General features: G+C 64.6%; 42 protein-coding genes, 1 tRNA gene and 2 pseudogenes (1 of these 45 running past the window's edge). 22 read left to right on the forward strand and 23 right to left on the reverse strand.

The window, feature by feature from the left end; all coding sequences use genetic code 11:
* On the reverse strand, nucleotides 1-202 hold a 202-nt coding region (locus LJY18_RS18810), incomplete at its 3' end, for a sulfatase-like hydrolase/transferase (protein WP_238043426.1).
* A gap of 115 nt (nucleotides 203-317) precedes the next feature.
* A complete protein-coding gene (locus tag LJY18_RS18815; RefSeq protein ID WP_238043428.1) occupies nucleotides 318-1,661 on the reverse strand; it encodes an OprD family porin in 1,344 nt (447 codons plus the stop codon).
* Nucleotides 1,662-1,966: 305 nt separating this feature from the next.
* On the opposite strand from LJY18_RS18815, the gene LJY18_RS18820 reads away from it, so the two are divergent.
* Nucleotides 1,967-4,183, forward strand: a complete 2,217-nt coding sequence (locus tag LJY18_RS18820; RefSeq protein ID WP_238043430.1) for a tetratricopeptide repeat protein — start codon at nucleotides 1,967-1,969, stop codon at nucleotides 4,181-4,183.
* 263 nt (nucleotides 4,184-4,446) lie between these two features.
* On the opposite strand, the gene LJY18_RS18825 is transcribed toward LJY18_RS18820, so the two are convergent.
* Nucleotides 4,447-4,523, reverse strand: a tRNA-Arg gene (locus LJY18_RS18825).
* 369 nt (nucleotides 4,524-4,892) lie between these two features.
* Here LJY18_RS18825 and gabD point away from each other — a divergent pair.
* Entirely contained in the window at nucleotides 4,893-6,341 is a 1,449-nt protein-coding gene (gabD, locus tag LJY18_RS18830; RefSeq protein WP_238043432.1) for an NADP-dependent succinate-semialdehyde dehydrogenase, read from the forward strand.
* A gap of 171 nt (nucleotides 6,342-6,512) precedes the next feature.
* The gene (gabT, locus tag LJY18_RS18835) at nucleotides 6,513-7,793 is read left to right on the forward strand and encodes a 4-aminobutyrate--2-oxoglutarate transaminase (RefSeq protein ID WP_238043433.1); all 1,281 of its coding nucleotides are present in this window, start codon (nucleotides 6,513-6,515) and stop codon (nucleotides 7,791-7,793) included.
* Between the two features lie 406 nt (nucleotides 7,794-8,199).
* Here the strand turns inward: gabT and LJY18_RS18840 are convergent, their stop codons facing one another.
* A complete protein-coding gene (locus LJY18_RS18840; RefSeq protein WP_238043434.1) occupies nucleotides 8,200-8,634 on the reverse strand; it encodes a BLUF domain-containing protein in 435 nt (144 codons plus the stop codon).
* A 221-nt stretch (nucleotides 8,635-8,855) separates the two neighbouring features.
* Between LJY18_RS18840 and arsS the strand changes: the two genes are divergently transcribed.
* Genes arsS through LJY18_RS18865 form a run of 5 tightly spaced genes read left to right on the forward strand, consistent with a single transcriptional unit; the run spans nucleotide 8,856 to nucleotide 15,040 of the window.
* Nucleotides 8,856-9,821, forward strand: coding sequence for an arsenosugar biosynthesis radical SAM (seleno)protein ArsS (arsS, locus tag LJY18_RS18845; protein WP_238043775.1), 966 nt, complete (start codon nucleotides 8,856-8,858; stop codon nucleotides 9,819-9,821).
* Between the two features lie 20 nt (nucleotides 9,822-9,841).
* Nucleotides 9,842-11,221: a sodium:solute symporter family transporter gene (locus LJY18_RS18850; protein ID WP_238043435.1), complete on the forward strand. Its 1,380-nt coding sequence runs from the start codon at nucleotides 9,842-9,844 to the stop codon at nucleotides 11,219-11,221.
* Nucleotides 11,221-12,186: a hypothetical protein gene (locus LJY18_RS18855; RefSeq protein ID WP_238043436.1), complete on the forward strand. Its 966-nt coding sequence runs from the start codon at nucleotides 11,221-11,223 to the stop codon at nucleotides 12,184-12,186. The genes LJY18_RS18850 and LJY18_RS18855 overlap by 1 nt, the downstream gene beginning before the upstream one ends.
* Entirely contained in the window at nucleotides 12,183-14,324 is a 2,142-nt protein-coding gene (locus tag LJY18_RS18860) for an FAD-dependent oxidoreductase (protein WP_238043437.1), read from the forward strand. Before LJY18_RS18855 ends, LJY18_RS18860 begins: the two co-directional genes overlap by 4 nt.
* The gene (locus tag LJY18_RS18865; RefSeq protein WP_238043438.1) at nucleotides 14,324-15,040 is read left to right on the forward strand and encodes a DUF3047 domain-containing protein; all 717 of its coding nucleotides are present in this window, start codon (nucleotides 14,324-14,326) and stop codon (nucleotides 15,038-15,040) included. The genes LJY18_RS18860 and LJY18_RS18865 overlap by 1 nt, the downstream gene beginning before the upstream one ends.
* Before the next feature lie 20 nt (nucleotides 15,041-15,060).
* Here LJY18_RS18865 and LJY18_RS18870 read toward each other — a convergent pair.
* Together LJY18_RS18870 and LJY18_RS18875 are read right to left on the reverse strand one after the other, a co-directional pair.
* Nucleotides 15,061-15,153: pseudogene (locus tag LJY18_RS18870) on the reverse strand (rubredoxin); the annotation flags it as partial.
* Nucleotides 15,154-15,258: 105 nt separating this feature from the next.
* The gene (locus tag LJY18_RS18875) at nucleotides 15,259-16,329 is read right to left on the reverse strand and encodes a fatty acid desaturase (protein ID WP_238043439.1); all 1,071 of its coding nucleotides are present in this window, start codon (nucleotides 16,327-16,329) and stop codon (nucleotides 15,259-15,261) included.
* A gap of 99 nt (nucleotides 16,330-16,428) precedes the next feature.
* On the opposite strand from LJY18_RS18875, the gene LJY18_RS18880 reads away from it, so the two are divergent.
* The 3 genes from LJY18_RS18880 (at nucleotide 16,429) to LJY18_RS18890 (ending at nucleotide 20,324) form a co-directional block, all read left to right on the forward strand.
* Nucleotides 16,429-17,442: an AraC family transcriptional regulator gene (locus LJY18_RS18880; protein ID WP_238043440.1), complete on the forward strand. Its 1,014-nt coding sequence runs from the start codon at nucleotides 16,429-16,431 to the stop codon at nucleotides 17,440-17,442.
* Nucleotides 17,439-18,515: an FAD-dependent oxidoreductase gene (locus LJY18_RS18885; RefSeq protein ID WP_238043441.1), complete on the forward strand. Its 1,077-nt coding sequence runs from the start codon at nucleotides 17,439-17,441 to the stop codon at nucleotides 18,513-18,515. The genes LJY18_RS18880 and LJY18_RS18885 overlap by 4 nt, the downstream gene beginning before the upstream one ends.
* A gap of 309 nt (nucleotides 18,516-18,824) precedes the next feature.
* Entirely contained in the window at nucleotides 18,825-20,324 is a 1,500-nt protein-coding gene (locus LJY18_RS18890; protein WP_442964509.1) for a methyl-accepting chemotaxis protein, read from the forward strand.
* Here LJY18_RS18890 and LJY18_RS18895 read toward each other — a convergent pair.
* Entirely contained in the window at nucleotides 20,321-21,559 is a 1,239-nt protein-coding gene (locus tag LJY18_RS18895) for an NADH:flavin oxidoreductase/NADH oxidase family protein (protein WP_238043443.1), read from the reverse strand. The genes LJY18_RS18890 and LJY18_RS18895 overlap by 4 nt on opposite strands.
* 77 nt (nucleotides 21,560-21,636) lie before the next feature.
* Here LJY18_RS18895 and LJY18_RS18900 point away from each other — a divergent pair, with 77 nt between their 5' ends.
* From LJY18_RS18900 to LJY18_RS18915, 4 genes and pseudogenes are all read left to right on the forward strand, one after another.
* The gene (locus LJY18_RS18900) at nucleotides 21,637-22,041 is read left to right on the forward strand and encodes a MerR family transcriptional regulator (RefSeq protein ID WP_238043778.1); all 405 of its coding nucleotides are present in this window, start codon (nucleotides 21,637-21,639) and stop codon (nucleotides 22,039-22,041) included.
* Nucleotides 22,042-22,403: 362 nt separating this feature from the next.
* A pseudogene (locus LJY18_RS18905) lies at nucleotides 22,404-22,700 on the forward strand (glutamine synthetase family protein); the annotation flags it as partial.
* Nucleotides 22,701-22,735: 35 nt separating this feature from the next.
* Nucleotides 22,736-22,825 (forward strand): hypothetical protein, encoded by a 90-nt coding sequence (locus LJY18_RS22805; RefSeq protein WP_442964508.1) that lies wholly within the window; start codon nucleotides 22,736-22,738, stop codon nucleotides 22,823-22,825.
* Nucleotides 22,826-23,022: 197 nt separating this feature from the next.
* Entirely contained in the window at nucleotides 23,023-24,336 is a 1,314-nt protein-coding gene (locus LJY18_RS18915; RefSeq protein ID WP_238043444.1) for an NAD(P)/FAD-dependent oxidoreductase, read from the forward strand.
* A gap of 262 nt (nucleotides 24,337-24,598) precedes the next feature.
* Here the strand turns inward: LJY18_RS18915 and LJY18_RS18920 are convergent, their stop codons facing one another.
* The 5 genes from LJY18_RS18920 to LJY18_RS18940 all read right to left on the reverse strand — a co-directional run bounded on the left by LJY18_RS18920 (nucleotide 24,599) and on the right by LJY18_RS18940 (nucleotide 28,995).
* Nucleotides 24,599-25,333 (reverse strand): hypothetical protein, encoded by a 735-nt coding sequence (locus tag LJY18_RS18920; RefSeq protein WP_238043445.1) that lies wholly within the window; start codon nucleotides 25,331-25,333, stop codon nucleotides 24,599-24,601.
* Nucleotides 25,334-25,568: 235 nt separating this feature from the next.
* Nucleotides 25,569-26,711: a molybdenum ABC transporter ATP-binding protein gene (modC, locus tag LJY18_RS18925; protein ID WP_238043446.1), complete on the reverse strand. Its 1,143-nt coding sequence runs from the start codon at nucleotides 26,709-26,711 to the stop codon at nucleotides 25,569-25,571.
* Nucleotides 26,708-27,391, reverse strand: a complete 684-nt coding sequence (gene modB, locus LJY18_RS18930; RefSeq protein WP_238043447.1) for a molybdate ABC transporter permease subunit — start codon at nucleotides 27,389-27,391, stop codon at nucleotides 26,708-26,710. Before modB ends, modC begins: the two co-directional genes overlap by 4 nt.
* Nucleotides 27,392-27,403: 12 nt before the next feature.
* Nucleotides 27,404-28,162, reverse strand: coding sequence for a molybdate ABC transporter substrate-binding protein (gene modA, locus LJY18_RS18935; RefSeq protein WP_238043448.1), 759 nt, complete (start codon nucleotides 28,160-28,162; stop codon nucleotides 27,404-27,406).
* Between the two features lie 206 nt (nucleotides 28,163-28,368).
* On the reverse strand, nucleotides 28,369-28,995 hold the full coding sequence (locus LJY18_RS18940) for a class I SAM-dependent methyltransferase (RefSeq protein WP_238043450.1): 627 nt from the start codon (nucleotides 28,993-28,995) through the stop codon (nucleotides 28,369-28,371).
* A gap of 243 nt (nucleotides 28,996-29,238) precedes the next feature.
* On the opposite strand from LJY18_RS18940, the gene chrA reads away from it, so the two are divergent.
* Nucleotides 29,239-30,588, forward strand: coding sequence for a chromate efflux transporter (gene chrA, locus LJY18_RS18945; RefSeq protein ID WP_238043451.1), 1,350 nt, complete (start codon nucleotides 29,239-29,241; stop codon nucleotides 30,586-30,588).
* Between the two features lie 13 nt (nucleotides 30,589-30,601).
* Complete coding sequence (locus tag LJY18_RS18950) at nucleotides 30,602-30,928, forward strand: rhodanese-like domain-containing protein (RefSeq protein WP_238043452.1); 327 nt, start codon at nucleotides 30,602-30,604, stop codon at nucleotides 30,926-30,928.
* Nucleotides 30,929-30,947: 19 nt separating this feature from the next.
* Here the strand turns inward: LJY18_RS18950 and LJY18_RS18955 are convergent, their stop codons facing one another.
* The 11 genes from LJY18_RS18955 to LJY18_RS19005 all read right to left on the reverse strand — a co-directional run bounded on the left by LJY18_RS18955 (nucleotide 30,948) and on the right by LJY18_RS19005 (nucleotide 52,619).
* Nucleotides 30,948-32,300 carry a glutamine synthetase family protein gene (locus LJY18_RS18955; protein WP_238043453.1) on the reverse strand — a complete coding sequence of 451 codons (1,353 nt, stop codon included), beginning with the start codon at nucleotides 32,298-32,300 and terminating at the stop codon, nucleotides 30,948-30,950.
* A 23-nt stretch (nucleotides 32,301-32,323) separates the two neighbouring features.
* A complete protein-coding gene (locus LJY18_RS18960; protein ID WP_238043454.1) occupies nucleotides 32,324-32,881 on the reverse strand; it encodes a helix-turn-helix domain-containing protein in 558 nt (185 codons plus the stop codon).
* A 78-nt stretch (nucleotides 32,882-32,959) separates the two neighbouring features.
* The gene (locus LJY18_RS18965) at nucleotides 32,960-34,249 is read right to left on the reverse strand and encodes an NAD(P)/FAD-dependent oxidoreductase (RefSeq protein ID WP_238043455.1); all 1,290 of its coding nucleotides are present in this window, start codon (nucleotides 34,247-34,249) and stop codon (nucleotides 32,960-32,962) included.
* Between the two features lie 176 nt (nucleotides 34,250-34,425).
* Nucleotides 34,426-36,081, reverse strand: coding sequence for a diguanylate cyclase (locus LJY18_RS18970; protein ID WP_238043456.1), 1,656 nt, complete (start codon nucleotides 36,079-36,081; stop codon nucleotides 34,426-34,428).
* Nucleotides 36,074-36,460: a response regulator gene (locus tag LJY18_RS18975; RefSeq protein WP_238043457.1), complete on the reverse strand. Its 387-nt coding sequence runs from the start codon at nucleotides 36,458-36,460 to the stop codon at nucleotides 36,074-36,076. Before LJY18_RS18975 ends, LJY18_RS18970 begins: the two co-directional genes overlap by 8 nt.
* On the reverse strand, nucleotides 36,453-39,605 hold the full coding sequence (locus LJY18_RS18980; protein ID WP_238043459.1) for a response regulator: 3,153 nt from the start codon (nucleotides 39,603-39,605) through the stop codon (nucleotides 36,453-36,455). Before LJY18_RS18980 ends, LJY18_RS18975 begins: the two co-directional genes overlap by 8 nt.
* 66 nt (nucleotides 39,606-39,671) lie before the next feature.
* A complete protein-coding gene (locus tag LJY18_RS18985) occupies nucleotides 39,672-42,272 on the reverse strand; it encodes a hybrid sensor histidine kinase/response regulator (protein WP_238043461.1) in 2,601 nt (866 codons plus the stop codon).
* Nucleotides 42,273-42,369: 97 nt separating this feature from the next.
* On the reverse strand, nucleotides 42,370-44,319 hold the full coding sequence (locus tag LJY18_RS18990) for an ATP-binding protein (protein ID WP_238043464.1): 1,950 nt from the start codon (nucleotides 44,317-44,319) through the stop codon (nucleotides 42,370-42,372).
* Complete coding sequence (locus LJY18_RS22595) at nucleotides 44,316-49,136, reverse strand: PAS domain S-box protein (protein WP_238043466.1); 4,821 nt, start codon at nucleotides 49,134-49,136, stop codon at nucleotides 44,316-44,318. The genes LJY18_RS18990 and LJY18_RS22595 overlap by 4 nt, the downstream gene beginning before the upstream one ends.
* 29 nt (nucleotides 49,137-49,165) lie before the next feature.
* Entirely contained in the window at nucleotides 49,166-50,299 is a 1,134-nt protein-coding gene (locus LJY18_RS19000; protein WP_238043468.1) for an HDOD domain-containing protein, read from the reverse strand.
* Nucleotides 50,300-50,345: 46 nt separating this feature from the next.
* Entirely contained in the window at nucleotides 50,346-52,619 is a 2,274-nt protein-coding gene (locus tag LJY18_RS19005; protein WP_238043470.1) for a putative bifunctional diguanylate cyclase/phosphodiesterase, read from the reverse strand.
* A 164-nt stretch (nucleotides 52,620-52,783) separates the two neighbouring features.
* Here LJY18_RS19005 and desA point away from each other — a divergent pair, with 164 nt between their 5' ends.
* From desA to LJY18_RS19030, 5 genes are all read left to right on the forward strand, one after another.
* The gene (gene desA / locus LJY18_RS19010; RefSeq protein ID WP_238043472.1) at nucleotides 52,784-53,971 is read left to right on the forward strand and encodes a delta-9 fatty acid desaturase DesA; all 1,188 of its coding nucleotides are present in this window, start codon (nucleotides 52,784-52,786) and stop codon (nucleotides 53,969-53,971) included.
* A 112-nt stretch (nucleotides 53,972-54,083) separates the two neighbouring features.
* Nucleotides 54,084-55,055, forward strand: a complete 972-nt coding sequence (locus tag LJY18_RS19015) for a GGDEF domain-containing protein (protein ID WP_238043474.1) — start codon at nucleotides 54,084-54,086, stop codon at nucleotides 55,053-55,055.
* 474 nt (nucleotides 55,056-55,529) lie between these two features.
* Nucleotides 55,530-56,783, forward strand: a complete 1,254-nt coding sequence (locus tag LJY18_RS19020) for an OprD family porin (RefSeq protein WP_238043476.1) — start codon at nucleotides 55,530-55,532, stop codon at nucleotides 56,781-56,783.
* Between the two features lie 264 nt (nucleotides 56,784-57,047).
* Nucleotides 57,048-57,374, forward strand: coding sequence for an ArsR/SmtB family transcription factor (locus LJY18_RS19025; RefSeq protein WP_238043478.1), 327 nt, complete (start codon nucleotides 57,048-57,050; stop codon nucleotides 57,372-57,374).
* A protein-coding gene (locus tag LJY18_RS19030; protein ID WP_238043481.1) for a YeeE/YedE family protein crosses the window boundary here: on the forward strand, nucleotides 57,371-57,671 show its 5' portion. The gene runs 161 nt beyond the window's last position; the window shows 301 of its 462 coding nt (coding positions 1-301); it begins with the start codon at nucleotides 57,371-57,373; its stop codon lies off the right edge, out of view. Before LJY18_RS19025 ends, LJY18_RS19030 begins: the two co-directional genes overlap by 4 nt.

Below are 57,671 nucleotides of genomic sequence, written 5' to 3' on the forward strand. Positions count from 1 at the left end.
CCTGGAAGTTGGTCAGGCGCCCCCCCTTGTGCGCGAGTGCGTCCAGGTTGGGCGTTTCGATCTCGCCGCCGAAGCTGCCCAGATCGCTATAGCCCAGGTCGTCGGCGATGATGATCAGGAAGTTTGGTTGCTCGGCGGCCTGGCAGGAAAGGCTGGCAAGGCCGGTGATGTAAAACGCTAGGCTCAGTTGCCTCAGGTTCATGCTGTAGTCCCTCTTTTTGTTATTGATGGCCATTGCGGCCTGGTTACAGTCCAGGTTCCTGGGGAACTCGGGGGGGTGTCTGTCGGGTGTGTTCGTTTGCACACCGTGCGCGGGCCTACCAGAGCTTCCAGGTGTAGGTGGTGATCAGCCGGTTCTCGTTGAAGTCGCTGCCGTGCTGGAGCTTGGCGTCGATATTCAGCCAGCCGACGCTGAGCCCCTGCAGCGGGCCGCTCTGCACGACATAGCTCAGGTAAAGGTCGCGTTCGCTCTCGCTCGAGTCGCTTAGATTCCCGGCACGTTTGATACCGGTGCCGCGTATGTAGCGGGTCATGAGCCTCAACCCCGGCAAACCCTGCGCCGCAAAGTCGTAGTTGTAGCGCGTCTGCCAGGAGCTCTCGTTCGGCTTAATAAAGGCCAAGGCCGACCAGTTGACCAGGTGGGGTTGCGGGGTGAAGCCATTGAGGGTCGGGAAGCCGCTGTCGCCGAGCATGCGTTGATAGCCCAGGCTGAAGGTGTGCGCGCCCTTCTTTAGCGAGCTGAGGAGTCCATAGGTGTGATTGTCGATCTCACCGTACAGCGCATCGCCATCGGTGCTGTTGTCGTAGTAACGCAGGTCGGTCTTCAGGCTGTAGCCATTACCCAGCGCGACGTTGTGGGTCAGGCCCAGGTAATGCTGCTGATAGATATCCTCCAGTTGGCCGTAGAAATAGCTGGCCGACAGGTTCGGACTGAAGGTGTAGATACCCCCGGCGAAATTCAGCCCATCGCTGGGATGACGCGGCCCGTAGGGCCGCGTGAACAGATAGGGTTTCTCGTGATCGGAAGATTCGCGCGTGCCGATCTGGTTGAAACGACCGGCGGTCAGGCTTAGGTTGTCGACCTCCTTCGAGGCGATCTGGAAGCCATGGAAGGTACTGGCCAGCTGACGGCTGTCGTCGAAGAAGGCGACCGGCAGCATCGGCCGATGCTCTCCGACTGTGAGTTCGGTTTTCGAATAGCGCACCTTGGCGGTCAGCGCGGCGCGCCCGTAATCGCGGACCTGTTCACCTGCGCTGCGATCATAGGGCAGGGCGGTGTCCGGGCCGCGCCCGCCGCCACCGTCGAGCCTATAGGCATACTGCGCCGAGGCATCCAGGCCGAACCGCAACGGCCCCTCGGTATAGCCGGAGGTAAAGCGTAGGTCGAAGCCCTGGCTCCAGCTGCCCACACGGGAGGTCGGCGCGGCGTCGCCGCGAAAGTCGCGATCCAGATAGAAGTTGCGCAGGCCCAGGTTGAGCTGGCTGTCGCCCACAAAATCGGCCTGTGCGGCCAGAGGGCCGAGCAGGCCAAGCAGGCTGGCGGCCTGGATGCAGGCCGCCAAGGCCCTCGGGCGCAGCGCCTGGCGATGTCCGGCCGGGGTGGTGGCACGCGAGGCGGCTAAAGGTGCAGTGGCGAGTGACGTCGTGACAATTTCTGCCATGGAAATCTCCTTGGGGGTGTTTGTTGTTTTTTCCCCAGGGCCAGTATTTCCAAACCGTTGCGCCCACCGTTATCCGCTGCGCGCAATGCTTATCGTCACAGCGCAGCTATTGATCGTGAGGCCTGTTCGTTGCTCCGTCACGGCGGCAGCATAGCGGCGTCACCTGCCTCGACAGGCCTGCCTGGATGATTGTCATGCCGAATGCGTCACGCCCGTCTCTCGCCGTTCAACAGTTGTTGGGTCTGCTCCTACTGGCCGCCGCCCTGTCGCTGAGTGCCGGGATGGCCGCTTGGCCCTGTTCAGCCATGGCCAGCGATCAGCCGGCCGGCGTCCCCAGTTTCGTCGGCAGTCAGGCTTGCGCGGGCTGCCATCGGGAACAGTTCCAGGCCTGGCAGGGCTCGCAGCATGCGCGCTCCATGCAGCACGCCACGTCCGACACCGTGCTCGGGGATTTCACCGGCGCGATCTTCAGCTATGCCGGGGTCGAGTCTCGCATCTACCGTCGCGACGGGAAATTCTTCATGCACACAGACGGTCCTGACGGTCGACTGGACGAGTTCGAAATCCAGTACACCTTCGGTGTCGAACCGTTGCAGCAGTACCTGGTGGCCTTTCCCGACGGCCGCCTGCAGGCCTTGTCCATCGCCTGGGATAGCCGACCGGCCAGTGCGGGCGGCCAGCGCTGGTTTCATCTGTATCCCGATGATGCGGTCGCCAACCGCGACGAACTGCACTGGACCCGGCCATCTCAGAATTGGAATTTCATGTGCGCCGACTGTCATTCGACCAATATGCACAAGGGCTATGACGCCGATTCCGATAGTTTTTCCAGTCAGTGGTCGGAGATCAGCGTCGGCTGCGAGGCCTGCCATGGTCCGGCCTCAAACCATCTGAGCTGGGCGCGCTCCCGCGACGGTGCGCAGGACAAGGGTTTGACCTTACTGCTAGATGAGCGCCAGGGGGCTGGTTGGCGACGAGCCATTGAACAGGTCACCGCCAACCGTAGCACTCCTCTTGCTGGGCGCAAGGAGCAGGATGTGTGTGCTCAATGTCATTCGCGGCGCAGTCAGATTGCCGAGGGCTACCAGGCAGGCAAACCTTTTCTCGATCATTACAGTCCCAGCCTGCTTGAGCCCGGTCTCTACCATGTCGACGGCCAACAGCGGGAAGAGGTGTTTGTGTCAGCCTCCTTTGAGCAGAGTCGGATGCATGCAGCGGGAGTGACGTGCAGCGACTGCCACGAGCCCCATGGGCAGACACTGCGTGCCGAAGGAAATGCTCTCTGTAGCCAATGCCATTTGCCCAGAAAATTTGACAGTTCCGCACATCACTTGCACCCGGAGCAGTCACCCGGGGCGCAGTGCGTGAACTGTCACATGCCCGAGACCACTTACATGGTTATCGATTCGCGGCGCGACCATAGCCTGAGGATTCCGCGTCCCGACCTGAGTGCCAGTCTGGGCACGCCGAACCCCTGTAACAGCTGCCATAAAGATCGCTCCGCGGAGTGGGCTGCGAATGCGATCCGCCAACATACCCCGGATCCGGCCGAGGGCTACCAGCGCTTCGCTACGATGTGGTCGGCCGCCGAACATAATTTACCTGGCGCTTCTGCTGGTCTGGCTAGGTTGCTGAGTGATCCGACGCAACCTGACTTGGTGCGTGCCAGTTCCGCTGACCGTTTGCGTATTTCTGCGCAACGCGAAGATTGGCGCGCTTTGGCAAAGGCGCTTAGCGATCCGAGCCCCTTAGTGCGTCATGCTGCCCTTGGCGCCTTTGAGCAGCTTCCGCCCGCTCAACGCGGCCAGTGGCTATCTCCGTTATTGAGCGACCCTGCGCGAGGGGTGCGTAGTGAGGCGGCGCGCCTGCTTGCTGATGTACCTCTCCCCGAGTCGCAGAAACAGGTCTTCGACCGCGCATTAGGCGAATATGAAGCACGGCTGCGACTGGATGCTGATCGTGCCGAGGCTCGCAGTGCTTTGGCACGTTTACGTAGGCGCCAGGGGCGAGAGAAGGAGGCTATAGAACAGTTGCAGGCGGCCTTGCGGCTCGACCGGCTATATCTGCCGGCCTATCTCGAACTCGCGGAAGTGCATCGCAATGCTGGGCGTGAGCCTCAGGCTGAAGCGGTGCTCCGCCAGGGACTACTGGAGCAACCGCAGGCGGCTTTGCTGCATTATTCGCTGGGCCTTGGTTTGGTGCGGCAACGGCGCAGCGAAGAAGCGCTCGAGCACTTACATCAAGCACTGGAACTGATGCCCGATGATCCACGTTTCGCCTTTACCCTGGGCCTGGCTCTGCAATCGCGCTCGCCAGGGAGAGCGCTCTCGACTGTAAAGAAGGCTTTAGAAAAACATCCGCATGACCCTGACCTTCTTTGGCTGTGCGGCGTCTACAGTTTGGCTCAGGGAAGCCCCATCGCTGCTGTTGATTACGCCGAGCGACTCTTAGCAGTGAGTCCAGGTTCGCAAAAGGCTATGGATTTGCTGCAGCGCGCCAAGAGTCAGATAGCTGGCGACTAAACTTGGTGAGTGAGCCGGCTTGTCGCCCTGACAGTTGAGGGAGGAGGCTTTTTCAAAACGTGGGCGTAGAGCCGTTCACCTCGAGTGGTGAACTTCCGAATCAGTTACGCCGCGGCTCAATGACCATGAGGGCTGCATTCAGCTAGTGCTCAAAAATGATGGCTACTATCTGCAGCGTGAAATCGTGCGGCACGGTTTAGGCACAGAATTGGCACAGGCCAAAACAAAAGGGCCTAGGTTTTCACCTAAGCCCTTGTTTTATATGGTGCACCAGGCGGGATTCGAACCCACGACCACTGCCTTCGGAGGGCAGTACTCTATCCAGCTGAGCTACTGGTGCAGCGCGGCGCAATCATACGCATCTCGCGCGCGGGCGTCCATGCTGGCGGTTCGTGATTGCGCGCCAATACAGGGGGGGGCGGCGTGAATGATCGCCAGATCAGCCTTTGACGGGACGGCGCGTTAATTTTTTCGAACAGACTATTGCCCTTTACCCCTCATGACCCTAGGATTCGTTTGAGATTTCAAACGTTCTTGCTGAAACCGTTCGGAACTCTGTGCAGTCCGGATCAATCCTATCAAGACCGATTGTCTAAAATTGATTAAGCGGGGCATCGGGCCTGGCAAAACATCTTTATATGGTCCGCCTGCCCGTCGTGCCAACAACAACCGTCCGACGCCTGGGTGTCGCGATGAGAAGGAGAAAGTCATGCAATTGAAAGACACCCAGCTGTTCCGCCAACAGGCTTATATCGACGGAACCTGGCTGGACGCCGACAGCGGCCAGACCATCAAGGTCACCAATCCGGCCACCAACGAAGTCATCGGTAGTGTGCCGAAGATGGGCGCCGCGGAAACCCGCCGCGCCATCGAAGCCGCCAACCGTGCCCTGCCGGCCTGGAGCGCGCTGACCGCCAAGGAGCGCTCGAACAAGCTGCGCCGTTGGTTCGAGCTGCTGATCGAGAACCAGGACGACCTCGGTCGCCTGATGACCCTGGAACAGGGTAAGCCGCTGGCCGAAGCCAAGGGCGAAATCGTCTACGCCGCCTCCTTTATCGAGTGGTTCGCCGAAGAAGCCAAGCGCATCTATGGCGACGTGATTCCCGGCCACCAGCCGGACAAGCGCCTGATCGTGCTCAAGCAGCCGATCGGCGTGACTGCCGCCATCACCCCGTGGAATTTCCCGGCGGCAATGATCACCCGTAAAGCCGGGCCGGCCCTGGCCGCCGGTTGCACCATGGTGATCAAGCCCGCTTCGCAGACGCCGTTCTCCGCCCTGGCCCTGGTGGCCCTGGCCGAGCGCGCCGGTATCCCGAAAGGCGTCTTGAGTGTGGTCACCGGCAGCGCCGGCGACATCGGTGGCGAGCTGACCAGCAACCCGATCGTGCGCAAGCTCAGCTTCACCGGCTCGACCGAAATCGGTCGCCAGCTGATGGCCGAATGCGCCAAGGACATCAAGAAGGTGTCCCTGGAGCTGGGCGGCAACGCGCCCTTTATCGTGTTTGACGATGCCGACCTGGATAAGGCGGTCGAAGGCGCGCTGATCTCCAAATACCGCAACAACGGCCAGACCTGCGTGTGCGCCAACCGCCTGTATATCCAGGACGGCGTATATGACGCCTTCGCCGAGAAGCTGAAAGTCGCGGTGGCCAAGCTGCAGATCGGTAACGGTCTGGACGAAGGCACCACCACCGGCCCGCTGATCGACGACAAGGCCGTGGCCAAGGTCCAGGAGCACATTGCCGACGCCCTGAGCAAGGGGGCCAAGCTGCTCACCGGGGGCAAGCCGCACGCCCTGGGTGGCAGTTTCTTCGAGCCGACCATTCTCACCGACGTGCCGAACAACGCCGCAGTGGCCAGGGAAGAGACCTTTGGCCCGCTGGCGCCGCTGTTCCGCTTCAAGGACGAGGCTGACGTGATCGCCATGTCCAACGACACCGAGTTCGGCCTGGCCTCCTACTTCTACGCCCGCGACATGGGCCGCGTGTTCCGTGTGGCCGAAGCCCTGGAATATGGCATGGTCGGCGTCAATACCGGGTTGATCTCCAATGAAGTGGCGCCTTTCGGTGGCATCAAGGCCTCCGGCCTGGGCCGCGAGGGCTCGAAGTACGGCATTGAGGACTATCTGGAAATCAAATACCTCTGCCTGGGCATCTAACCCGGCGATGTAATCCCGCAGGGGCGCACGAGAACGTTGCGCCTTCTGCTTTTTATATGGACATACCTGTGCGCCGGGTGCGCTGCGGCAGTCGATCATCGAATACTGTCAGGCCACCATCGGCGACACATCCTTGAGCCACGCCGTATCGACCCGGCGAATGAGGACATTATGAGCAAGACCAACGAATCCCTGATGCAACGCCGCACCGCCGCCGTCCCTCGTGGCGTGGGTCAGATCCACCCGATCTTCGCCGACCGCGCCGAAAACGCCACGGTCATCGACGTAGAAGGCCGCGAGTTCATCGACTTCGCCGGCGGTATCGCCGTGCTCAACACCGGCCACCTGCACCCGAAAGTCATCGCCGCGGTGCAGCAGCAGCTGACCAAGCTGAGCCACACCTGCTTCCAGGTGCTGGCCTACGAGCCCTATGTCGAGCTGTGCGAGAAGATCAACGCCAAGGTGCCGGGCGACTTCGCCAAGAAGACCCTGCTGGTCACCACCGGCTCCGAAGCGGTGGAAAACGCGGTGAAGATCGCCCGCGCCGCCACCGGCCGTGCCGGGGTGATCGCCTTCACCGGCGGCTACCACGGCCGCACCATGATGACCCTGAGCCTGACCGGCAAGGTCAATCCCTATTCGGCCGGCATGGGCCTGATGCCCGGCGGCGTGTTCCGCGCCCAGTACCCCTGCGAACTGCACGGGGTCAGCACGGACGACGCCATCGCCAGCATCGAGCGGGTGTTCAAGAACGATGCCGAGCCGCGGGACATCGCCGCGATCATCATCGAGCCGGTGCAGGGCGAGGGCGGCTTCTATATCGCGCCGAAAGACTTCATGCAGCGCCTGCGCGCGCTCTGCGACCAGCACGGTATCCTGCTGATCGCCGACGAAGTGCAGACCGGCGCCGGGCGTACCGGCACCTTCTTCGCCATGGAGCAGATGGGCGTGACCGCCGACCTGACCACCTTCGCCAAATCCATCGCCGGCGGTTTCCCGGTGGCGGGCGTGTGCGGCAAGGCCGAATACATGGACGCCATCGCTCCGGGTGGCCTGGGCGGCACCTACGCCGGCAGCCCGATCGCCTGCGCCGCGGCGCTGGCGGTGATGCAGGTGTTCGAGGAAGAGCAGCTGCTGGAGCGCTGCAAGGCGGTCGGCGAGCGCCTGGTCACTGGTCTGAAAGCCATCCAGGCCAAGCACAAGAGCATCGGCGAGGTGCGCGCCTTGGGCGCGATGATCGCCATGGAGCTGTGCGAGAACGGCGATCTGCATAAACCGAATGCCGCGCTGACCGGCCAGATCGTGGCCAAGGCACGCGACAAGGGCTTGATCCTGCTGTCCTGCGGCACTTACGGCAACGTGCTGCGGGTGCTGGTGCCGCTGACCGCCGAAGACGAGTTGCTCGACAGGGGCCTGGCGATCATCGCGGAGTGCTTCGCCGAACTGGCGTAAACCAGGCCGGAAAACAGACCCGCTTCGGCGGGTCTTTTTTTTGGGGGGTTGTTTTGTCGGGCGAGCAGGCGGATCAACACCTGTGCCGTCCTGCACCCGCAGCAACTGGGTCTGTGGGCCCGGCGCCCAGGCGCGGCAAACGGAGCATACAGTCCGGCGTGGTCTCGCCGCCCTGGAGAAACGGGCGCTGATCGCCACTGTAGAACGGCGCACTCAAGCATTTGCGCTACTGCCGCCAGGCTTCGCAATCGTCGAGAAAGGGCCGGTCAATCATCCGCTCCAGGCGCGCCGCCTCAGGCGGCGGTTGAGCTGAGGTAGCATCCTGGCGCCTCGCTAAACGGCGGGGTGCGCCAAGGCATGGGCTCAACACAGTCCGCCTGCCAGGGCGAGTTGCCGCTCTAGAGTGCTAGCTGAGAACTGGCGACTTGATTGCGCTTATGGTCTCGCTCATCTCCAGTAGCAAGCCGGTAATTTGCTCGGCGTTCATGTCGAACGGGTCGAAGTGATCGCTGGCCGAATATTTCAGGAACAGCTCACGATTGACTCGCTTGGCCCCGGCCCAGCCCATGCTCCAGTTGCTGTAACGACGCATGCTGATTTCGGCGTAGTCGAGAATGGTCAGATCCTTGTGCCGGCTGTCTTCGGCCAGGCGGTTGTACAAGGCGTTCACCTCGCTGCGCGGACCTTCCAGCGCCTGCAGGAAGATATTGGCGTTGCAGCAGAGTATCCCGGTCAGGCCTCGGCCTGGGTTGTTGCGCTGCGAGCTGTCGAGAATCTCGCGGATCAGCTCGGCAGAAACGACATGGCTGGCACGGCTGGCATAGGTAAGACGCACGAGCATGATCAGATCCTCGAAAGCACTTGTGCAGGTAAGCGGGGTTAAAGTTAGTTAATTCTGCATTATCTGTATAAGATTTGTATAACTAATTTAATGGCGCTCTTCTGCTCCCGCGCGTAACAAAATACCCTGACCACTCTCTATAGTGGCTACAAACAGCTGGTGGCTTTCCGCCTCACCTACCCCGAGGGGGCGCCAGCGATAAGGAGTTAACCGTGCACGCCATGCTGCCTTTGCTCAACCAACTGGCCTTTCCGGCAATCCGCCGGGGCCCGCTGGAAGCGCTGCAGATCAACCTGACGTATCGCTGCAACCAGCGTTGCCTGCATTGCCACGTCAACGCCGGGCCGACCCGCACTGAGGCGATGACCGACGAGAGCCTGGCGCTGCTGCACAAGGTGATCGATGCCCATCCGGTGCGCACCCTGGACCTGACCGGCGGCGCACCGGAGATGCATCCGCGCTTTCGCGAGATCGTCCAGCATGCGCGCCGCGAGGGGCTGCGGGTGATCGACCGCTGCAACCTGACCATTCTCAGCGAGCCGGGCTATGAAGACCTGACCGTCTTTCTCGCCGAACAGGGCGTCGAGGTCAGCGCTTCCTTGCCCTGCTATTCGCGCGATAACGTCGACAAGCAGCGTGGCGATGGCGTTTTCGATGCCAGCATCAAGGGCCTGCAACAGCTCAATGCCCTGGGTTACGGCCAGCCCGGCAGTGGCTTGCTGCTCAATCTGGTGTACAACCCGCAAGGCCCGAGCCTGCCGCCGCCGCAAGCCGCGCTGGAAGCCGACTACAAGCGCCACCTGGCCGAAGACTTCGGCATTCAGTTCAACCACCTGTTGTGCATCACCAACCAGCCGATTGCGCGTTTCGGCAGCACCCTGGTCAGCAAGGGGCAATTCAACACCTACATGCAGTTACTGCGCGACAGCTACCGCCCGGAAAATGTCGAACCGCTGATGTGCCGCAGCCTGGTCAGCGTCGACTGGCAGGGTTACCTGTACGACTGCGACTTCAACCAGATGCTCGATTTGCCCCTTGAACTGCAGGGCCGCGTGATCGGTCGTCAACGTCCCCACCTGCGCGACCTGCTGGGCGCCAACCTGGATGGCAACCCCATCGTCACCCGCGATCACTGTTTCGCCTGCACCGCCGGACAGGGGTCCAGTTGTGGCGGCAGCCTGACCTAACTTCAACCAAGGAATGTTCCATGCAACCCACCAGCATCACCGGGCTGTTTTTCTGGGGTTTTCTGCTGGTCTACGGCGTATTGATGCTGGCGCTGGCGCCGCGCACCGTGACCCTCGGCGGTTTCTTCAATGGCGAGGACAACCAGGGCCGGAGCGCTGCGCCCTGGCTGCTCACCTCGAGTATCTTCATCAGCTGGATCTTCGCCAAGTCGGTGACCAACGCCGCCAACCTGGGCGCCAGTTACGGCCTGGTCGGTGGTCTGGCCTACGCCATGTACTGGCTGTCGATCCCGCTTACCGGCTTCGTCATCTACCGCTTGCGTCGGCGCTTCGCCGCCACCGGGCTGGTGAGTTTTCTCAGCAGCCATTACGGTCGTGGCGCCGCCCTGGCGTTTTCCGCGGCGATTCTGATTCGCCTGTTCAACGAGGTGTGGAGTAACACCGCGGTGGTCGGCGGCTACTATGGCGATTCCGGCAGCCTTGAATTCATCGGCGCCGCGTTGCTGTTTACTGCCGTGACCCTGGCCTACAGCCTGCGCGGCGGCCTGCGCAGCTCGATCCTCACCGATGCGGCGCAGGCGGCGATCTTTATCGTCGCGCTGGTCTGGGTGCTCGGCCTGGTGCTGCCGCAGCATTCGCCTGCCGAGCTGGCCAGCACCAGCCACTGGGCGCTGAATGGCGGTGTCGATCTGCTCCTGGTCGCCGGCCTGCAAGCCTTCAGCTACGGTTTTCACGACCCGGTGCTCACCGACCGCGGCTTTATCAGCGAAGAGAAGACCATGCGCCGCTCCTTCGTCATCGCCGGGGTGCTGGGTTTTATCGCCATCCTCGCCTTCAGCCTGATCGGCGTGCATGCCCAGCTCACCGGCCTGGCCGCGTCGGCCAACGTGCCGGCGGCCCTGGCCAAGAGCCTGGGGATCGGCGCCCTGCTGGTGATGACGGTGGTGATGGTCTCGGCCGCCGGTTCGACCCTGGACTCGACTTTTTCCAGCCTGGCCAAACTGGCCGGTCGCGAGTTGCCGAAGCTGGCCGGCCGCGACCTGGGCCAGAAGGCCATAGGCGTGGGCATGGCGGTGATGGTGGTGTTCGCTTTGCTCGGCAACCTGCCGATGATCGCCGGCACCGACATCCTCAAGGCCACCACCATCAGCGGCACCATGGTCATCGGCCTGGCCCCGGTGTTTATCCTGCACGGCCTGACCGTGCCGACCCGGCTGGGTTTTCACCTGAGTTTCTGGTGCGGACTGGGCCTGGGTCTGGCCCTGACCCTCGGCTGGATTCCGCCAAGCTGGGCCATCGGCGACGGCAAGTACGCCCTGCTGCTCGGCACCAACCTTTATGGCCTGGGCCTGTGCGTGCTCGGCTACCTGATCCCCGGTTGGCTGCGGGGGCGAGCCTGATGCGCGCCGGTCGCGATTGCCCGCTGGATTACCGCTTGCCTGGCGATGCCTTCGCCGGCGAGCCGCTGTTCGACTGCCAGAGCCTGTATGTAGTCGGCGGTCTCTACGGCAATCGTCAGGCCCTGGTGGCGCTGGAAAAACGCCTGGGCGCAGAGCCGCAGGCGCGTGTGGTGTTCAATGGCGATGCCCACTGGTTCGACCGCGACCCGGTTATTTTCCAGGCCATCGAGCAGGGCTTGAGCGGGCACCTGGCCTTGCGCGGCAATGTCGAGACCGAACTCGGGCGGGCCCATGACAGCGGCGCCGGTTGCGGTTGCGCCTACCCCGGGTCGGTGGATGAGGCGCTGGTGCAGCGTTCCAATGCCATCCAGGCCGAGCTGAACAGGACCGTGCAGCGCCTGCCGGGCATGGCCGCGCGACTGGCCGCGCGACCAGCCACTGCGCTGGTCAGCGTCGGTGGCCAGCGGGTGGCGATCAGCCACGGCGACGAGCACTCCCTGGCCGGCTGGAATTGCGCCCGCGAAGCACTGGCCGAGCCTGCGCGCCAGCAGCAACTGGATCAGTGGCTGGCGAGCAACCGGCTGCGGGTGCTGGCCACCAGTCACACTTGCACGGCCGTGGCGTTGAACTTACCCCACGCTGCGTTGATCAATAACGGCGCGGCTGGGTTGCCGAACTTTGCTGGCGGCCGCTATGGGCTGGTCAGTCGTATCGCCACCGCGCCACACCCGGCAGCGCTGTATCGCTGCCAGCGCGATGGCCTGTTTATCGAGGCACTGCCGTTGAACTACGCTCACGACGCGTTTCTTGCCGACTTCGACCGCCAGTGGCCAACCGGCAGCCCGGCGGCGCGGTCTTATCGCTCACGCATTCTCGGGGCCTGTGTGGAGCAGCCGCAGCAGGCCCTGCTGGCCGGCTTCAGCCTGTGCCAAAGCCTCTGCGCACTGGAGGCGCTGGATCTATGAATAGTCGCAAACTGGTCCTGATGGGCCTGATCCTGGCGCTGCTCGGCAGCTTCTTTGTCTTCGACCTCGGCCAATACCTCAACCTGGACACGCTCAAGGCCCAGCAGGCGGCGCTGAACGCCCAGGTCGCGAGCAATCCCTGGCAGGCGGCCGGGCTGTTCGCCCTTGCCTATGTCGCCGTCACGGCCTTGTCGTTGCCCGGTGCGGCCTTGATGACCCTGCTGGCCGGGGCGCTGTTCGGTTTGCTCGAAGGCCTGGTGCTGGTGTCCTTCGCCTCGACCATGGGCGCGACCCTGGCCATGCTCAGCAGCCGCTTTCTGCTGCGTGACTGGGTGCGCGAGCGCTTCGGTCAACGCCTGGCCGGGATCGATGCCGGGGTCGAGCGCGAAGGCGCGTACTACCTGTTCGCGCTGCGCCTGGTGCCGGTGTTCCCGTTCTTTCTGATCAACCTGGCCATGGGCCTGACCCGGTTGCCCGCGCGCACCTACTGGTGGGTCAGCCAGCTGGGCATGCTGCCAGGCACGCTGGTCTACGTGAACGCCGGTCGCGAGCTGGGCCAGCTGGAGTCGCTGGGCGGGATTCTCTCGCCGGGACTGCTCGGTGCCTTCATCCTGCTCGGCCTGTTCCCCCTGCTTGCGCGCAAGCTGCTCGGCCTGGTGCAGGCCCGGCGGGTGTATGCCGGCTGGCTCAAGCCCGATTCCTTCGACCGCAATCTGCTGGTGATCGGCGCCGGTGCCGGTGGGCTGGTCAGTGCCTACATCGCCGCAGCGGTGAAGGCCAAGGTCAGCCTGATCGAAAAGCACCAGATGGGCGGCGACTGCCTGAATACCGGCTGCGTGCCGTCCAAGGCGTTGCTGCGTTCGGCCAGGCTGGCCCATGAGCTGCGGCAGGGCGAGGCGCTGGGCTTCACCGGCGTGCGCGCCACCGTGGATTTTCCCGCGGTGATGCAGCGTATCCAGCGGGTGATTGCCGACATCGCCCCGCACGACTCGGTCGAGCGCTACAGCGGTTTAGGCGTCGAGGTGATCCAGGGCGAAGCCCGGCTGACCTCGCCCTGGACGGTCGAGGTGGGTGGCCAGACCCTGAGTAGCCGCAGCATCATCATCGCCGCCGGCGCGCGCCCGCTGGTGCCGAAGATCCCCGGTATCGAGCTGGTGCAAGGCTACACCTCGGACACCATCTGGAACCTGCGCGAGCAGCCACGCTGGCTGCTGGTGCTGGGCGGCGGGCCGATCGGCTGCGAGCTGGCCCAGGCCTTTCAGCGTCTCGGCAGCCAGGTGATCCAGGTCGAATTGGCCGAACGCCTGCTGCCGCGCGAGGATGCCGATGCCAGCGAACTGGTCCTCGCCAGCCTGCAGGCCGACGGCGTCGATGTGCGCCTGCAGCACCGCGCCGAGCGCTTCGAGCTGGTCGATGGCGAGCAGCGCATGATTGCCCGCCGCCTCGACACCGGTGAGGAAGTGACCATCGCCTTCGACTGCCTGCTGCTGGCCCTCGGCCGTGTGGCCAATGTCAGCGGCTACGGGGTCGAGGAGCTGGGCCTGGTGGTGCGTCCCAACGGTACCCTGGAAACCGACGAGTACCTGGCCACGCGCCTGCCCAACATCTATGCGGTGGGCGATGTCACCGGCCCCTACCAGTTCACCCACGTCGCCGCGCACCAGGCCTGGTACGCCGCGGTCAACGCGCTGTTCAGCGGCTTCAGGCGCTTCAAGGCGGACTACCGGGTGATTCCCTACTGCACCTTCACCGACCCGGAAGTGGCGCGGGTCGGCCTCTCCGAAGGCGAGGCCAGGGCGCAGAACATCGCCTATGAAGTGACCCGCTACGGCATCGACGACCTCGATCGGGCGATTGCCGACGAGGCCGCCCATGGCTACGTCAAGGTGCTCACCGAGCCGGGCAAGGACAGGATTCTCGGGGTGTGCATCGCCGGCGAGCATGCCGGCGAGCTGCTCGCCGAATACGTGCTGGCGATGAAGCACAACCTCGGTCTGAACAAGATTCTCGGCACCATCCACAGTTACCCGACCATGGCCGAGGCCAACAAGTTCGCGGCCGGCGAATGGAAGCGCGCCCATGCGCCGCAGGGGCTGTTGCGCTGGGTCGAGCGCTTCCACGCATGGCGCAGGAGCTGATGCGCGCGCTCATGCTCGGCCTGGTGCTGCTGACACCCCTGGCCCAGGCGCAGGCGCAGAATGCGCTGACGCCCTGGACCGCCGGGGCACCGCAAGGCGAGTGGTCGGCACCCTGGCGCCTGGCGGATATCCCCAAGCTCAAGCCTTCGGCGCGCACTCTGGTCGAGCAGCAAGGCCGCAGCGTCTTGCGCATCCAGGCCGATGCGGCAGCCGGTGGCTTGCTGCATCCGCTCGATCTGCCCGGCGATCAGCCCTGGCGACTGAGCTGGCAATGGCGCACCGAGCAACGCCTGGACCGGGCACGCTTCGCCACCCGCGCGGGCGACGACTATGCCGCCAGGGTCTATGTACTGTTGGATTACCCGCTGGCCAGCCTGCCGTTTCTCACCCGGCAGAAGCTGCGCCTGGCGCGCGCCTTCTTCGACCCCGACCTGCCGGCGGCGACCCTGAGCTACGTCTGGGACAACCGCGCGGCGCCCGGCAGCCATGCCCGCAGCGCCTACACCGAGACGGTGGAGATGCGCGTACTGCGTGGCCCGGAAGCGCCGCTGGGGCAATGGCTGACGGAGCGCCGCGATCTGCGCGCCGACGCCATTGCCGCCTTCGGCAGCGCGCCGCGGCGCATCCTCGGGGTGGTCTTCGCCGCCGACAGCGACAACACCGGCGAGTCGGTTACCAGCTACTTTGCCGACCCGCAGTTGGTCGAGGGACGCTAGCAGGCGTGTTCAGCGGCCTGCTAGCGTTCTTGCATCTCGAAGTCGGCCTTGCCCACCCCGCAGTCCGGCACCTCGCTCCAGGGCGTGCCGGCGGCGATGCCCTCGTCCGGCCAGGTTTTTCTCCGCGCTGCAGGACGACTGGGGTTCGGGGTGGGCGTGGACGATCAGAACGTTCATCAGCGAGTTCGCACAAGAGTCGGGGAAGGGCGCGGCCGCTTTCAGGCGGTCTGCGACTGCGCCTCCGGCTGCTCCTGGGGCACGCGGGTCCAGCGGTTGGCGCGGGCAAAGGTGCCAAAGTCGTTGAAGCGCACGCCGGCTTCGCGCATCACCTGGTGGGCGAAGGGCACGCTGAGCTGGCGGATGTAGAAGGGCTCCTTGACCACGAAGTGGTGGATCGCGTGGCTGCTGCCGAAGTTGAAACAGAAGGCCTGCAGCGGCCACAACCACCAGGGGTTGAGCACCTGGGTCTGCTGGATCACGTTGCCCGGCTCGACGTCGCCGTAGTAGTGCATGTTGGAGCTGACGAAGTGCAGGCAGAAGGTGCGCAGCACATTGGGCCCGACCAGCACCACCACGGCGATATTGACGATGTGCATGGCCGCTAGGGTGCTGGCCGACCAGGCGATCGGTGCGCCCAGGGCGCCGCCGACGAAGTCGATCAGGTGGAAGCCAAGGAACACATACCAGGTGCCCCAGTTGAGCAGCGCCAGCGGCGCATAGACCCGCAGGGTGCGCCACAGGATGGCGCGCTTGTGCGCCCAGGTCTTCGCCCGCAGCGTGCGGATCAGCGAGGCCATGACGTTGTCGCCGACCATCAGCAGACGGGCGATACCCCAGGGTTCGCCGTTGGTGATGGCGCGCTCCTCCAGGTCCTGCTCGCTGCCCGAGACCTTGTGGTGGTTGAGGTGCAGGTGACGGCGGATCCACGGGTTGATGGTGCTCGGGCGCGCCAGCCAGACCAGCGCCAGCATCAGGTTGTGTGGCACCCGGCGCTTGCGGAAATACATCGAGTGGATCAGGTCGTGCTCCAGCTCGTGGGTCAGCGAGGCGAAGAAGGCATTGAGCAGCAGGCAGGCCCACCAGGCCAGATGGCCGCCAAGATACAGCGCCGCAGAGCCGAGCATGCCGGCCAGGGCCAAGGCCAGGATGCCGGCACCGAGGACATCCTGGTGCTTGAGCAGGGGGAAACGCTGGCGCAATTCGACGCCATGGGCCATCACCTGTTGGCGAATATGCACCGATCGCTGTTGATCATTCATCTGGGCAACACTTGTGGGAGAAAGGGACATGCCTGCATCCTCTGCTTGAACATGCTGCTACTGTGCCGCGAGAGTAGGCCAGCCGCCTGACCCTGAACGCCAACCTGTTGACCGGACACGCCAACCTGCATGACAGCCGAACCCACCACCCTGGCCAGCTGGACCCGCGCCCTGCGCAAGCAGCTCGACGCCCTGGGCCTGGACAGCGCCGCGCTGTGCCGCCAGGCCGGGCTGGATTCGCGCCTGCTCGACGACCCCAATGCCCGCTGCCCGCTGTCGGCCACCACGCGCCTGTGGCAGCTGGCGGTGGCGGCCAGCGGCGATCCGGCGCTGGGCTTGAAGACCTCGCAGTACGTCAGCGCCACCACCTTCCACGCCCTCGGTTATGCGCTGAACGCCAGCAGTAGCCTGCGCGAGGTGTTCGAGCGCATCGAGCGCTACCATCGGGTGGTCAGCGACGCCCTAGTGCTGGAACTGCGCGAAAGCGCCGACTGCTACGAGTTCCGCTTCCGCGTGCCGGCCGATAGCCCGCCCCCGGCACCCGAAGCGCTGGATGCCTTCGCGGCGATCTACGTGCGCAGTTGCCGCAGCCGCCTGGGCCGCGCGTTCGCCCCGCTGGCGGTGTACCTGCAGCGCCCCGAGCCGGCCGATCCGGCGCCCTGGCATGCGGCGTTTCGCGCGCCGCTGCACTTCGCCGCGGCGGAGAACCTGCTGCGTTTCCCACGCGCGGCGCTGGAGCAGCACCTCGACGACGGCAACCCGGAACTGGCCGAACTCAACGAGGCGGTGCTGGAGCGCAACCTCGCCCAGCTGCAGGCGGCGACCTGGGCGCAAAAGGTGCGCGCCTGCCTGACCGCGCAGCTGCCGGACGGCGAGCCCTCGGCCGAACGCGTGGCGCAGAGCCTGCACCTGAGCCTGCGCAGCCTGCAGCGCCATCTGGCCGACGAGCAGTGCAGCTATGAGGGCCTGCTGGCCGACACCCGCCACAACCTGGCGCTGCAGCATATGCGCGACCCGCGCTGCTCGATCAGCGAGATCGCCTACCTGCTCGGCTTCGCCGACACCAGCAGTTTCAGCCGCGCCTTCAAGCGCTGGACCGGGCAGACGCCCAGCCATTACCGCGACGGACTCAAACAGCCATGAGCCACTACGATTTAATCCTGATCGGTGCCGGCCATGCCCATCTGGGCGTATTGCGCCGTTGGGCGCGGATCGAGCGCCCGCCTGGGCGGATTGCCCTGCTCAGCGCCGGGCACGAGGCCTGGTACTCGGGCATGCTGCCGGGCTTGCTGGCCGGGCGCCACGTCGCGGCGGATTGCCGGATCGAACTGGCGCCGCTGTGCCGGGCGGCCAAGGTCGAGCTGATTGTCGGCGAGGCCGAGGCGCTGTCTGCCGTGCAGCAACAGGTGCAACTGAGCGATGGTCGTGGCCTGAATGCCGATTGGCTGTCGCTGAATGTCGGTGGCCGAGTCGCCTGCCCGCCGCAACAGGGCGCGGGCATGCAGGTACTGGCGGTCAAGCCGTTCGCCGACTTTCTCAGCGGTTGGCAGAACTGGCAGGCGGATCCGCAGCCGCTGGCAATTCTCGGTGGTGGCGCGGCCGGGGTCGAGTTGGCCCTGGCCTTGGCCGATCAGGTGCCGCAGCTGGCACTGTTCTGCCGCGGACCATTGCTGGCCGGCCACTCGGCCGGCCTGCGGATGCGCGCCCTCGGTCATCTGCGCCAGCGCCGCGTGCAGGTGCGCGAAGACTGTCCGATCAGCCGTATCGACGGCGACTGTCTGATCAGCGGGGCGGCGCCGGTCTGGCGCGGCCCGCGCCTGCTCCTGGCCAGTGGCGCCCAGGCCTTGCCCTGGCTGGCGCAGAGCGGCTTGGACTGCGATGCAGACGGCTTCGTGCAGATCGCCACGACCCTGCAAAGCCATTCCCATCCGCACATTTTCGCCGTCGGCGATTGCGCCAGCCTGCCGGGTGCGCGCAAGAGCGGGGTGTATTCGGTGCGTCAGGCGCCTGTGCTGGCGGCCAACCTCAACGCGGTGCTGCGGGGCTTGCCGTTGCGCGACTATCGCGCGCAAAGGCAGAGTCTGGCCCTGCTTGCCACTGGCGATGGCGGCGCCTTGCTCAGTTGGCATGACTACAGCGCCGGTGGGCAGCTGTTCGGGCGCTGGAAGGATTACCTCGACCGCGGGTTTATCCAGCGCCATCGCCTTACCGGTTAGCCGTGTGCGACCAAAGTGTCATGGTCTGGCATGGCCAAGCGTGATCGAATCAACCTCCGCTGCGCGGGGTGGCCGCCGAGACGGGCTGCTGGTCGCCTACAGATAGTCCCGAATCTGCCGATTCAGTGAGTAGGCGAGCGATTCACCGACAGTGCGCGGACTCAGGTGCTTGAGCCGCCGCGGCGCAAGTAAGGATGCAGTGGGCCCTGAATTCGCAGAATAAAAACTATGAGGTCCGTCATGAGCACTGCCATTACCCGCTCTCCCGCCGCCTGCGTCATGCATGTACTCGGGCTGGTCGCCGTGATCATGACCTATCAGCTATTCCAGCTGCCTGGCTACCTGAGCATTGGCTTGTTCCTGCTGCTGGCCCTGTGGCCCTGGCTCGGTCCCTGGCGGCGTGGAGACTCCACTGCGTCGGTAGGCAGCGCGGCGAGCGCGGATTTCGCCAAGCTGAGTCAAGACCTGTCGCAGCACACCTGCCATAACGCCTTGTCCGCCGCCCAGGTGGCGCATGCGGTGCAGCAACTGGCCGATAAGCTGAAGTCGCAGTTGCTCGCGGTCGAACAGATCAGCCAGGGTGCCAATGCCATCACCCACACCGAGCAGGACAGTGCCCGGCGAGCCGAACAGACCCTGGCGTCTGCGCAGACCGTGCGTCAGAGCAGTGCCGAAGGCCAGCAGGCGTTGCTCCAGGCGATTGCCCGGATGCAGCGCCTGAGCGCGCAGACTGCGGCCAGCCGCGAGTTGATCGACGGCCTGAGTAGCCGCACCGAGCAGATCGAGAAGGTGACCCAGGTGATCCAGTCGATTGCTAGCCAGACCAACCTGCTGGCGCTCAATGCGGCCATCGAAGCAGCCCGTGCCGGCGAGCAGGGCCGTGGTTTTGCGGTGGTCGCCGATGAGGTGCGCAGCCTCGCCGCGCGCACCGCCACGGCCACCGAGGAAGTCGGCCAGATGGTCAGCGATATCCGCCAGCAGAGTACGGCGGTAGTGGCACATATTCAGGAGCAGGCCAGTGAACTGGATCAGGCCGCCCGGCAGGTCGAGGAGACTGGTGGGCAGTTGCACGGCATCGCCGAGCTGGCCGTGGATGTGGAAAACCAGGTGGCGCAGATCAGCGCTGGCGCCGCAAGCAATCACGAGCGCCTGGCCAGCCTGTTCGTCGCCGTCGAGCAATTGCGCGGTGACGTACATGCCAGCGAGGCGCAGACCCGTCAGCTGGGCGACGCCGCCGGGCAACTGGTCGGCCAGGCCGAGACCGTCAGCGAACAGCTCGCCGCAGTGGGCCTGGACGATTATCACCAGCGCATCTATGACCTCGCCCGCGAAGGCGCCGCGAGCATCGCCGGCCAGTTCGAGGCCGACATCCAGGCTGGCCGGGTCGGCCTCGACGACCTCTTCGACCGTCACTATCAGCCGGTTCCGGGCAGTTTCCCGGCCAAGTACAAGACCCGCTTCGACCACTACGCCGATCAGGTCTTGCCGGCGCTGCAGGAACCGCTGCTGGCGCGCCACGAAGGCCTGGTGTTCGCCATCGTCAGCACTCCGGAAGGCTATGTGCCGACCCACAACAACGCCTTCAACCACCCGCCCAGCGGCGACCGCGTGCGCGACACGGCGAAGAGCCGCAGCAAGCGCCTGTTCAACGACCGCACCGGCATCCGTTGCGGCAGCCACCAGCAACCCCTGCTGCTGCAGACCTACATGCGCGACACGGGCGAGCTGATGCACGACCTGTCCGTGCCGATTCAGGTGCAGGGCCGCCATTGGGGCGGCTTGCGCCTGGGCTACAAGCCGGAGCCCTAGAGCGGCACGTTGCGCGCCATCAGCCGCTTGTACAGTCGGGTGCGCCGCGCCGCCTTCAGCTGCTCCAGCAGCAGCGCACGCAGCGGCGATACCTGTGGATTGGTGCGCTTGCCCCGGCTGAGCTGACCCAGCTGGAACTTCACGGTGGCCATATAGGCCAGCGAGGCTAATACCTTGTTCTTCCAGCGGATCGGCGGCAGCTCGGCGCGGGCCTCGGCTTCGCCTGCCTGCCAGCGTCGCGGCAACTGCGGCTCGATGGCCAGCGCCGTGCCGATACCGGCCATGGCCACGCCGCTGGCCAGCACCTGCTCGACCACCGGCAAGCGGCGAATGCCGCCGGTGACCATTATCGGCATCTTCGCCGCGGCGGCGATCTCGCCAGCGAACTCGAGGAAATACGCCTCGCGCGCCAAGGTACGGCCGTCCCGGGCGTCGCCCTGCATGGCCGGCGCTTCGTAGCTGCCGCCCGACAACTCGACCAGGTCCACCGCCAATTCATTGAGCAACTGCACCACGCGCTTGGCATCGGCCGCGTCGAAGCCGCCGCGCTGGAAGTCCGCCGAGTTGAGCTTGACCGCCACACTGAAGCCTGGGGCCACCGCCGCTCGCACCGCCTTGACCACCTCCAGCAGCAGGCGTGCACGGTTCTCCAGCGAACCGCCCCAACGGTCTGTGCGCTGATTGCTCAGCGGCGAGAGAAACTGGCTGAGCAGATAGCCATGCGCCGCGTGAAGCTGCACACCGTTGAAACCGGCCTGTTCAGCCAGCTGCGCGGTGCGGACAAAGCGCTCAATCAATCCGCCGATTTCCTCATCGTTGAGCGCCTTGGGCAGCGGGAACATCTTCGACAGGCCACCCAGCTCCAGCGCCACGGCCGAGGGTGCCACGGTCTGCTGGCCGAGGCTGGCCTGCATCTGCCGGCCGGGGTGGTTGATCTGCATCCAGATCTGCGCACCCTCGGCCCGGCCAATGCGCGCCCACTCGCGGAACTTGTCCAGCTGCCGTTCATCTTCCAGGACCACGCCGCCCGGACCGGTCATGGCCCGGCGGTCGACCATCACGTTGCCGGTCAGCAGCAAGCCGGCTCCGCCTTCGGCCCAGGCCCGATACAGGCGCAGCAACTCGGCGGAGGGGCCCTGATTCGGGTCGGCCAGGTTCTCTTCCATTGCCGCCTTGGCAATGCGATTGGGGATGACACTGCCGTTGGGCAGATGCAGGGCTTCGAAGGTGCTCATGGAGGACTCCGGGGTGGCAGATGGAGCAAGGCTAAGGTTAAAGTCAACTTTAAGGTCAATAGCCCGGAGTGAAGATGATGAAGATTGGTGAGCTGGCCACCCGCAGCGGCCTCGCGCCCTCGCGCATCCGCTTCTATGAAGCCAGCGGCTTGATCAACGCCCAGCGCCAGGCCAATGGCTACCGCAGCTACCCGGAGCAGGCGCTGCAGACCCTGGGCATCATCGGCTGCGCGCAGCAGGCCGGCTTCAGCCTGGACGAAATCCGTCGGCTGCTGCCGAAAGCCGATTCGCAGGACTGGGCCCATGATGAATTGCTGGCCAGCCTGCAGCGCAAGGTCGGCGAGATCGAGGCCATGCAGCAGGTCCTGGTGCAGAACAAGGCCCAGCTGCTGGCGATCATCGCCACCATCGAGGGCAAACCAGAGGGCATGCAGTGCGCCGAGAATGCCGAGCGGGTGCTGGCCAACCTGCGCGCTCGTTGAAACCAGGCCTTTAGGCCCAATGTTTAGCCATGCAGCAACCAAGCATGTGAAAAATCAGATTTAACCGATGCTTTAGCCTGTGTGAACCTGCTGGCCATGTGTTCTTCCGCGCCGTTGTTCCTTGCCTCACCGAGTGCCCCGCGTCTGCGTGAGCGGCACGGCTGCGCAACGGATCGAGGCAATTGCCTGCTACCGCAAACCCTCGCGTTCTGGGCGTTATGGCATTGCCGTCATGCCCGCCCACCGGATAGCTCTGTCGTTCTGGTCTGAATAAGTTGGCTGCACCCGCGTGCAGCCCTTCCGATGATTGTGTCCGGCTGTCACCGACCGGACGTGCGCCCCTTGGCGCTAACGAGAGCCCCATGCCAGTCGCCTCCGTGCAAGATGCCCAGCAATTCCTGGCGAAAAACCCCGAAATCGACCTGTACGAGCTGTTCATCCTCGACGCCAATGGCATGCCACGCGGCAACTTGTTGCACCGTGACGAGCTGCTTGCCGTGTATGCCAGTGGCCGGCCGCTGCCGAGCACCATTCTCGGCCTGAGCATCAACGGCGACGAGGTCGAGGATACCGGCCTGGTCTGGGCGATTGGCGACATCGACTGCCGTGCCTACCCGCTGGCCGGCAGCCTGACCCGCATGCCCTGGAGCAGTCCGCCTGGGCGCGTGAAGCGCTGGGCCACGAGTTTCTCAAGGTGTACCTGGCGATCAAGCGCGCCGAGTACCGCCAGTTCATGGCCGAGGTCGGCGAGCAGGACTGGCGCTGGTACCTGAGCAATGCCTGAGTCGTCCCCACCAAGCGTCGCGGCTAAAGCCCCGGCCACGATCCGCCAGCGGTGGGAGGGGCTTTAGCCGCAAAACACTCGAACCGGCAGCCGTGCGAACCCTTGCCGGATCGCATCCGGGCCGGGCCTGAGACTCAACGAATTTCGTGGTGGGAAACGCTGCGCGGTTTCCACCTTGCACACAAGGAACATTACCCATGACCGCTGCTATCAATACCGTTATTCCCGCCGCCGAGCGCTGCCCGTCCTACTACAGCGCCACCCTCAACCAGGAAACCGATTACCCGCCGCTCAGGGGCGACGTGAATGTCGATGTAGTGATCATCGGTGGCGGTTTTACCGGGGTCGCCAGCGCCGTCGAGCTGGCCGAGCGCGGCCTCAAGGTGGCCATCGTCGAGGCCAACAAGATCGGCTGGGGCGCCACCGGGCGCAACGGCGGCCAGGTCACCGGCAGCCTGTCGGGCGACGCGGCCATGCGCAAGCAGATGCGCAGCAGCCTGGGCGAGGAGGTGGATGACTTCATCTGGCACCTGCGCTGGCGCGGCCACACCATCATCAAGAACCGGGTGGAGAAGTACGCTATCCAGTGCGATCTCAAGCACGGCCACCTGCATGCGGCGATGAAGCCGGCGCACATGCAGGAGCTGGAAGCCTCCTACGCCGAAGCCGTGCGCCATGGCATGGGCGACGAGGTGACCCTGCTCGATCGCGCCGGGGTGCAGAACCATCTGGCCAGCGACCTCTACTGCGGCGCGCTGAAGAACACCCGCAACATGCACCTGCACCCGCTGAACCTGTGCATCGGTGAAGCCAAGGCCGCGGCGAGCCTGGGCGCACTGATCTTCGAGCATTCCGAGGTGCTGCAGATCATCCACGGCGCCAACCCGGCGGTGGTCACCGCCGGGGGGCGGATCAACGCCAAGCAGGTGCTGCTGGCCGGCGATGTGTACCACAAGCTGGAGGCGAAGCAGCTCAAGGGCATGATCTTCCCGGCCATGGGCGGCATCGTCACCACTGCGCCGTTGGGCGAGTTGGCCGAGCAGCTCAACCCGCAGGACCTGGCCGTCTACGACTGCCGCTTCGTCCTCGACTACTACCGCCTGACCGCCGACAAGCGCCTGCTGTTCGGCGGTGGCTGCAACTACTCGGGGCGCGACTCGCGGGACATCGCCGCCGAGCTGCGCCCGGGCATCGAGCGCACCTTCCCGCAGCTCAGGGGCGTCGAGATCGATTTCCAGTGGAGCTGCGCCATGGGCATCGTGATCAATCGCATCCCGCAGCTGGGCAAGCTCTCGGACAACGTCTGGTACTGCCAGGGCTACTCCGGCCACGGCATCGCCACCAGCCACATCATGGGCGAGATCATGGCCAGCGCCCTGACCGGCACCCTTGGCCAGTTCGATACCTTTGCCGCCTGCAAGCAGATCAAGGTGCCGCTCGGCGATCTGTTCGGCAACCCGATGCTGGCCGCTGGCATGTGGTACTACCGGATGCTCGAGACGCTGCGCTGATCGCTTGAGGTTTGTCCGGGGGTGGACCGCGCACAGCGGGTTCGCCGCCTGCCCGGGCCGGTAAACGCTGCGTGGTTGTTCTAGGAGGTGGCCATCCTCCCGGCGGGGAAGTCGCCTCAGGCGTGCAGCTGCTTGTGCAACTACCAGGCGGTTTGCCGGGAGTCAGCGCCAGTTGTGCCTGGGCCAGGTGGCACGGCCGGCGTGGTTCAGCCTCCGTGCCGTTATCGGCGCTCCGCTCAGGCCAGCCTGCGCCTGGCGCGACCTACTTCATGGCTATCCACTGCGCACTCAGCGCGCGGGTATGGCGATACACGGTCATGGGTGCAAAGGCCCGGCCGGAGACGCTTTGCAGGGCGCTGCTCTGGCTGTTCAGGTCGTTGAGCGCGGCTTTCAGGTATTCCCAGCGGACCTTCAGCTTGCCCAAGTCGGCGCTGTCCAAGGTGGCCAGTTCGGCATCGATGGCGGGCACCAGCTTGCGCTCGTCCTGACCCAGGTAGTTATCGGTCTGCTCACGGGCGATTTCGAAGTTGCCCAGATAGGCGCGGCTCAGGTATTGCACGGCGAGGTATTCAAGCTTGGCGGCCAGTTCGCTGTCGCCCTCCGGCGAGAGCTGACGGGTCTCGTGGAGTACGCCCAGCAGCGCCTTGCTCAGCTCTTCCGGGTAGCGCCAGGGCAGGTCTGCTTCGTTCGGGCCAAAGTCCACGCCACGACGGATCTGCAGTACCAGCTCCTGGTGCGCACTGCGCAGGCCATCGCTGCCTTGCGGCAGGCTCTGCACCGCGCCGGCCAATGCTTGCAGGTCGGCTTCGAGGGTGCTCATGTGTTTCTTCTGGAAACCTTCTCCGCGTAACAGCATCAGGCTGCTGGTCGCCCGGCTGGCCTTGACCTGGACCTGTTCCTGCGGGCTGGCCGCCTCGGCGAAAGCCAGCGGTGAGAGGCAGGCGAGGGCCGCGGTCAGGCAGAGGAAAATTTGACGTAAGAACGGCGTGTTGCGCATTCCGGGGTGCTCCTTGTTATTTTTTTGAGCAATGCGGAGACAGAGGGGCATATCCATCAACCGCATGAGATTACTGCGCCTGCGGCTTGCAAGCATGCCTCGAAAGAGTGATTTCGTCGGAAATATGCCGTCAAGGATTGGCGCCAGCCGCCGGTACATTCAGCAGACCTGGTCCGCGAGGTAGCGTTCGTCTAAGCAGACAGCGACTTGCGACTGACAGCGCGGGTCGCTGCGCTCAATCGGACGCCAGCAGCGAGACGGACTTGGCCTGCACCCACAGCGCCTGCTGGGCATGGATACCCAGTTTGTCGAAGGAATAGCGGGTGATGCGGGCGATCATCCGCTCATCGCCGACCCGCAGGCTGACCAGCATCTGCGCCTGATTCGCCAGGGTCAGCCAGTGTTCGACCCTGGCCGGCAGCAGGTTGAGCAGGCTGGTGTCCTGGGCCTGATGCAGGCTCAGGCTGACATCCCGCGCCTTGATCTTGACCCGCACCGGCTTGCCCGTGGCCAGGGGCGCATGGGTCAGTTGCAGCACGGCGTCGGTGCCGCTCAGGCGGATGCTTAGCAGTCGATAGTCCGGCTGGTAGTGGCTGACGATGCCGTCGACCACGGCCTCGGCATCCTCCTCGAACAGGAAGGGCAGATCGGGCCTCAGCAGGGTTTCCTTCAGGGGGCCGCTGGCCTGCACCCGGCCTTCTTCGAGCACCACCAGGTGATCGGCCAGGCGCGCGACTTCGTCGGGGGAATGGCTGACGTAGAGGATCGGGATGTCCAGTTCTGCGTGCAGGCGTTCCAGGTAGGGCAGCACCTCCAGCTTGCGCTTGAGGTCGAGCGAGGCCAGCGGTTCATCCAGCAGCAGCAGCCGTGGGCTGGTCAGTAGGGCGCGGGCGATGGCCACCCGCTGGCGTTCGCCGCCGGAGAGGTTCTCCGGCATGCGCTGCAGCAGATGGCCGATGCCGAGCAGTTCGACCGCCTGCTCCAGCGGCACCCGCCGGCTGTGGGCGGGGATGCGCTTAAGGCCGAACTCCAGGTTGCGCCGCACCGACAGGTGGGCGAACAGGTTGGCGTCTTGGAACACATAACCCAGGGCGCGCTGGTGCGGCGCGACGAACCGGCCATTTGCGCTGTCCTGCCACAGCTCGCCATTGACCTGCAGGTAAGCGTCGGGGGCCTGATCCAGGCCGGCGAAGCAGCGCAGGCAGCTGGTCTTGCCCGAACCCGAGTGGCCGAACAGCGCACTGATGCCGCGGCCGGGCAGGCTCAGGTCGACATCCAGGACAAAGCCCGGGCGCTCGATCTTGAAGCGGGCGCGGATCAGGTTCTGCTCCTTGTGGCTCGGCGTCGGCGGCTTGCCGCCGAACAGTCTGTCGATCATTGCCAGCCCTGCCTGCCGCGGCGGCGGCCCGAGTAGAGCGCCAGCAAGACGATGAAGGAGAACGCCAGCATGCCGCCGGCCAGCCAGTGGGCCTGGGCGTACTCCAGGGTTTCCACATGGTTGTAGATCTGCACCGAAGCGACCTGGGTCTTGCCGGGGATATTGCCGCCGATCATCAGCACCACGCCGAACTCGCCCACGGTGTGGGCGAAACCGAGGATGGCCGCGGTCATGAAGCCGGGTTTGGCCAGTGGCAGGACCACCGTGAAGAACGCATCCCAGGGATTGGCGCGCAGCGTGGCCGCCGCCTCCAGCGGTGCGCGGCCGATGGCCTCGAAGGCGTTCTGCAGCGGTTGCACGACGAAGGGCAGCGAATAGAACACCGAGCCGATCACCAGTCCGGTGAAGGTGAAGGTCAGGGTGCCGAGGCCGAGGCTCTGGGTCAGCTGGCCGATAGCGCCGTGCGGGCCCATGCTCACCAGCAGGTAGAAACCGATCACCGTCGGCGGCAGCACCAGCGGCAAGGCGACGATGGCGCCGAGTGGCTGCTTCAGCCAGGAGTCGGTCTGCGCCAGCCACCAGGCGATGGGGGTGCCGATCAGCAGCAGCAGCACGGTGGTCAGCGATGCCAGCTGCAGGCTCAGCAGGACGGCATCGAAATCGGCTTGGGTGAGGGGCATGGCGGCGAACCCTCAGAGTTGGTAACCGAAGGACTTGATGATGGCCGCCGCTTGCGGACCTTGCAGGTACTCGACCAGGGCGCTGGCCGCGGGGTTGTGCTCGCCCTTCTTGAGCAGCAGCGCGTCCTGCTTGATCGGCTCATACAACTCTTCCGGTACTACCCAGGCCGAGCCGCGGCTGAGCCGGCCGTCCTTGTACACCTGCGACAGGGCGACGAAGCCCAATTCGGCATTGCCGGTCGAGACGAACTGCAGCGTCTGGGTAATGCTCTGGCCCTCGACCAGCTTGCTCTGCAGCGCGGCGCTCAAGCCGAGGTTAGCCAGCACCTGGCTCGCGGCCCGGCCGTAAGGCGCAGCTTTCGGGTTGGCAATGGCCAGGTGCCGGAACTGGTTCGCCTTGAGCACCGCGTCGCTGCCGTCGAGGTAATCAGCCTTGGCCGACCACAGCACCAGGCTGCCAATCGCATAGGTGAAGCGCGAGCCGGCAACCCCAAGCCCTGCGCTTTCCAGCTTGGCCGGCGTGCTGGCGTCGGCGGCGAGGAACACCTCGAAAGGCGCGCCATGTTCAATCTGCGCATACAGCTGGCCGGTGGCCCCGAACGCCGCAACCAGCGTGTGGCCGGTCGCTTTGGCAAACGCGGGGGCAAGCGCCTGGATCGGCGCGGTGAAGTTGGCGGCTACGGCCACCTGCACTTCCCCGGCCAGCGCGCCGGCGCTGAAGGCCAGGCCGGCGAACAGCGCGAGGCAGGTATGAGGGACACGATTAGTCATCAAATGGCTCTTTGAACCTTGGGTGCGGGCAACGCCTGAGCACTTTAGCGTGCGTCTAGCGCTATATACAGAGAAATATAGCGCTGGGCGTCACTGGACCACAGGCGCAGCGCTCCTTGACCTGCCATTGCCCGCGCCGCGACTGTCCGGCAACGACTGGCGCTGGCTTGAGCGAAGGTGGCGCGAGCAGCGGGCTGGAGTGCTGTTCAGCCGCGGCGCCAGACGCTGGCCAGCCAGGGCTGTTGCGCGCGCGGCAAGCCGGGTGGCCGGTAGTAGTGCTGCAGCTCAACGAAACCGGCGCTGCCGAGCAGGATTCGCCAGTTGGCCAGGTCGTAGTAGGCGCCGTAGCGGTCGCCGTTCCAGCCTTCCTGGTTCTCCCCGCGCGGGTTGGAACTGAGCAGCACACCGCCCGGCTTGAGCGCGGCATGCAGCTGACCCAGCACCCGCGGCAGTGCCTGGCTGGGGATATGAAACAGCACGGCGTTGGCGAAGATGCCGTCGAACTGCGCAGCGGGCAGGTCGAGGGCGAGGAAGTCCTGCAGCCAGACCTCGCAGCCGCTGTCGGCGCGGGCCATCTCGACGAAGCGCGGGCAACCGTCCAGGCCGATGGCCGTGTGGCCGAGGGCGCTGAAGGTGCGCAGATCGCGGCCCGGGCCGCAGCCGAAATCGAGGATCCGGTAGGGCGCCTCGGCCCGGATAGCGCCGAGCAGGGCGGCGATGTTCTGGCTGACATCGTGATCGCGGGTGCCCTCGCGGAAGTCTTCGGCGCACTGCTGATAATGCTGCAGGGTGAGGGCGCTGATCCGGGCAAGTTCGTCGGCAGTCAGGGGCATTGGGGCAAACCTTGGACAAAAGCAGAGCGCTATTAAAACCCATCTGCCGGTTTACGGTCTTGGCCTGTGCCGCAAGCGCGAGCTGATGGGGGTCGTGAGCACAACCGCTTGCGGGCGAGCATCGGCACGGCGCTGGATGGGTAAATCAGCCCGCTGTTTGGATTGTCTTGCTGGGCACCATCAGTCCTTCGGTGGTGCGCGTTATAGTGTTGCAGCCGTTCAACCCGAGTGGATTCGCCGCCGATGCCTACGCCGCCAGCCGAGCACGACACCCCGCCCGCCGTCAGCCTGTCCGAGGCCCTACTGTTCTGGCTCAAGCTCGGCCTGATCAGCTTCGGTGGACCGGCCGGGCAGATTGCGATCATGCACCAGGAGCTGGTCGAGAAGCGCCGCTGGCTGTCCGAGCGGCGTTTTCTGCATGCGCTGAACTACTGCATGCTGCTGCCCGGCCCGGAGGCCCAGCAGCTGGCCACCTACATCGGCTGGCTGATGCACCGCACCTGGGGCGGGGTGATTGCCGGGGGGCTGTTCGTGCTGCCGTCGCTGTTTATCCTGATCGGCCTGTCGTGGGTGTATATCGCCTTCGGTGACGTGCCGCTGGTGGCAGGGATCTTCTACGGGATCAAGCCGGCGGTCACCGCCATCGTCATGCAGGCCGCCTGGCGCATCGGTTCGCGGGCGCTGAAGAACAACTGGCTGTGGGGCATCGCCGCGGCGTCCTTCGTCGCCATTTTCGCCCTCAACGTGCCCTTCCCGCTGATCGTGCTCGGCGCGGCGCTGCTGGGCTATCTCGGCGGGCGCCTGTTGCCGGACCAATTCACTATCGGCGGCGGCCATGGGGCGACGGATAAATCCTTCGGCCCGGCGCTGATCGACGACCACACCCCGACACCCGCCCATGCGCGTTTTCGCGCTTCGCGGCTGGCCCTGATCGGCGCCGCTGGTGCGCTGCTCTGGCTGCTGCCCATGGGCCTGCTGACCTGGCTGTACGGCTGGGAGGGCACCCTGACCCAGATGGGCTGGTTCTTCACCAAGGCCGCGCTGCTCACCTTTGGCGGCGCCTATGCGGTGCTACCCTACGTCTACCAGGGCGCCATCGGCCATTACGCCTGGTTGACGCCAACCCAGATGATCGATGGCCTGGCGCTGGGTGAAACCACGCCGGGACCGCTGATCATGGTGGTGGCCTTCGTCGCTTTCGTCGGCGCCTATGTGCAGCAGGTGTTCGGCCCCGAGCAGGTGTTTATCGCCGGCGCCCTGGCGGCGACCCTGGTCACCTGGTTCACCTTCCTGCCGTCGTTCCTGTTCATTCTCGCCGGCGGGCCGTTGGTGGAGTCGACCCACGGCGAGTTGAAGTTCACCGCGCCGCTGACCGGTATCACCGCTGCGGTGGTGGGGGTGATCCTCAACCTGGCGCTGTTCTTCGGCTACCACGTGCTCTGGCCACAGGGCTTCGCCGGTGCCTTCGACTGGCCCTCGGCGGCGATCGCCCTGCTTGCGGCGCTGGCGCTGTTCAGGTTCAAGCGCGGGGTGATCGAGGTGATCGGTGCCTGCGCGCTGCTGGGATTGCTGGTGCATATGGCGCTGGCATGAGAGGAGGTACGCGATGAACCGAATTTCGCTGTGCGAACTGGCGGAATGGCAAGCGGCCGGTCGGCAGTTCACCTTGCTGGATGTGCGCCGCGCCTCTGCCCGCCTGGCGGATGCCGCGACCATCGCCGGTGCGCAGTGGCTCGAGCCGCAAGCCGTGTTGAGCTGGAAAGATCAGATTCCGCGGGATCGCCCGGTCATCCTGTTCTGTGCCCAAGGCCATGAAATCAGTCAGGGCATTGCCGCCATGCTGCAGATCATGGGGCTGGATGCGCGCTACCTGATCGATGGCTATGCGGGCTGGCAGGCCGCCGGCCAGCCCACCCAGAGCCTTTCAATCTAGCCGGCTGCTGGCGCGCGCCTCAGAGAAACCAGCGGTACTCCCGTGCGCTCAATTCATGCATGAAGGCCAGATGATCCTGGCGCTTGTTCTCGCAGTAGACCATGACGAATTCGCTGCCCAGGCCCTGGTTGACCACGGGGTGGTCGCGCATCGCCGCCACGGCGCTGAGCATGTCCTGGGGGAAGTCGATGCCGCTCTGGCGATCCTGGTTGAGCGGGGCGATCGGCTCGCGCTGGGCATCCAGGCCGTGCTCCATGCCGCTGAGGATGGCCGCCAGCACCAGGTAGGGGTTGGCGTCGGCGCCCGCCAGGCGGTGTTCGATGCGCAGGTTCTTGCCGTCCGATTCGGGTATGCGGATGCACGCGTCGCGGTCTTCATAACCCCAGCTGGCGCGGCTGGCGGCGTTGACCATGGCGCCATAGCGGCGGTAGGCGTTGTGGTTGGCGGCGAAGATCGGCATGCAGTGCGGCAGCAGTTCCAGGCAGCCGGCCACGGCGTGGCGCAGTGGGCGTTGTTCGTCGGCCGCCAGCAGGTTGTTGCCGGCGGCGTCGTACAGGCTGACATGCACATGCATGCCGCTGCCTGGCGCCTGCAGATAGGGCTTGCTCATGAAGCTGGCGCGATGGCCGTGCTTGAGCGCCACGCCACGGGTGCTGCGGCAGAACAGGGCGGCCCAGTCGGCGGCGCGCAAGCCGTCGTCGCAGTGACCGAAGTTGATCTCGAACTGGCCGGGGCCGAGTTCGGCGGTGATCACGTTGGCGTCCACGCCCTGCTCGTTGGCGGCCTCGACGATCTCATGCAGTACGTCGGAGAAGCGCGACAGGCGCTCGATGTGCATGTTCGGCTGGTCGTCGGCATCGCCGCACAGCGGGTCGCGCGGGAACTGCGGCAGGCCATCCTTGAGGGCGCGGTCGAACAGGTAGAACTCCAGCTCGAAGGCCACCACCGGGCGGATGCCGCGCCTGGCCAGGCGCTCAAGCACTTGGCTCAGCACCTCGCGCGGCTCGAATTCGATGGGCGCCGCGGTGCCATCGGAGCTGATCAGCATCTGCCCCAGCGGCTGGTTCTCCCAGCGTACCGGCTTGAGCGTGCCGGGAATCAGCCGGCGCGGCGCATCCGGGTCGCCGTCGTTGAAGCAGTAGTCGCCGATCGGGTACAGGCCGCCCTGGGCGCCAAGCAGTACGCAGTTTTGCGGGATCTTCAGCGGGCTGCCGGCGGCGACCTTTTCCAGCATCTCGACGGGGTAGCGCTTGCCATAGAAATGCCCGGGAATGTCCAGGCTGATCAGGTCGACGTAGCGCACCTCGGGGTGCTGGGCGCGGAAGGCGCGGACTTCGCTGAGGAGGTCGGGGAAGCTAGTGGTGGTGGTCATGACGAGGATCCTGCGGGCCAGGGTTATTTGAACACCCAAAGCACGCGAGTGGGTTGGTCGGTGAGGTTGGCGTAGCGAAACTGGCTATGTGGCGGTAGCTGGAAGCTGTCGTTGGGACCCAGGGTCACGGCTTGCGGGTCGTCGCCCAGCCAGATGCTCAACTCGCCTTCGAGGACGAAGCCACCCTGTTCGGAGCTGTCGTCCAGGTGTCCTTCGCCGCTGCTGGCGCCTGGCGCAAGGTGGCTTTCGAGCATGGAGAAACCGGCCGACATGCTCGGGGACGCCAGTACATCGGTGATGCCGCCGGCGTAATACAGGGTGCGCCGCTCGCCGGGGCGGGTCACCCAGGGCAGCGCCCGCGGCTTGCTCAGGCTGTAGAAATAAGTGGTAGGCACCCCCAGGGTTTCGCTGATCGCGGTGAGGTCAGCCACGGTCGGTCGCGACAGGCCGCGCTCGACCTGGGAGAGGAAACCCACCGAACGGCCGATGCGCTCGGCCAGTTCGCCGAGGGTGAGGTTCTTGTGCTTGCGCAGGTCGCGAATCAGGATCGCCAGGCCTTCGATTTCGTCGTGCATGTCCATGGTGAGTTCCTCTGAGGCGGTTGTCGGGTGGCTGAGCGGCCGTTGGCGGAAAACTCTTAGTGGTTTCCGGCAACGGCTTCAGAGCATATCGCGCAGCCGGTACCAGGCCTTGCCCATTGCCTCCAGTGGCGCGGCGAGCAGCGCGCCGCCGGGGAAGCGCGGGTTGTTGATGGCCTGGTACAACGCCAGCAGTTCGTGGTTGCCGAGGATCGCATCGCTCACGGCGCGGGCGCCGGCCAGGGTCGGCAGCACGCCGTGGCCGGAGAACCCCTGCAGCCAGTAGCGCTGACCCTGCCGGCCGATGTCGGGGGTGCGCTTCATGCTGACGTCAATGTGCCCGCCCCAGGCGAATTCCAGCTCGACCCCGCGCAGCTGCGGGAATACCCGCTCCAGATAGGGCCGGGTGGCGGCGGCCACGTCCTTGGGGATGCCGCCCAGGTAAGTGCAGCCGCCACCGAACAACAGGCGCTGGTCCGGGGTCAGGCGGAAATAATCGGGGACGAACTGGTTGTCGATCACGCAGCTGTTGCGCGGCAGCAGCGAGCGTGCCAGTGCTGGATCGAGCGGCGCGGTGGCGACCTGGTAGGAACCGACCGGCAACAACCGGCTGGCCAGCTGAGGATCCAGCCCATCGATGTAGGCGTTGCAGGCCAGCACCAGCACATCGCTGGCGACTTCGCCCTGCTCGGTGCGGGCGACAAAGCCGGCGCTGGTTGCGTGGTAACCCAGCACCTGGCTCTGTTCGAAGATCTGTCCGCCGGCCTGCTCGATGGCGCTGGCCAGGCCCTGGGCCAGTTTCAGCGGGTTGAGGTGGGCGGCCTCGGGATCGTAGAGTGCGGCCAGGTAGCGTGGGCTGGCGATCCACTCGGGCAGTTCCTCGCCCTCGATGAAGCGCAGGTGTGGGTAGCCCCATTTCTCCACGGCGTCGTGCTGCGCCTCCTGCAGCTGCGCGATGCGCCGCTGCTGTACCGCGGTCCACAGGCTGCCGACCCGGTAATCGACGTCGAAGCCATGCCGCCCGGGCAGTTCGCGCAGCTCCGCGGCGGCCCAGCGCATGCTGTCCCACAGGCGGCGGGTGCGCTCCAGGCCGAGGGCCTGTTCCAGCGGCGGCATGTCGCAGGACCAGCCGAGCAAGGCCTGGCCACCATTGCGCCCGGAGGCAGCCCAGGCCACCCGGCTGGCTTCCAGCAGGATCACCCGCTTGCCGGCCAGGGCCAGGCGTAATGCCGTGTGCAGGCCGCTGAAGCCGGCGCCGATGATCAGTACGTCGCAGCTCAGGCGGTCCTGCAGGGTTGGCCGCAAGGCAATCGGGCCGGAATAGGTGCGGGCGTAGAAACTGGCGACATGCTGGGCGGATTGTTTGAACACGGCGCGCCTCATGAAATTAGATAAATAAATTTCATGAAAAAATACACTATTTATTTCACGCGGCCAAGCCCTGGCCCAGATGCGGGCCAGCTACCCGTGGGCAATCGGGCGTCGATGCGGGCAATGGGCCAGGCCAAAGGGCAGGGACCAGCGCCTGGGCAGGCGCTGGTGTTCGGTCAGGATTGACTGACCTGGTTGCGGCCACCGTGCTTGGCCGCATACAGGGCGCGGTCGGCGCGCTCCAGCAGTTCGCCGGCATCCTGTGCGTCTTGCTCGGTCGAGGCGATACCGGCGCTCAGGGTGACCGAGAACTCGCTGCCGTCGGCGATGAAGTGCAGTTCGGCAAAGCGCTGGCGAATCTCATCGAGAATCCGCAGGGCCTGATCGGCCGGGCAGTCGGGCAGCACCACGAGAAATTCTTCGCCGCCATAGCGGCCCAGGCTATCGACCCGGCGCAGGCGCTGGCGCAGCAGGTTGGCCAGGGCGCGAATCACATTGTCGCCGGCGACATGACCATAGCTGTCATTGACCTTCTTGAAGAAGTCGATGTCGAGCATCGCCACGCTGGCCGGTTTGCCGCTGCGTTGCGCGCGTTCCAGCTCGATACCGACCTGCTCCTTGATGTCGGCATGCTTGAGCAAGCCGGTCAGGCTGTCGCGTGACAGGGCGATGCTCAGCAGGCGGGCGCGCTGGGCCCGGGAGAACACAGTGGTGACCAGGGCGTTGTCGCCGATGGGTTTGGTGACGAAGTCGTCGCCGGCCTTGATCAAGGCATTCATTTGCCGGGTGATATCGGTCTCGGCCGACAGGTAGATGATCGGGACCCGCAGCCAGTCGTCGTTGAAACGGATGATCTGCGCCAGTTCGGGTCCGGTGCAGTCCGGCATGTTGACGTCGAGCAGCACCACCTCCGGGTTGAAACGGCTCATGGTCTCGAAGATGCGCGACGGGGTTTCGAGCACTTCCACCAGCATGTTGGCGCTACGCAGGATCAGGCTGTAGCGGCTGGCCAGGTCATGGTCGTCATCCACGATCAACACCCGGTAGGGCTCGCCCTGCTGTTGGGCGAAACAGCGCTCCAGGCGGTTTTCCAGCTGGGGGATGTCGACCGGCTTGGTGAAGTAACCCATGGCGCCGACCCGTACCGCTTCTAGGTGGGTGGCGAAGTCGTTCTGGGTGGTAATCACCAACAGCGGCAGTGGTTGTTCCAGGCGCTGTTGCAGGGCGGCGGCATACGCCAGGCCGGTTTGCGCGGCATCGCCCAGGTTGACATCGATGATCAGCGCATCCGGCAGGCGCCGTTGCAGCGCCGCGTCGAAATCGGCGATACGGTTGAAGTGCTCGGCGTGGTAGCCGAAGTTGCCCAGGGTCAGGCGCATGTTCTCGCCGATGCTGGTCTCGTCCTCGAGGATGTAGATGCAGCGCGGGTGCGGCTCGGCCGTTGGCGACAATTTCGGCCGCACGGGGCTTTTTCGCGCCGGCTCGCTCTGCACGCCTTGCGCGGCGAATTGCTGCAACTGACGGATGAACGCCTGCAGGTCCTGATCCTTCAGGCCCAGGCTTTCCAGCCCGTGCATGGCCTGTTGTTCGAGCTCATGGGCGCGTTGGCCGATGCTGGCGAAGCCGAAGGTGCCGGCCGCGCCCGCCAGCTTGTGCAGCTGATCGCGCAGGCTGCGCAGTTGCTGCAGTTGCGCCTCGTGGTCGGCGGCTTGCAGCAGTCTGGCCTGGCTGGCCAGTTCGGGCAATTCCTGGGCCAGACGCTCGGCGAACTTTTCGCTGAGCAGTTGCAGCTGGTGCTGCAGTTCGCTGGTCGGGCTGGATTGTTCAGCCATGCACACGGCTCCATATTTGCCGGACCTGGGCGGCCAGTTGCATCGGGTCGAAGGGTTTGATGATCACGTCGCGGGCACCCAGGCTGTGGTAGTGCTCGATCTCAGCCGGCTGCACCTTGGCCGTCATGAAGGCCACCGGGATCAGCCCGATGTCCACCAGCTCACTGAGCTTGATCAAAGTTTGCGGACCATCCATGCCGGGCATCATCACATCCAGCAAGATGAAATCCGGCGCGAAACCCTGGATCTGGTCCAGCGCTTCCTGGCCAGACGAGCAGCTGAGCACCCGAAAGCCGCCAACGGCCTCCAGCGCGACCTTGGCCACGGCCTGGATCGACGGGTCGTCCTCCACGTGCAGGATGCGGGTCAGTTCAGGCATGCCGATTCTCCTTGGTGGGCAGCAGGCGGGCTAGCAGCTGCAAAAAGTGTTGCGCACTGGTGCGCGATTTGGCCAAGGTGGCCCCGACCTGGCCGAGGTACTCCGCAGGCAGATCGTGTGCGGAGAGTACCACCACGGGCACTCCTGAATGGTGTTGGTGGAGTTCTTCGAGCAGTTCCAGGCCGTTGCCGTCGGGCAGGCCGAGGTCCAGCAAAATCAGGTCGTAGCTGTCTTGGTTCAACAGCTGGCGGGCCTCGGTGAGGCTGCTGGCGGAGACGAAATCGGCCAGCGTGCGGCCCTGTTCGGCAATCACCTGACGCAAGTCGGCATCGTCCTCGATATGCAGCACCCGGGGTTTTTCCGGCAGCCCGTGCAAAGCCTGGCGTAGACGGGCCAGCAGGCTGTGCTGGTCGATCGGCTTGTCCAGCCAGTCGATGGCCTGGAAGCTGCCATTCAGGCTCAGGCGACCCTCGTCGCCGGCGGCGGAAATCACCAGCACCGGCAGCTCCGAGGTGCTCGGATCGTTGCGCAGTTCGCGGATCAATTGCAGGCCGATGCCGTCCGGCAGGTGCAGATCCAGGGTGACGGCGGCAAAGTGGTGCTCGGCCAGCAGGGTTCGGGCCTGTTCCAGGCTGCTCGCCTGCATCACCCGGTAGCCGGCGTGGCTGAGGAACTGCTGCAGTAGCTGGGCGATATCGGCTTCATCCTCGACCACCAGCAAGCTGGGTCGCTGGGCATCTTGGTCGTCGCTCGCCAGGTTCATGGCATCCAGCAGCGGCAGTTCGAACCAGAAGGTCGCACCCTGGCCCTCGGTCGAGTCGAAGCCGATGCGCCCGCCCATGCGTTCGATCAGCTCCTTGCTGATCGCCAGGCCCAGTCCGGTGCCGCCTTTCTGGCGGCTGTCGGTGGCGTCGGCCTGGGCGAATTTCTGGAACATCCGCTCGCGGAATGCCGCTGGAATCCCGGGGCCCTGGTCGCTGACGCTGACCCGCAGGCGTTGCTCGCGCAGTTCACTGCTCAGGCGCACTTGGGCGCCGCGCGGGGAAAACTTGATGGCGTTGGAGAGGAAGTTGGCCAGCACCTGCTGCACGCGCATGGCATCGGCCCGCACCTTGAGTGCCGGCCCCCGCTCCTGCACCAGGTGCACGCCATGCTGGTCGGCATAGGCCTGGTTGCTCGCCAGGCTCTCGTCGAGCTGGGCGTCTAGTTGCAGGCTGTTCAGCTTGAAGTTCATCTGGCCGGCCACCAGCTTGTCCATGTCCAGCAGGTCGTTGATCAGATGGCTCAGGCGCAGGCTGTTGTGATGGGCGATATCGATCATCTTGCGCATGCTCTCCGGCAGTTCGCCGAGCGCACCGCCCTGGATCAGGCCGAGCGAGCCGGAGATCGAGGTCAGCGGGGTGCGCAGTTCATGGCTGACCGTGGAGACGAACTCGCGCTGCATGCGTTCAATACGTTTGCGCTCGGTGATGTCATGCAACACCACGACGGCGCCGAGTTGGCGGCCATCGGGGGCATACAGCGGGTCGGCATTGGCGGTGACGAAGCGGGGCGCCTGGCCCTTGGCGACTATGCTGATTTCCGCGTCGCGCACCCGCTCGCCCCGCAGGGCTTGCAGCAGGGGGATCCTGGCGCTGACCAGCGGAGTCAAGCCGTCGGCCTCGAACAGGTCGTAGTAGTCGCCCCATTGCTCGGGTGCGAGCAGGCTGACATCGGTGCCATGCCATTGCCGGGCGGTATCGTTGAACAGGGTTAATTGGCCCTGGGCATCGCAGGCGATTACCCCCTCGGCGAGTGCCTCGAGCAGGCGCCGGTTCATCTCCTGCTGCTGTTCCAGCTCCTGTTCCTGGTGCTTGCGAGCGCTGATGTCGCTGATCACTCCGTGCCAGATCACCGAGCCATCGGCCTGGCGCTGGGGAGTGGCTTTGCCTTCGACCCAGATCAGCCCCTTGCTGGGATGGCGTACGCGGTATTCCTGGTGCCACAGGTCCAGCGCTCTGGCCGAGTCGCGTATGGCATCGGCAACGCCGGCGCGATCGTCCTCATGGATGACCGCGAATACCGCCTTGCTATGCTCGAGGACATCGGCTGGGGTCAGCCCGTAGATGTCCACTATGCCTTCGCTGGCGTAGGGAAAGCGTACCGTGCCGCGCTCGGGCAGTAGCGCCTGGAACACCATGCCGGGTAATTGCGCGGCGATCTGCTGCAGGCGCTGCAGGGCCTGATCGCGCAGGCTGAGGTCCTGGGCGATGGCGACGAAACCGCGCAGGGCGCCGTCCTCGTCGCGCACCGCCGAGACTGATAGCAAGGCCGGCAGTTGGCTGCCATCCTGGCGCACGAAGGTCCATTCGTGCGGCTTGTCCTGGCCGCGCGCGGCATGTGTGGTCAGCACGGAGAAGTCCACGTTGATGGATTGCTCGCCTTCCTGGCCGAGCGCTTCGGCGCGGCACGCCAGCTGCCAAGGATCGAGCAGGGTGCTGGCAAATGGGCGGCCGAGCAGGTGCTTTCGGCCATAGCCGAGCAAGTGTTCGGCGGCCGGGTTGACGCTGCTGATCTCGCCCGAGGGCAGGGTGGTAATGATCGCACTGCCGGCGCTGGCGAGGATGGCGCGCTGCAGCGCCGACTGCTCGGCATTCCGGCGCAGGTTCAGGCGCAGCTCGCACTGGCGCTCGACCTGGCGGCCGAGGCGGTGCAGGCCCTCGCGCTGCGGTTCAGTCAATTGACGTGGCAGGCGGTCAATCACGCAAAGGGTGCCGAGGTTGTGTCCGCTACTGGTGGTCAGCGGGATGCCGGCGTAGAAGCGGATATGCGGCGCCTCGGTGACCAGCGGGTTGTCAGCGAAGCGCGGGTCTTGTCGAGCATCGGGGATTTCGAACAATTGCTTGGCGAGGATCGCATGGGCGCAGAAAGCCTGCTCGCGCGGCGTTTCGCAGGCGTCCAGGCCGACCTTGCTCTTGAACCACTGGCGCTGCTCGTCGATCAGCGAGATCAGGGCGATGGGCGTGTCGCAGAGTTGCGCGGCGAGCTGGGTGAGGTCGTCGAAGGCCTCCTCGGCGGGCGTGTCGAGCAACTGGTATTGCTGGAGTTCGGCGAGCCGCGCGGCCTCGTCGATGGGCAAGGTCGGTCCGCTGGAGGTTCGGTTCATCTGCAGGTCCTGGCGCGGGGATCGTGCGCGGGCAAGGAAGGGCCGAGTAGTCGGAGCGGGGATTGCCTATTGCATCGAGTCATGGTCGCTGGCCTCCAGGCTGTGACGCTTGGCCGCCGCCGCGATGGATTGTTCCAGGCTCGCCAGCAGTTGCGCTTCGTCGAACGGTTTTTCCAGCCAGGCAATGCCCGGTGCGTCCCCTAGCAGCCGGCGGCCCTCATCGCAGAAGGCGGAGATCACCAGAATCGGCAGCTGTTGATTGGCCGCCTGTCGGCGAAGTTCGCCGATCAGGGCCAGGCCGTGACCGTCGCCGAGGCGCAGGTCGAGGGTCATGGCGGCGTACTCGCCCTCGGCCAGCCGTTGCTGGGCCTGGCTGGCGCTGAACGCGCTGTCCACTTGATAGCCGGCGTGACCGAGGATCACCTGCAACAGGTGAACAATATTCGGCTCGTCCTCCACCACCAGGATGCGCGGCCCAGCCACTGCCCGTTGGGCGGTCACCGGCAGGAGATGCTCCTCGATCAACGGCAGCTCGAACCAGAAGGTGGCGCCCTGGCCGGGCACCGAGTGGAAGCCGACACGGCCATCCATGCGCTCGATCAGTTCTTTGCTGATCGCCAGCCCCAGCCCGGTGCCCGCCTGCTCGCGGCGATCCGAGCCATCGGCTTGGGCGAATTTCTGGAAGATCCGACTGTGGAAGGCTTCGGGGATACCGCGGCCATGGTCGCTGACGCTGACCCGTACCCGGTTGCCGCGCAATTCGCTGTACAGGCGCACGTTGGCGCCAGCCGGGGAGAACTTGATGGCGTTCGACAGGTAGTTGGCCAGCACCTGCTGCAGGCGTGCGGCATCCACCCGCACCCAGATGTCGCCCGGCTGGTCGAGCTGGAAGGATACGCCGTGCTGTTGGGCATAGGCCTGATTGGCCGCCAGGGCCTCCTCGATCAGCGGCTTGATGGGCTGCACCAGCAGGTCGAGGGTCATCTTGCCGGCCGCCAGCTTTTCCATATCCAGCAGGTCGTTGATCAGGAGGCTGAGGCGCTGGCTGTTCTGCTGGGCGATTTGCAGCATCTGCGTCATCTGTGCCGGTACCTCACCCATGGCGCCGCCGGTGATCAGGCCCAGGGCGCCGGCGATGGACGTCAGCGGGGTGCGCAGTTCATGACTGACGGTGGAGACGAACTCGTTCTTCATGTTCTCGACGCGCTTGCGCTCGCTGAGGTCGAGCAAGGTGCCGCTCAACCGCTGCACCTGTCCGTCAGCGTCGCGCAGGATAAAGCCCCGCAGCAGCACCGGCACCTGATGACCAGCCCGGTGCAGCATCAATGCCTCGCTGCTGAACGACTCCGCACCCGATGTCACCGCGCGCTGCAGCTCCAGTTGCAGTGCGGCCAACTCCTTGTGCAGCAGCACTGGCAGCCAGCGCTGCAGATCCTGCGGGCTTTCGTCGGGCGGGTAGCCGAGCATCTCCCAGGCGCGGGCGGAAGCGAACAGGCTAGCGGCCTGCAGGTCGATATCCCACCAGCCGTCGTTGCTGCCCTTGAGTACCAGGCGCTGGCGCTCCTCGCTCTGGCGCAGGGCTTCGCTGTTCTGGCGGATCTGCAGGGTCATCTTGTGCGCCAGGGCTTCGGCCTGTTCGCGGCGCAGGGTCAGTACCGAGGCCAGCACGAACAGCAGCAGGCTGACGCCGACACCCAGCAGCATCAAGGCGCCGGTAGTGTGAAAACTGGCTTCGAAGGCGGGCAGGCTGCTGAAATCGAGGGTCCAGTGTTGGCCGTAGAGGTCGAGTTGCAGCTGTGCGCTGAGTTCGGGGTGGCGTTCGGCGTCGCTCGTCTGGGTGCTGAAGAGCAGGGCCTCGGGGCGGGCTTGGGCGCCATCGTAGATGTTGAAATCGAGTTTGGGCGTCTGGCTGCCGAGGATACCGGCCATCAGGTCGTCCATCCGATAGGGGCTGTAGACAAAGCCGCGCAGGGCGGCGAGACGTTGCTCCGGACTCTTCAGCGGCAAGTCCGGGCGGTATACCGGCACGTACATCAGCAAGCCGGCCTGCACCTTGCCATGGGTTTCCTGGAGCAGGGTGACCCGCTGGCTGATGCGGGTTTCGCCACTGCTTGCGGCGAGCAGCATGGCGGCTCGGCGGGTGGGCTCGGACATCATGTCGTAGCCGAAGGCGGCCAGGTTGCGGCCAGTCAGGGGCTCGAGGAAGAGGATCGAACTGTACTGCTCGCGCAGCCCCGGTGGGTGCAGGCGGAAGTTGGGAAAGCCTTCGCGGCGCACCGCCGCTTCGAACTCGGCCACTGCTTCGGGGGGCAGGAAGCGCGTGTAGCCTACGCCCTGGATGCCGGGGTAATTCTGTGGCAGCTCAAGGCGTTCGAGATAGGAGCGCCACTCCCCGCGGTCGACCTCCAGGCTGGCGTCGAACAGGCCAGCCCCGCCAAGCAGAATCTGCTCGTGATCGGTCATGCGCTTGCTGATCGCCTCACTGACCTCGCTGGTCAGCAGCTCGAACTGACGTTGCGCGGCCAACTGCTCGCGTTCCTGCAGATACAGCCAGGCACTCAGGTTGGCCAGCAGGGCGATTGCCAATACCGCCCAGGCCAGGGCGTTGCGACGGCTGAAAAAGGCCTGCCGGTTGGCGAGGCTCATCAGGTTCAAGGTGTCGCTCATGGCTTGTCCTTAGCGTGGTGGCACAGCGTTTCAACCTGGTGCGCGACTTCCCGGCATGCCGATAAGCAATTGTTCGGGCGTTCCGGCTGGGCGCGGCTCATGCCGGTAGATCCGTTGTAGCAGATCCGGCCAGAGGCAGCTCGAACCAGAAAGTGGCCCCTTGGCCCGGCGGCGAATCGAAGCCGATGCGCCCGCCCATACCCTCGATCAACTCTTTGCTGATTGCCAAACCTAGTCCGGTGCCACCCTTCTGGCGGGTGTCGGAAGCGTCGGCCTGGGCGAATTTTTGAAAAATCTGCGGCTGAAACTCTGCCGGGACCCCGGGGCCTCGATCGCGCACATTGAGCCGCAGATGCTGGTCGCGTCGTTCTGTATAGAGATCGACGGCGGCGCCGCGCGGGGAAAATTTGGCCGCGTTGGACAGCAGGTTGGCCAGCACCTGCTGCAGGCGGTGAGCGTCGACCGTGACCCGCTCCGCGCACCGGGCAAGCTGGCGCAGTTCAACCCCATAGTCCGCCGCATACGTCTGGTTGCTGTGCAGGGCCTGCTCGATCAGTGGCTGCAGGGCCAGCGGCTGGACATCGAACTGCATCTTGCCGGCCGCCAGCTTGCCGATGTCCAGCAGGTCGTTGATCAGCGTGGCCAGGCGCTGGCTATTGTGCTGGGCGATCCGCAGCATGGGCTGCAAAGCCGTCGGCACCTCGCCCAGGGCGCCGGCATTGATCAGTTCCAGCGGGCCGATGATGGCGGTCAGCGGGGTGCGCAGTTCATGGCTGACGGTGGAGATGAATTCGTTTTGCAGGTGCAGCAGACGTTTGCTCTCGCGAATATCCTGGATATGCAGAATGTGGCTTGCGCCAGTATCCGGAGCGCCACTCAGGACCGCGGCACTGAGCATCACGGCGATTGAGTCACCGCGGGCATCGAGCAGGTTTTGTTGCCAGCTGCGGTTGTGCCCTGGGGTTGTTGCCGCCAGCTCAGCGTTCAGCTGCGCATGACCGGGCGCCTCGCAAAATAGCCGTAGGTGCTGGTTGAGCAGCGTGGCGGGGCTACGTTGCAGCAGCTGGCACAGGGCCCGGTTGGCGGCCAGCACAGAGCCCTGCTGATCGAGCAGGGCCAAGCCCTGGGGGGTCATGTCGAAGGCATCGAAAAACTGTTGCTGGCTCCGATTGAGCGCCAGTAACAAGCTGGCCTGACGGTGTTGGGCGTGCAAGGCCAGGCCGATCAGCGCAGTGCAGATCAGCGCCAGGCTCCAGCCCAGCAGGCGAAGCCAGGCAGGCAGCGGTTTGGGCGCGAGCAGGTTGTGGGCCTCAAGCTGCCAGTGGGCGCCGGCAAGCACGATCGGTAGCCTGACGCGGGCTGGCTCGGTGGCGGTCTGCGCCAGGCTGGCGCTGATCGGCTCGGCAACTGGATGGAGGCGGATCGCAATGTTGCGCTGGCGGGCAACTTCCTCAACCTGGGCATAGAGCTGGTCGAAGTCGATGACCGTGCTGATCATGCCCCAGTAGCGCTGGTCATCGAGGAATACCGGTACTCGATAGATCAGGCCTGTCCCGCCCTGCACCAGTTGCAGCGGCCCGTCGAGCTTGGCGGTGCGACTGGCGATGATGCGCTGCACCGCGGGCCATTGCTTGGCCTGATCAGGATAATAAAGGCCGAGCGCAGCTTCGTTGCCGGCCAGCGGGTAGACGAACGCGATGCGGTTGTCCGGGGCCAGGCCGATATTGCGAATGTGTCGGCCTTGCTGGAACAGCCCCACCATCCAGGGCTTCAGTTCCTCTGGATCGATCTGCCCATGCTTGGCAGGGATGTAGGCGGCCAGACCGGTGGCCAGGTGCAGGGTGGCGTTGAGTTCGGCCAGCAGCACCGCGCTGGCTTCGTTGGCATGTGCCAGCAATTGTTGCTGTTCAACCTGCTGCTGGCGCAGGTCGTATTGTTGCAGCAGCAGTTCGGTGCCCAGGCCGAGAAACAGCAGAAGCCCCAGGCTGGCGGTCCAGTTCAGCAGATGACGCCAGCGCAATTGGCGTGGCGGGATACCGGGCCTCATGTCGACACCTCAAACGGAAGCTCGAACCAGAAGGTCGCGCCTTGGCCGGCCATCGAGTCGAAACCGATGCGCCCGTCCATGCGCTCGATCAGTTCCTTGCTGATCGCCAGGCCCAGGCCGGTGCCGCCCTTCTGGCGGGTGTCGCTGGCATCGGCCTGGGAGAACTTGGCGAAGATGCTCGCCCTGAACGCCTCGGGAATCCCTGGGCCGTGATCACGCACGCTGACCCGCACCTGGTCACCCCGCCGTTGCACGGCGACCTCGACGGGCTGTCCGGCGGGCGAGAACTTGGCCGCATTGGACAGCAGGTTGGCCATGACCTGGGCCAGGCGCTGGCTGTCGACCCGTACCTGGATGGCCGGCAGGGCGTCGAGCAGTTGCAGCTGTACCCGATACTGGCTGGCATACGGCTGGTTCTGCGCGATGGCCTGCGCGAGTAATGGCTGCAGGGGCTGTTCGCTCAGCTCGATAGGCATCTTGCCGGCCACCAGCTTGTCCATATCCAGCAGGTCGTTGATCAGCTGGCTGAGTTGCTGGCTGTTGTCCTGGGCAATTGTCAGCATCTGTTGCATGCCTGCCGGCACCGTGCCGAGCACGCCGCCGTTGATCAGGCCGAGGGAGCCGGCAATGGCGGTCAGCGGGGTGCGCAGTTCGTGGCTGACGGTGGAGACGAACTCGCTTTTCATCTGTTCGATGCGCTTGCGTTCGCTGATATCGCGGATCACCGCGATGAAGCGCCGTTGGCCCTGGTGGCTGATCTGTGACATGGCCAGTTCCATGGCGAAGGAGTCGCCATTGCGGCGTAGGCCGTTGATCTCGCGCACCGTGCCGATCAGCCGGTTTTCGCCGGTTTGCTGGTAACGCGTGAGGTAGCCATCGTACGTCGATCGCTCTGGTTCTGGCATCAGCAGGCTGACGTGGCGTCCCGCCACGTGGGCCAGGCTGTAGCCGAACAGTTTTTCCGCGGCATGGTTGAAGGTCTCGATAATGCCCTGCTCATCGATGCTGATGATGGCGTCCAGGACGTTGTCCAGCAGGGTGTGCAGGTAGTGCTCGCGTTCGCGGATGGCCCGCTCTGTCGCAACCCGCTCGCTGAAGTCCTGAATCTGGGCGACGAAGTGCACCGGTCGGCCAGCGCCATCGCGCACCAGCGAAACGCTGAGCAGCACCCAGATGGTCCGGCCCTGGCTGTCCAGATAACGCTTTTCCATCTGGTAGCCATTGCTCCGTCCGGCCAGCAGTGCCTCGAGATTCTCCAGGTCGGCGGCCAGGTCTTCGGGGTGGGTGATCTGCTGAAAGTCGCCGGCCAGCAGTTGCGCGCGGCTGTAGCCGAGCATGCGGCAGAGTTCGTCATTGACTTCCAGCCAGCGCCCTTCGGGGCTGACCAGGGCCATGCCCTGGGGCGCTGTGTTGAAGGCACTGCTGAACAGTTGCTGGCTGAGCTTGAGCTCATCTTCGATCTGCTTGCGATCGCTGATGTCCCAGATGAAACCGTCCAGCCACAGCAGCTTGCCCTGCCTGTCGTATTCGCCGCGGCCTTTATCCCGCACCCAGATGCTGTGGCCATCGGCATGCTGCAGGCGGTAGGTCAGCTCGAACACGTCCTGGCGCAAGATGTGCTCCTGGATGACGTAGGTACTGGCGCGGTCGTCCGGGTGGATCACGCTGGCATAGCTGCGTACCCGGTTGTCGATGAAGTCGCTGGCCGGGTAGCCGCTCAGATGCTCGATTTCGTCGCCCATGAAACGCATGGTCCAGTCGGCATCGTAGCGGCAGCGATAGACCACCCCGGGCAGGTTGGCGACCATGCCGCGGAAGCGGCTCTCGCTTTTTTGCAGGGCGCGCGTGGCTTGCTGCAAGGCACTGACATCGGTGGCGATGCCCAGGTAGCCGTTAATGCCGTCTTGCTCGTTGCGGATCGCGCTGATCGTCAGGTTGACGATGCGCTGTTCGCCGTCCTTGCGGATATAGGTCCACTGCCGGGCTATCGCTTGCCCACCCTGGACATTGGCGACGAACACCTCGAAGCCCTGGATCTCGCGGCCAAGCTCATGGCTCAGTTCGCTGCCGCGGGCGCGCACTTCTTCGGGCTGGTGAAACAGCATCGGTGAGTGCTGGCCAATCACCTCTGCGGCCCGATAACCGAGGAGCAGTTCGGCTCCAGGGTTAAACAGGCTGATCAGCCCGCTGGCATCGGTGGCAATGATGGAAACCCCGGTAGCCGAATCGAGCACGGCCTGGAGGAAGGCGCGGGCCTCTTGCATCTGGTCTTCGCGCTGCTTGAGCTCGCTGACATCCTGCACAGTACCGGCCAGGCGGGTCATGCGCCCCTGTTCGTCGGGCTGCAGGCGGGCCAGTTCATGAACCCAGCGGATCTCGCCATCGGGGCGCAGGATGCGATGCACCACGTCATGCAAGCCGCCCGCCAGCGCCCGTTGTTCGCTGGTTTCGACCAGGGCTCTATCGTCGGGGTGCACGCTGCGCTTGAAGGCCTCGATGCTCGGGATAAACCTTTGGGGGTCGAAACCGAAGATGTCGAAAATGGTGCTCGACCAGTACAGCTCGTCAGTCTGCAGGTTGGCTTGCCAGTGACCCAGGCGGGCGATCTGCTGGGCCTGATCCAGGCGCTCCAGCAGGTTCTGCCGGGTCTGCTCCTGCTGCTGGCGCTCCAGGGTGGCGCCGACCCAGCGGGCGAACAGGCGAAGGAATTCGCGGTCGGCCTCATCGAATGGCTGGGGGCGCGCCTCGGGCGAGGCAAAACACAGGGTGCCGAAACGCTGGCCTGCGACCCAGATGGAAATGCCGATATAGGTTTCCAGGGTGAACAGCGGGTAGCAGGGGTGAGCGGCGTGAACCGATTGGGCCATGCACTCGATGGCCAGGACTTCATCGCTGTGCCGGGTGATGCTGCAGTAGGTGTCGCCCAGGGGGAAGTGCTGGCCGTCACTCAGGGTGCCCGCAGGAGAAACCTGAACCCGCACCTGGTAATCATCGGCCTCGATCTGGCTGATGATTGCCAATGGCACCTGGTAGAAGGAGGCGCCCAGTTGCAGAGCCTGGCGCAGCTGCTCCTGACTGCTTCGGGGGGGCAGGGCGGCGATCTCGTTGAGTACGCGCAGGGCCGCTTGCTGGCGCTGCAGGTGTTGCTGGGCCAGTTCGCGTTGCATGTCGCGGCGTAGCGCCTCTATCAACTGGCCCAGGGTGGCGAGCAAGGGCTGCAGCTGCTCGGTCAGGGTGTCCTGATAGCCGTCTGCACGGTTGGCCAGGCCGAGCATGCCCACCAGGTGGCCATGGGCATGAATGGGCAGGCCGGCAAACGCCAGCAGCGGCGGATGCCCCGCGGGTAAGCCAGCGCTCTGCGGATGCTGCGCCGGCTGATTGCTGATCAGCGCCTCGCCGCTGCGCATGACCTGGCCGAACAGCGTGTCGAGATTGCGGAATTCCATGCCCTGCGCCGAGCGTTCGGCATAGAACGCGGCGCTGGCGCTGTCCCAGGCAATATTGCTGATGCTGTAGGTGTGCAGGTAGGGCGCACCCTGATCATCCTCGCGCACTTCGCCGATGAAACCGAACTGGCTGGCGGTCAGTTCGAGGATGCGCTGAAGCAGGGCATCGAAGGTTTCGCGCTGGTTCTGTGCGGTGATATAGGCCGCCTGGGCCTGAGCGATCACCGCCAGCAGCTGACGCGACTGCTCGCTTTGCCGGTGCTTGTGCTGCAGCTCGTCGCGGTGGCGGCTAATCATTGTCAGGCTGGCGTGACGGGTGCTCAGTAGCAGCAACAGGAGCAGGGCTTCTGCGCCGAACCAGGCCAGCAGCCATTTGCCAATCAGCCATTGCTGGTCGCTCTGGTGGCGCGCCAGCTGTTCGCTGATATCGCGCCAGGTCAGGGCGATGGCGGCGCTGCTTTGGCTGGGGGTGGCGGCTGACAGATAGTCGGGTAGTAGCACTTGATTGAGCAGGAAGGTGCGACCCTGATCTTGCAGCAGTTTGATCGTGTTGCCGGCAGCAGGTGCGGGCAACAACTGCTGGGCTTTCCAGCGTTGTACCTGGCCGCGCGAGAAGCCTTCCAGCGCCCAGTCGCCGGATTCATCGGCCTGGCCGCGCAGTTTTTCAGCGCTCAGCGCGGACGATTGTGCGTCACGCCTGACCAGCAAGGCGATACCAGAGTCCAGTTCCTGATCCAGCTGCTGCAGGTCGCTGTTCAGGCTCAGGGTGACCTGCACGGCGCCGACGGTTACGGCTTGGCCTGTGCCTTGCACTTGCAGCAGGCTGATCGCACGCATCACCTGGCTGTCGGTGCCGATATCCAGGCCGGCCTTGTTTTGCTGGTCTTGCAGGGCGGCGCTGAGCATCGCGGGGTGGCCGCCGGGCAGGTCATCAAAGCGCTCGGGTTGATGCACGCGCAGCAGCACTTGCGCCGTGGGCGCAAGATGGATGGAGAGCTTGAAGGGATGGCTGGCCTGCAGGTTGCGCCAGCGGGGCGCCAGGCGGGTGTAGAGCTGGTCGCGGATGGCCTTCGCGGTGGCTGGGTCCGGGCTGCCGCCATGATGCAGGGCATGGGCCTGGCGCACCAGTTCGATGACCCAGGCGTCGGCGGCAATGCTGTCGGCCAGCAGCAGCGCCTGATCGCGCTGGCGCCGCTGGGTGCTGTGCAGGGCCAGGCGCTGAAAGTCGGCCTGCTTGGTCATCTGCAGTTGCCAGAAGGCTTCCCGTTCGTTCAGGGCGAGCCAACCCAGGGTGGCAAAGAACAGTGCCAGGGTGAGGCTGCCGAGGCCGACTATCCAGCGGATCGCGGCGGATGCTTTGCTGGTGTTCATGCGCGACATCCTCAGCGAACCGACTGCATTCAGGTCAGCCCGGCAAGGCGACGCAGGCGGGCCTGGTCTTTGCTGTCGGCAGTGGGATCCTGCTCACAGGCAGCCAGGCGCATGAGTACGGCCTCGCGCTTGACGCTGTTGTTGGGCAGGGCATAGCAGGCGCCTATCAGTTCGCGCAGGGCCATGGGCAGCTGCCAGCGAGCTTTCATGGCAATGGCGAAGGGTGAGCTGAATTGGCCAAGCGCCAGCACTAGCTGTTCCTCACTGAGGCTGTGACCGCGCGTTTCCCAAGCCTGGGCCAGGTAGAGCACGCCGAATTCGCCCATGCGGTGCAGCAGCGCCGCGCAATGAAAGGGCGCGGGATCCAGGCTGCACTGGCGGGCCAGGGCCATGCTTTTTTCCGCCAGGCGTTCGCAGGCCTCCAGATGCCCATCGGCAAGCTTGCGCAACAGCGGGTTATCCAGTGCGCTGGATTGGCGCAGGGCCAGGCCCATGGCCAGGTTGAGGCTGGTCGCTGCACCGAGTTTCTGCAGCGCTTCCAGCAGGCTGATGCAGGGGCGGCCGGCCCCGTTGTAGGCGCTGCTGTTGGCCACGCTCAGCAGGCGGGCATTCAGGGCGGGGTCGTGGCGCCAGTCTTCGGCCAACTCGCGCAGGCTCAGTTGTTCGCCCTTGAAACTTTGCACCAGGCGATCGCGGATACCCTTGCTCAGGGGCATGTCCAGCTGGTCGTCCGGCAGTTTTTTCAGGTAAGCGAGGAAGTCTTCGTCGCTGACGGCGCGGGCCACGGGAGTCGCTGCCGTAGTCGCGGGCAGTAATTTTTCCAGGCTGGCGGCTACGCGCGAGGCCTGGAAGGGCTTGCTGATGAAGGCGCTGATGCCCAAGGCGCGGACTTCCACCACGCTGCTGCGATCGGTGCGACCGGTGATCATCACCAATGGCACTTCGCGGTTGTGCTGGCGCACCTGTTTCAGCAGCCGAGTGCCTTCGCCGTCCGGCAGGTTCCAGTCGCTGATCACCAGGTCGCTGGGTTGTTGCTGCCAGTCCGCCAGAGCCTCGGCCACGCTGCCGAGGCAGACGATGTCGGCGCTCGGGCGCAGGCTCAGAACGATCTGCTTGAGCAGATCGGCGATCCAGTGATCGTCTTCGAGAATCAATACCCGCATAGGTGCCAGTTATCCCTTGTCACTGCCGCCTATGATGCTTGATTGATCAGGGCGCTGCTACGGCTGGTTCCGGGTTGGCTTCGACCGGTTGTGGCCGGCCAAACAGATACCCTTGACCGTAGTCGCAGCCGATCTGCCGGAGGAATTCCATCTGCTCCGGCCGTTCTATGCCTTCGGCCAGGACCTTGAGATCCAGGCTGTGACCCAGGGCCACCACCGCGCGGGTAATCGCGACATCGTCGCTGTCGTAGGGTAGGCCGCGGACGAAACTTATGTCGAGCTTGAGCTTGTGCACGGGCAGGCGCTTTAGTCGGGCCAGGGAGCTGTAACCGGTGCCGAAGTCGTCGATGGCCAGGCGTACACCCAGGGCCCGCAGCCGATCGAGCAGCGCCAGGGCGGCATCCGGGTTGTCCATCACCGCGCTTTCGGTGACTTCCAGCTCCAGGCAGGCAGGGTCCAGGCCGGTGTCGGCCAGCACCCGGGCCACCTGCAGATCCAGACCGCCCCGGCTGAACAGCCGGCTGGAGACGTTGACGGCGACGAAACGCGGCGCCTGCGCCTGTGTTTGCCAGCGCACCATTTGTCGGCAGGCCTGTTGCAGTACCCAGGCGTCGATGGCGCCGATCAGGCCGCTGTCTTCGGCGACCGGGATGAATTCCCCAGGCGCCACCAGGCCGCGTTGCGGGTGTTGCCAGCGCACCAGCGCCTCGGCGCCGATCAGTTCGCCGCTGGCCATGTCGTGCAGCGGCTGGTAGTAGACACGCAGCTCCTGGTGATCCAGGGCATGGTGCAGGGCGCTAATCAGGTCGATGCGATGGCGAGCGAACTCGGTCAGTTCCTGGGTATAGAAGGCGTAGCCTTCGCGGCCGCTGCCCTTGGCCTTGGACAGCGCCGAGTCGGCATTGCGCAGGACCTGCTCGAGGTTTTCAGCATCGCCGGGAAACAGGCTGATGCCGATGCTGGCGCTCATGTAGAACTCATGGTTGTCGAGGTTGAAAGGCGCGCCGAGACTGCTGAGCAACAGCTGGGCCAGGCTGGCGGCCTGGGCAGCGTCCAGGCAATTTTCGCTGAGCAGGCCGAACTCGTCACCGCCCAGGCGCGCCAGGGTCATGCCCTCACCCAGTTGTGCGGCCAGTCGCCCGGCGACCGCCTTGAGCAGCAGGTCGCCGATGTTGTGGCCCAGGCTTTCATTGATGTGTTTGAAGTGATCGAGGTCGATCAGCAGCACCGCGCCTTGCTGTTCGGATTTGGCGCGCTTGAGGGCGTTGTCGACCCGCTCGGTGAAGAGCAGGCGGTTGGGCAGGCCGCTCAGCGGATCATGGTGGGCCAGGTGATCCAGTTCGCTCTGCGAGCGCTTCAGTTCGCTGATGTCGGAGAACACCGCGACGTAGTGGCTAAGTTCGCCTGCTTCGTCGTGGATGGCACGGATGCGCTGCCACTGGGGGTAGATTTCACCGTTCTTGCGCCGGTTCCAGATCTCTCCGCTCCAATTGCCTCGGGCCACCAGCGCGTGCCACAGGCGTTGGTAGAACGCCTGGTCATGCCGGCCCGAGCTCAGCAGGCTGGGCTGACGGCCGATAACTTCCTCGGGGCTGTAGCCGGTGATGCGGCTAAAGGCGGGATTGACGTGGACGATCTGCTGGTTGCTGTCGGTGACCAGCACCCCGTCCTGGGTGGCGTCGAATACGGCGGCGGCCTGGCGCAGGCTGTGTTCATTGGCACGCCGTTGGCTGATGTCGCTGGCGGTACCGATAATGCGCTCCGGTCGGCCCTGAACGTCGAGCTGCAACTGCCCGCGTGACTGGATCCAGCGGTAGTCGCCATTCTGGTGGCGCATGCGCAAGGTCAACTCGAACGCCTCCTGACTGGCGTTGTCGCGGATAGTGGCGATGGTTTTCTCATAATGAGCCAGGTCGTCGGGGAGTAGCCGTTGCCGCCAGTGCGCCCTGGTGTTGCCCAGTGCGGCGGGTTGCAGGCCGAGCAGGGCGGCATAACCTGCCGAGAAAAACACCTTGTCGCTGCGCAGGTCCCAATCCCACAAGCCTTCCTTGGCAGATTCCAGGGCCAGGTTCAGGCGCCCTTCGCTGGCACGCAGGGTTCGGCGCATGCGCGCCTGCTGGCGCACGTGCGAGCGCAGGATCAGATACAGGAGAAGGCTGCTGAGCAGGACAAAGCTCAAACCCTTGAGCAGTTGCACCTGGGCGGTACGTTCGGCAGACAGGTCCAGGCTGGGCAGTAGGGCATCACTGAAGAGGACCCACAGCCCGGCGGCCAACAGGTAGATCAGGGTAAGGCGCACCGTTCCTTGGTGTAGGTTCATGACGTCGATCGGCTCTTGAGGTGAGTCTGTGATAGTAGTGCAAGAAGCAACTCGGCATTGTTATCTAAAAGACCAACTGGTTTTCTGATCCATGTCGGGGATAATGCACCGTGGCCTGAGTCTTTCAGACACGCCATGTTTTCCTTTCAAGAGGCTCCCGGCTCATGTGGTACAACGGTTTTCTTGACCTGTCGGTCTGGCAGTTGATCGCTGCCGTGCTGGTGATGACGCACATCACCATTGTCGGCGTCACGGTGTATCTGCACCGTTATTCCGCCCATCGCGCCCTGGAGCTGCATCCAGCGCTGAAACACTTCTTCCGTTTCTGGCTGTGGTTGACCACGGGGCAGAACACCCGCGAATGGACCGCGATCCACCGCAAGCACCACGCCAAGTGCGAAACCGTCGACGACCCGCACAGCCCGGTGATCAAGGGCCTGGGTACGGTATTGCGCACCGGCGCCGAGCTGTACCAGCAAGAGGCGAAGAACCCGGAAACCCTGCGCATCTATGGCAAGAATTGCCCGGACGACTGGATCGAACGCAACCTCTATTCGCGTTATACCTTCGGCGGCGTGACCCTGATGGCACTCATCGATCTGGCCCTGTTCGGCGTGATCGGCATCAGCGTCTGGGCGATCCAGATGATGTGGATTCCCGTCTGGGCGGCCGGGGTGATCAACGGTCTCGGTCATGCCGTCGGCTATCGCAACTTCGAATGCCGCGACGCCGCCACCAACTTGCTGCCCTGGGGCATCCTGATCGGCGGCGAAGAGCTGCACAACAATCACCACACCTATCCCAACTCGGCCAAGCTGTCGGTGCGCAAGTGGGAATTCGACATGGGCTGGGCCTGGATCCAGCTGTTCAGCCTGCTTGGCCTGGCCAAGGTGCAGCGTGTGGCGCCGATTGCCCATCGCATCGAGGGCAAGCGCCACCTGGACATGGACACCGCCATGGCGATCCTCAACAACCGTTTCCAGATCATGGCGCAGTACCGCAAGCTGGTGATCGGCCCGCTGGTCAAGCAGGAACTGGCCAAGGCCGACGCCTCGGTGCGCCATCAGTTTCACCGCGCCAAGCGCCTGCTGGGCCGCGAGCCGAGCCTGCTGCACGACCAGCAGCAGGTGCGTATCGACGCCATGCTGGCGCAGAGTCAGGCGCTCAAGGTGATCTACGAGAAGCGTCTGGCGCTGCAGCAGATCTGGCTCAAGACCAGCGCCAATGGCCATGAGATGCTCGAGGCGATCAAGCAGTGGGTCCACGAAGCCGAGGCCAGCGGTATCCAGTCGCTGCACGATTTTGCCGAACAGCTGAAAACCTATTCGCTGCGCCCGGTCGCGGCCACCTGATCGCTGCCGATTGACTGGCAAAGCCCGCCGTTTGGCGGGCTTTTTGTTTTCCGCCGCCGCGACCCACTATGCTGCGCTTGTAGCCCCACCACTCATCAGGATGGCGGTTGTTATGGACGAGCGCAGCAACCCAACGGAGCAATTGCAAGACTTGACCCTGGCGCTGCTGCACAGCCGTGCCGAGGTCACGCGCCTGCGTGAGCGTGAGGGGCTCTTCAGCAGCCTGCTCGGCAGCGTCAATGCGGTGCTCTGGGCGTTCGACTGGCAGGCGCAGCGGGTGATCTACGTCAGCCCGGCCTACGAACGTGTGTTTGGCCGCTCTGCCGCTTTGCTGTTGGCCGATTTCGGCGAATGGCGCAACAGCATCTACCCGGACGACCTGGCGTACGCGGCCGAGAGCCTGGCCAAGGTCCTGGAATCCGGGGCGGTGGAAGTCCGCGAGTACCGCATCATTCGAGCCGATGGGCAGTTGCGCTGGCTCAGCGACAAATGCTTTATCAGTCGCTCGAGTGAGTCTGATCAGACGCAGATCATCGTCGGCATCGCCGAAGACATCACTGACAAAAAGCAGCTGGAAGGCGAACTGCAGCGCCTGGCGACCACCGATGTGCTGACTCAGAGCAGCAATCGCCGGCACTTCTTCGAGTGTGCCCAGCGTGAGTTCGAGCAGGCCCGTAAGTTTGGCAGTCCATTGGCCTTCCTGTTGCTCGATATCGACAACTTCAAACAGATCAACGACCGTTATGGTCATCAGATGGGCGACCAGGTCTTGCAGCGCCTGGCCAGTTGCGGCGCGTTGGCCGTGCGCAGTGGTGATCTGTTCGGCCGCATCGGCGGTGAAGAATTCGCGGCGTTGTTTGCCGGCTGCGAGCCCGCTCTGGCCGTGCAGGTCGCCGAGCGCTTGCAGCGGGATGTGCAACGTTTGCGCTTCAGTCACCAGCAGGCGTCGTTCGCCATCACGGTGAGCCAGGGGTTGACCAGCTTGCGTGGGGACGACTCGAGCCTGGATATGCTGTTCGCGCGCGCCGATGCGGCGATGTACCAGGCCAAGCGCCAGGGCAAGAATCAGATCGTGCTCGACTGAAGGGCATTGCGCACTTGGCGAAAATCCGCCGTTAGCGCGCTGGTGGTCGGCGATAATCCGCCTGTTCTTTCTCACCGCGACTCTGCAATGGAGTCCGTGTGCCTCAGCCAAAGTACCGCGCTAGAGGTGTTGCTGCTCGGCGCAGGGAGACTGGCACAGTAACTGCCTTAGCCTCTTCGACGCACCGATCGGCCTGCAGGGCCGGCACACAATAAAAATCAAGAGACCGCCGATGACATCCTTCCTTTTGGCTGACGATCCGCCTGTTCCGTTGACGCTTGCTTGGCGCGGCTCCGCGCACCCCTGATTGCTGTTCGCCCCAGCGCTGGCCCGCTTGCCCTGGCGCCTGTTCGGCTGCCCATCTGGCGAGGCCCGTTGGGGTGAATCAACGAATTCGGTGCGTGCCTGCCTCTTCGTGGTCGAAGCCTGCGCCCGTGCCGAAGTGTCACCCTTAAAACACTGGAGAAAACCATAATGAGAAAGACCTCCCTGGCGCTGGCCATTGCTGCCGGCACCCTGGGCTTGAGCCTGAGCCAACTCGCCAACGCTGAATTCATCAAGGACAGCAAGGCCAGCCTCGAAGCCCGCAACTTCTACTTCAACCGGGATTTCCGTCAGGACGGGGCCAGCCAGGCCAAGCAGGAAGAGTGGGCGCAAGGCTTCATTCTGCGCATGGACTCCGGCTATACCGAGGGTACGGTCGGCTTCGGTATCGACACCATCGGCATGCTCGGTTTCAAGCTGGACTCCGGTGGCGGCACCGCCGGCAGTGGTCTGCTGGTGCCCGACCGTTCGGGCGGCTCTCAGGACTACTCTTCCGACCTGGCAGTGGCCGGCAAGGCCAAGCTGTCGAAGAGCACCCTGCGTGTTGGCAGCATGCAGTACAAGAACATGGCCATCGCCTCCAGCGACAGCCGCCTGACGCCGCAGGTGTTCAAAGGTGGCCAGCTGCTTTCCCAGGAAATCGACGGCCTGACCCTGGATGGCGGTTATGTGCGCGAGGTCAACAACCGCAACTCGGGTGATTTCGAAGACCTGTCGATGACCACTGGCGGTCGCCGCGGCATCACCATTACCGGCGACAAGACGACCGATGCCTTCCAGTTTCTCGGCGGCACCTATCAGCTGAGCAAGCAGCTGACCGGTGCCTATTACTACTCGAATCTGGAGGACCTGTATAAGCAGAACTCCTTCAATCTGGTGCACGTGTTGCCGCTGGGCGAAGCGCAGAGCCTGAAGACCGACCTGCGTTATGCGCGCTCCACCGATGATGGTCGCAGCAACGTCGACAACAAGGCATTCGGAGCGATGGTTACTTATGGTCTGGGCGGCCACAAGTTCGGCCTCGGCTATCAGAAGATGGACGGCGATACCGGCGCTGCCTATCTCGGCGGTACCGATCCATACCTGGTCAACTATGTGCAAATCGGTGACTTCGCCAACAAGGACGAGACCTCCTGGCAGGCGCGTTACGACTTCAACCTTGGCAGCATCGGTATCCCCGGCCTGACCTTCATGACCCGCTACCTGACCGGCGACAACGTCGATCTGGGCGCTGCCGGTGACGGCAAAGAATGGGAGCGCGACACCGAGCTGATGTACGTCTTCCAGGAAGGAACCCTGAAGAACCTCAGCCTGCGCTGGCGCAATGCGATGGTGCGTTCCAACTTCACCAACGACATCGACGAAAATCGCCTGATCGTCAGCTACACCCTGCCGCTGTTCTGAGCGGTGCCCCGTGGTTAACGGGGCAGCCGGGCACCGCTGATCAGTCTGATCCCGTTCGGCGGTGAAACACAAAAAAACCCGGACTCTGTTCCGGGTTTTTTCATGGGCGTGTAAGCGTCAAGGTTGAATGGCGTGCACCCGGATTACGCCTGGGCGTATCTGTGGGTTTGCTCCCCCCGGTTTGCCAGGAGAGTGAAGGCGGATTTCAGCTTGCACAATAATATATGAAAGCATATATTGTTTTTAGCTTAATTGAGGACGACCATGAACGCTCCCGAACAGACGCTCGATATCCAGCAGTTGCGCGCCAACGCGGATGCGGCCGGGCAGTTGCTCAAGGCTCTGGCCAATCCGGATCGCCTGCTGCTGCTCTGCCAGCTGTCCCAAGGCGAGCGCAATGTCAGCGAGCTGGAAAGCCTGCTCGGCATCCAGCAGCCGACGCTGTCGCAGCAGTTGGCGGTATTGCGCCGTGAGGGGCTGGTGGAAACCCGCCGCGAAGGCAAGCAGATCCACTACCGGATCAGCAGTCCGGCAGCCTTGGCGGTGATCAATACGCTGTACCAGTTGTTCTGCGCAGGAGAAACCTCATGAGTATCGATGCGATCGCCTTAGATGGATTCACCATCGACTGGTTGAATTTCACACCCTGGAGCTCTCTCGCTGGCGGAGCCTTGATCGGCCTGGCTGCGAGTTTGTTTGTCCTGTTCAATGGCCGTATTGCGGGTATCAGTGGCTTGCTCGGTTCGGTGCTGGAGGGCGGTGAGGGTCGGGCGGAGAAGGCCATGTTCCTCCTCGGTCTGCTGCTGGCGCCGCTGCTCTGGGGCCTGTTCAGCGTGCTGCCGACAATCGAGTTCCAGGGTGGCTGGCTCAGCTTGCTGGTGGCCGGTC

The sequence above is a fragment of the Pseudomonas sp. MMS21 TM103 genome (assembly GCF_022132145.1).
GTDB lineage: Bacteria > Pseudomonadota > Gammaproteobacteria > Pseudomonadales > Pseudomonadaceae > Aquipseudomonas.

Coding starts and splice junctions, on each gene's coding strand:
- LJY18_RS18815 (WP_238043428.1), bottom strand. CDS start 1,661: ATGGCAGAAATTGTCACGACGTCACTCGCCACTGCACCTTTAGCCGCC.
- LJY18_RS18820 (WP_238043430.1), top strand. CDS start 1,967: ATGGCCAGCGATCAGCCGGCCGGCGTCCCCAGTTTCGTCGGCAGTCAG.
- gabD (WP_238043432.1), top strand. CDS start 4,893: ATGCAATTGAAAGACACCCAGCTGTTCCGCCAACAGGCTTATATCGAC.
- gabT (WP_238043433.1), top strand. CDS start 6,513: ATGAGCAAGACCAACGAATCCCTGATGCAACGCCGCACCGCCGCCGTC.
- LJY18_RS18840 (WP_238043434.1), bottom strand. CDS start 8,634: ATGCTCGTGCGTCTTACCTATGCCAGCCGTGCCAGCCATGTCGTTTCT.
- arsS (WP_238043775.1), top strand. CDS start 8,856: ATGCTGCCTTTGCTCAACCAACTGGCCTTTCCGGCAATCCGCCGGGGC.
- LJY18_RS18850 (WP_238043435.1), top strand. CDS start 9,842: ATGCAACCCACCAGCATCACCGGGCTGTTTTTCTGGGGTTTTCTGCTG.
- LJY18_RS18855 (WP_238043436.1), top strand. CDS start 11,221: ATGCGCGCCGGTCGCGATTGCCCGCTGGATTACCGCTTGCCTGGCGAT.
- LJY18_RS18860 (WP_238043437.1), top strand. CDS start 12,183: ATGAATAGTCGCAAACTGGTCCTGATGGGCCTGATCCTGGCGCTGCTC.
- LJY18_RS18865 (WP_238043438.1), top strand. CDS start 14,324: ATGCGCGCGCTCATGCTCGGCCTGGTGCTGCTGACACCCCTGGCCCAG.
- LJY18_RS18875 (WP_238043439.1), bottom strand. CDS start 16,329: ATGTCCCTTTCTCCCACAAGTGTTGCCCAGATGAATGATCAACAGCGA.
- LJY18_RS18880 (WP_238043440.1), top strand. CDS start 16,429: ATGACAGCCGAACCCACCACCCTGGCCAGCTGGACCCGCGCCCTGCGC.
- LJY18_RS18885 (WP_238043441.1), top strand. CDS start 17,439: ATGAGCCACTACGATTTAATCCTGATCGGTGCCGGCCATGCCCATCTG.
- LJY18_RS18890 (WP_442964509.1), top strand. CDS start 18,825: ATGACCTATCAGCTATTCCAGCTGCCTGGCTACCTGAGCATTGGCTTG.
- LJY18_RS18895 (WP_238043443.1), bottom strand. CDS start 21,559: ATGAGCACCTTCGAAGCCCTGCATCTGCCCAACGGCAGTGTCATCCCC.
- LJY18_RS18900 (WP_238043778.1), top strand. CDS start 21,637: ATGAAGATTGGTGAGCTGGCCACCCGCAGCGGCCTCGCGCCCTCGCGC.
- LJY18_RS18915 (WP_238043444.1), top strand. CDS start 23,023: ATGACCGCTGCTATCAATACCGTTATTCCCGCCGCCGAGCGCTGCCCG.
- LJY18_RS18920 (WP_238043445.1), bottom strand. CDS start 25,333: ATGCGCAACACGCCGTTCTTACGTCAAATTTTCCTCTGCCTGACCGCG.
- modC (WP_238043446.1), bottom strand. CDS start 26,711: ATGATCGACAGACTGTTCGGCGGCAAGCCGCCGACGCCGAGCCACAAG.
- modB (WP_238043447.1), bottom strand. CDS start 27,391: ATGCCCCTCACCCAAGCCGATTTCGATGCCGTCCTGCTGAGCCTGCAG.
- modA (WP_238043448.1), bottom strand. CDS start 28,162: ATGACTAATCGTGTCCCTCATACCTGCCTCGCGCTGTTCGCCGGCCTG.
- LJY18_RS18940 (WP_238043450.1), bottom strand. CDS start 28,995: ATGCCCCTGACTGCCGACGAACTTGCCCGGATCAGCGCCCTCACCCTG.
- chrA (WP_238043451.1), top strand. CDS start 29,239: ATGCCTACGCCGCCAGCCGAGCACGACACCCCGCCCGCCGTCAGCCTG.
- LJY18_RS18950 (WP_238043452.1), top strand. CDS start 30,602: ATGAACCGAATTTCGCTGTGCGAACTGGCGGAATGGCAAGCGGCCGGT.
- LJY18_RS18955 (WP_238043453.1), bottom strand. CDS start 32,300: ATGACCACCACCACTAGCTTCCCCGACCTCCTCAGCGAAGTCCGCGCC.
- LJY18_RS18960 (WP_238043454.1), bottom strand. CDS start 32,881: ATGGACATGCACGACGAAATCGAAGGCCTGGCGATCCTGATTCGCGAC.
- LJY18_RS18970 (WP_238043456.1), bottom strand. CDS start 36,081: ATGGCTGAACAATCCAGCCCGACCAGCGAACTGCAGCACCAGCTGCAA.
- LJY18_RS18975 (WP_238043457.1), bottom strand. CDS start 36,460: ATGCCTGAACTGACCCGCATCCTGCACGTGGAGGACGACCCGTCGATC.
- LJY18_RS18980 (WP_238043459.1), bottom strand. CDS start 39,605: ATGAACCGAACCTCCAGCGGACCGACCTTGCCCATCGACGAGGCCGCG.
- LJY18_RS18985 (WP_238043461.1), bottom strand. CDS start 42,272: ATGAGCGACACCTTGAACCTGATGAGCCTCGCCAACCGGCAGGCCTTT.
- LJY18_RS18990 (WP_238043464.1), bottom strand. CDS start 44,319: ATGAGGCCCGGTATCCCGCCACGCCAATTGCGCTGGCGTCATCTGCTG.
- LJY18_RS22595 (WP_238043466.1), bottom strand. CDS start 49,136: ATGAACACCAGCAAAGCATCCGCCGCGATCCGCTGGATAGTCGGCCTC.
- LJY18_RS19000 (WP_238043468.1), bottom strand. CDS start 50,299: ATGCGGGTATTGATTCTCGAAGACGATCACTGGATCGCCGATCTGCTC.
- LJY18_RS19005 (WP_238043470.1), bottom strand. CDS start 52,619: ATGAACCTACACCAAGGAACGGTGCGCCTTACCCTGATCTACCTGTTG.
- desA (WP_238043472.1), top strand. CDS start 52,784: ATGTGGTACAACGGTTTTCTTGACCTGTCGGTCTGGCAGTTGATCGCT.
- LJY18_RS19015 (WP_238043474.1), top strand. CDS start 54,084: ATGGACGAGCGCAGCAACCCAACGGAGCAATTGCAAGACTTGACCCTG.
- LJY18_RS19020 (WP_238043476.1), top strand. CDS start 55,530: ATGAGAAAGACCTCCCTGGCGCTGGCCATTGCTGCCGGCACCCTGGGC.
- LJY18_RS19025 (WP_238043478.1), top strand. CDS start 57,048: ATGAACGCTCCCGAACAGACGCTCGATATCCAGCAGTTGCGCGCCAAC.